This is a genomic window from Flavobacterium microcysteis (assembly GCF_006385255.1).
GTDB lineage: Bacteria > Bacteroidota > Bacteroidia > Flavobacteriales > Flavobacteriaceae > Flavobacterium > Flavobacterium microcysteis.
In genome coordinates this window covers 173,015-230,685 of the sequence record NZ_VFJE01000054.1, presented here as the reverse complement: position 1 = coordinate 230,685, position 57,671 = coordinate 173,015, and the positions used below count along the sequence as shown (strand labels likewise).

The window sequence follows — 57,671 nt, the reverse complement described above, 5'->3', positions numbered from 1 at the left end:
TGCTCTTCCGGGGCTAATAAACATGACGGCTGCTAAGATTAGTGTTCGTGATGGCCGTTCGCGTGCGGTTTCTTTTGCTGTAGGTGCAACGGTTGTTGTGTTTTTTCAGACTTACATTGCGGTTGCATTTGCAAAATTCATTAACAGTAGGCCGGATATTATTTACCTGCTTCAGGAAATCGGACTGGTATTGTTTGCCTTGCTTACGATTTATTTCTTTTTTATTGCAAAAAAGCCAAAACTAAAAGAAGAAGATAGCAAAATCAGGACAAAAACTGGGAGGTTTTTTCTTGGAATGCTGTTGTCCGCATTAAATTTTTTTCCGATACCCTATTATGTTTTTGTGAGCATTACTCTGGCGAATAATGGCTATCTACAATTCACACCTACCTTGATTTGGATGTTTGTTATGGGAGTTGTGGTGGGTTCTTTTTCAATTTTTTATCTGTATATCGTTTTCTTCAAGAAAATTGAGCATAAGACAAATTGGATGATGGAAAACATGAATTACTTTTTAGGATCGGTTACAGGATTGGTGGCAATTATCAACCTGATTAAGATTTTTAGGAATTAAATTTTCCAGAGATGAAAGAAGAAAATTTTTTCCAGAGAGTTTATGAAGTCGCAAAGCAAATTCCTTACGGCAGAGTTACTTCTTATGGAGCGATTGCAAAGTATTTGGCTTCTTCCGGATCAGCGAGAATGGTGGGCTGGGCAATGAATGCATCGCATAACAATGATGATATTCCAGCACATAGAGTAGTAAACCGTGTTGGTCTTTTATCAGGAAAGCACCATTTTGACGGTACAAACCTAATGCAGCAACTTTTGGAGAATGAAGGTATTGAAGTTATAGACAATCAAGTTGTGGATTTTGAGAAACATTTCTGGGATCCGGCAATTGAATTAAGATAATAAAAAAGGCGGGGAAATTCCCCGCCTTTTTTATTTTAAGCTTCATCATTATTCTGAAGCAAGAATTTATACGCAAATCCGGCAAGAATAGCGCCCAGAATAGGAGCAGCCCAAAACAGCCATAGTTGTGAAATATATTCACCTCCAACAAAGAGTGCCTGAGAAGTTGATCTTGCAGGGTTTACAGAAGTATTCGTTATTGGAATACTGATAAGGTGAATCAAGGTCAGTCCAAGTCCGATTGCAACTCCGGCAAATTTTCCGTTTGCAAATCTATCTGTCGCACCAAGAATTATAATCAGGAAGAAAAAGGTCAGGAGTAGTTCTGCTATGAAAGCCGCTTCTAAGGAATAGCCTTCAGGAGATAAAGTTCCAAAACCATTTGCTGCAAAAGCTCCGGCCTTTGTTGGGTCAATTGCAAAACCTTCTTTTCCGGAAGCAATCAGATATAAGACTGCTGCCGCTGCGATTCCTCCAACAACTTGTGAAAGAATATACGGAATCAGATCTTTTCCTGGAAATCTTCCGCCGGCCCAAAGTCCAAAAGAAACAGCCGGATTAAAATGCCCTCCGGATATATGTCCAACAGCATAAGCCATTGTCAGTACTGTAAGTCCGAAAGCCAATGCGACTCCGGCAAAACCAATTCCCAGGTTAGGAATTCCAGCAGCATACAAAGCGCTTCCGCAACCTCCAAAAACCAACCAAAATGTTCCAAAAAACTCAGCAAATAATTTTTTCATAGTTGTAAATTATTAAGTTAATTAACACAAATTTAGGATAAAAAACAAGTTATTGTTAATTATGGTGAGTTTTTTGATAAAATTGTCGTAATAATTCTACAATAGGCAAATGGTAAAGCTGGTTCGCCCATTTTCAGTACTGTGACTGAGATAGCCACCATGAGCTTCGATTATGTTTTTTGATAAGGTAAGCCCAATGCCTGCTCCTTCTATGCGGGTGGTAAAAAAAGGCAGGAAGATTTTTTCTTCTATGGCAGGATCTACACCCATTCCGGAATCGGATATGGTAATAAAAGTCCGTGCGTTTTTTTCTTCACAAATGATTTCAATTTCTTTTTCATTTCTGTCTTCAAGAGCATAAATACTATTGGTCAGCAAATTAATCAGAACTTGTTCGATTTGAAGTTTATCGGCCTTTATTCGTCTGTTTGATTCAATCGTATTTTTTACGCTAATGTTTCCTTTCTTAAAAAGTGGAGCCATGACCTGTAAAGTGTTTTCAAGCAAAGGTTCTAAATCTATTGTTTCTTTGTTTGGCGTAGGTAGCATGGCGAGTTTGCGATAACTTTCTACAAAATTTTGCAAATGGTCGCTTCTGTGGATGATGGTCGTAACGCTTTGCCTGATATCTTCCAGATCTTCTTTTGACAGATCTTCCTGCTGCATCAGTTCGTTCAGATTTTGTGTAAGTGATCGGATAGGCGTGATTGAGTTCATCAATTCGTGTGAGATGACTTTCATCAGGTTGATCCAGGCTTCTTTTTCTTTTTTCTCAATTACCTTTTGTATGGAATCAAGCAATATGATATAATACTCTCTGTCGAAGGTTTTTGTTTTGGAGGCCTGAAGAATGAAGGTCTGCGAAGCCTGTTTGTTTATGCTAATCTGTAATGATGTTTTTATTTCCTGAAAATCTCTTTCTTCAATGATCGTACAAAGCGAAGGCAATTGGTTTTTCAAATAATGCCATTTTGAAACTTTTGGCACCTGAAAATGATTTGAGAAATAATCGTTCATCAAAAAAATGCCCCAGTCTTCGTTTTCTTTTTCTAAAATCAATACGCCTGTTTCTATATTGTTCAAGATGGAACGATAAACCAGATCCTTAGAAACGTGCTCGTTTTGTTTTACCTTCAGGCTGTCATATAGCTTGAAAAGCGTTTTGTAATTCTCGAAGGAAGCATGCTTTGAAAAATCGGCAGAAAAATCATTGTTTAATATAGCTTGTATGGTTTTGTCGTAGAACAAAAACATGTTTTTTATTGCTGAAAACAATTCCAGCATAAGAAGAAATACGATAAAAAACAGGAAGACAGCAGTATAAAAAAGTCCTTTCTGAAATAAGAAAAAACAAATGATGATGCCTGCCAGAATAATGCAGAATCGCAATAATAATACGGTATTTCTATTCGTTGCCATTTGGATTATCTATTTTATATTTTTCCATTCTTCTGTAGAGTGCGGCCCTTGAAAGACCCAATTCATCGGCAGATTTGCTGATATTGAAATTGTTCTTTTGCAGGACTTTTTCAATAGCAGATTTTTCAACATCGGAAAGTTGCACATCATCATTACCTTCTATTATGGAAATTGTATCCAAATCAAGATCGGAAATGGTAATCGTATTGTTTTCGCACAAAATAACGGCTCGTTCAATGCGATTCTCCATTTCACGGACATTTCCGTTCCAGGAATGTTTTTCCATTTGAGCCAAGGCATGGTTGTCGAAAACAATTTCTCCACGATCATATTTTTCAATCGTCCTATCAAGTAGGAATTTTGCTAATGGAACAATATCGTCTTTTTGCTCTCGAACCGGCGGTAGTGTGATTTCCATGGTATTGATTCTGTAGTAAAGATCCTCCCTGAAATTCTTTTGGCTCACTTCCTGTTTGAGATCCATGTTGGTAGCCGTGATTATTCGAACATCCAATTGTCTGGGTTTAGCTTCACCCAAACGTGTCACCGATTTGTTTTGTATAACCTGTAATAATTTTGCCTGCAATTGTAGCGGAACATTTCCAATTTCATCTAAAAAGATAGTTCCCTTTTGAGCCAGTTCGAATCTTCCGGGCGTATCATTCTTGGCATCCGTAAAAGCGCCTTTGGCATAACCAAAAAGTTCGCTTTCAAAAATATTGTCGTTTAAGGAACCCAAATCTACGTGAACAAACGGATGGGTATTTCGATTGGATTTTTGGTGGATATGATTTGCCAATACATATTTTCCGGTTCCATTTTCTCCAAGAATCAAAACGTTGGCATCTGTTTTTGCTACTTTTTCTGCCAGAGAATAGGCTTTTTGTATGTTGGAAGAACTCCCAATAAAGAAAGAATCTTTCTTAGGTGCTTTCGCTATTTTCTTCTTTTCTTTTCGGTTTTCTTCAACAGCGGCTTTTACAACTTCCAACAACTTTTCATTGTCCCAAGGTTTCAGTATATAATCAAAAGCACCAGCCTTAAGGCCTTCAACAGCCGTTTCTACTTTCCCAAAAGCGGTCATTAAGATTACTGTAGTTTGTGGTGAAAAAGTCTTGATTTCTTTTAAAAGATAAATTCCTTCTCTTCCGTCTTCAAAACCTATTCTGTAGTTCATGTCTAAAAGAACAACGTCAATTTGATTTTGAGAAAGCGTATCAAGTATATTTTTAGGGTTATTCAACGTATAAATTGTCTCAAAATGCTTTTTAAGGAACATTTTGGAAGCAAATAAAATATCTTCCTGGTCATCAATTACTAAAATTGTGGCTTGCGTTTTTTTCATCGACTGTTCGTTTTTGGACAAATAGTGTTCATTATCGGACACCTGGGATTTTGGTTAAAAATGAAAAGCCTTGTACTATAAGGTCTTTGTAATTTTTAAAATCGTGGCACAAAATTGTTATATAGTTTCACAAATAATTTAATTATGGACACTATCGTTCCTCGTAAAAGTAGAAAAAATAAATACCTGTTAATTGGTTTGCCTCTTTTTTTATTGGCGGCTTATGTTGTGTTTTCCTCTGTAACTAAAAAAAGAGGTTTGGATGTCAAGAAAGGTGAAATCACTATTAAAACAGTTGAGAATGCCTATTTTGAAGATTTCATTGTTTTTCAGGCAAAAGTAGAACCTTTGAATTCGATGTTGTTGAATGTTATCGAAGGTGGTTCAATTCAGGAAATTTTTGTTGGCAATGGTGACTTTGTACAAAAAGGACAGCCTTTAGCACGATTGTATAATCCAAACACGGAACTGGGTTATATGACACAAGAAACGTCCATGATTGAACAGATTAACAACCTAAATAAGGTAAAGCTGGACTTGAGAAATCAAGAACTAAACCTTGCCAAAGATTTGGTTGCAATAGAGCACGATTATCTGGATGCCAAAAGCTTGTATGAATTGAATGAGAAATTGTTCAAAGAGCAGATTCTTTCTAAAAACGAATGGGAAAAGACACAGGAAAATTTCAGGTTTCAAAAAGAACGAAAAAACATAATTCAGCAAAGCATCCAAAAAGAAAAACAGGCTAACCAAATTCAGATTGCTCAGATTAACCAATCACAGGCAATCATGCAGAAAAGCTTGAGTATTTTGAGAAATAACAAAAAGAACTTTTTGGTTACGGCACCACTTGCGGGTAGATTGTCCTCTTTTGAGCCTGTTTTGGGTAAAAACTACGTTGCAGGAGAAAGCATCGGAAAAATTGATGTGATGAAAGGATATAAGCTGCTGGCAGATGTAGATGAGTTTTATCTTGAAAAAGTTTCCCAAGGTCAAAAAGGAGAAATTGAATACAAAGGAGAAATGATTCCGGTAACAGTTTCAAAAGTAATTCCGGAAGTAAAAAACGGCAGATTTCAGGTGGAACTTAATTTTATGAGCACAGAAAAACTCGACCTTAGACAAGGCTTGAGTTTTGGAGTAAGGCTGATGCTTTCTGAAAAATCAAAAAGTATCGTGCTCCCTAAAGGAAGCTTTTATGAAGATACTTCAGGCAAATGGATTTTTATTGTTGAGGGAGATAAAGCAGTCCGCAAAGAAATTAGTTTGGGTAGAGAAAATCCTTTATATTATGAGGTTTTAGGTGGACTGAAAGCAGGAGACAAAGCAGTGACTTCATCCTATAAAGATTATAAAGAAATTGAAATTTTAAACTTTAAATAATTATGCAGCGATTTTTAATAGTATTAGCATTTTTAATCCTGAGCTTTTTTCAGCTCTATGCCCAAAAAGCAGAATTGGTCACTAATAAGTATATCAAAGCTTATGGCACACATTTTACCGAGCCTGTCAAAGATAAAAAATGGGCAAATGAAAATGGTAGCACTTTTACAAAAGCAAAATACTCCGAATATGAAGGCGAAACTTTTGTAAAAATTACCACTTCAAAAGAGGTCAACACTTTGCTGAAGTATGCTATCAAAGTAAAAAAAGGAACATTAGAAATGATTGTAGTAGATAGCCAAAATGAAGTGTTATTTCAGAAATCATTTTCTAAGGACGAAAAAGGCGAAACAGAAGTAGTGTTTCAGGAAAATCAGGAATACAAAATTAAATTTATTGGACAACAGACTGCGGGATCGTATTTCTGCCAATGGATAGAAAAATAAATCATCAGTTTCAATCATCAATCAAAAAACGAACAATCAAAAAAATCAACATCATGATCAAAATTCAAAACCTTTCAAAAGTATTTAGAACAGAAGAAGTAGAAACCAAAGCGCTTAATGAAATTTCATTAGAAGTAAAGCAGGGCGAATTTGTAACCATTATGGGTGCTTCCGGCTGTGGGAAATCAACATTACTCAACATTATCGGACTTTTAGACGATGTTACTTCTGGTAGCTATCAATTATTGGGTAACGAAATCCGTGGACTAAAAGAAAGCGAAAAATCAAAAATAAGGAAACAGAATATTGGTTTTGTCTTCCAGAATTTTAACCTGATTGACGAACTTTCTGTTTATGACAATATCGAATTACCTCTGATTTATAACAATGTAAGTGCTTCTGAAAGAAAGAAAAAAGTGGAAGCAATGGCAGAACGTCTTGCAATTTCTCACCGATTAAGACATTTTCCACAACAGCTTTCAGGAGGACAGCAACAAAGAGTTGCGGTAGCAAGAGCATTAATCAATGATCCTAAAATCATTTTGGCCGATGAGCCTACGGGTAACCTGGACAGTAAGAACGGAAATGAAGTGATGGAGCTTTTGACAGATTTGCATGCTAATGGAGCTACAATTTTGATGGTTACCCACTCTGACTATGATGCTTCCTTTTCTCAAAAAACCATACTGATGAAAGACGGTATTGTTCTTTCTGAAAAACTGAATAGCAGAAATGTGAACGTTTTGGCATAAGGCAGCATAAGAATTACAAATCTCAAAAAGTAAATCGTATGTTTTCAAACTGGCTAAAAATATTTTTGTACCAAATCCGAAAGAACAAGCTGTTTACAGTCTTGAATATCTTGGGATTGAGTATAGGTATTGCGGGATTGGTATTTTCCATTTTATATTGGAATGATGAACAATCGTATAACGCATGGAATCCTGAAAATGAAAATGTGTTTCAGGTGGTCAATGATCAGCCAAGGTCAGGATTTCTGGCCTATAATGTGATGCCTTTAGGGGCTCGCTTAAAAGAAGTCTCACCGGAAGTAGAGGAATATTGTAACTTTTATCCGGCTTACAGCGGAGCACTTGTTGAATATGCAGATAAAAAAGAACTGGTATCAAAAGTGTTAAAATCTGAAGGAAGCTTTTTCTCTTTTTTCCCTTTTGAATTTATCAGATCAAATGCAAAAACGGCTCTTAAAGAAAAAAATAATGCGGCAATTTCAGAAGAAACAGCCCGGAAATTATTTGATGATGAAGATCCTATAGGCAAATCCATAAAAGTAGGCGAAACCAATTGCGTCGTTGGTGGTGTGTATAGAATTTCGGGGAAATCTTCGGTAGAACCGGCAATTGTAATCCGTGAAGAATTTGAAGAAAATATCAAAAAGAATGCAGAGAATTGGGGATCTCATACTGCTTTTTTAGTGGTCAAATTAAAGAATCCTGCAAATAAAGAAACGGTTGAAAAACAGATTCATCAGATTTATGTTGACAAACAAGCAACAAAAGAGGCTAAAGAAAAAGGAATTTCTACGGAAGCCTATATCAAAAATTACGGACTGGACATCCCATATTTGGAGCAGTTAAAAACAGCAAGACTGCATTCAAAAGTAAACAACGGCTATCAGGAAGGAAGCGGTAATTATCAGTTTCTTCTGATCATGCTCGGACTTTCTGTATTGATTTTAGTCCTTTCAATTGTAAACTATATAAATCTAGCAACGGCAAATGCAATAAAGCGTGCCAAGGAAGTTGGTGTCCGTAAAATTATCGGGGCTGCAAAAAGACAGATTGTTGGGCAGTTTTTATTTGAAACAGTAATCACCACTTCCTTTTCAATTCTTTTTGCTCTGGTAATAGTAGAATTGCTGCTGCCGTATTATAATGAATTCTTGTCGAAGAATATGATTCTGAGTAGCGGTCAGTTTTATATCCAGCTAATTGCAGTTTTTCTTCTAACGGTTATAGCCGCAGGAGTTTTTCCGGCACTCTATATTGCCAATTTTGATGTGCTAAAGGTGCTAAAAGGAAATTACAGCCGAAGCAAACGAGGTACCTGGCTTAGAAACGGAATGTTGATTTTTCAATTTGCGATTGCTTCATTTTTTATCATAGGTTCCTACATTGTTTATCAGCAGGTAAATTTTATGATGGACAAAGATCTTGGATTTAACGGCAATCAGGTAATCGATATTCCTTTTAACGAAGCGAAAAATCCGGCTGATTATGAAATGATCCGCAATGAATTGCTCAGAATAAAAGGAGTAGAAGAAGTTTCGTCCGGGAATTTTTCCTTTGGAGGTGGAGGTTATTTTACCACAGTTTTTGGGTATAAAGGAAAAGATATTGAAGTAGAAAATATGTCAATGGAATTTGGTCTGTTTGATCTGATGGGAATCCAAATGGCAGAAGGAAGAAAGCTTTCTGAAAAATTTGCGTCAGATACGATTAATTCTGTAATTATCAATAAAACGACTGCTGCTTTGATGGGTGAAAAAGACCCGATAGGAAAAGAATTTGATTTTAGAGATGACGGCGACAAGCCGGGTATCAGAAGATTGAAAGTTGTGGGCGTTGTTGAGGACTTTAATTCCTATGGCCCACAAAGAGAAATTCCTCCAATGCTTTTTTACCATTTGAAAACGGTTTCTGAAAGCAGCTATTTGAGTAGGATTTATGTAAAGATTTCTCCTGAAAATATGGAGCAGACAATTTCTGATATAGAAAAATTCTGGTCAACAAAACTAGATACAAGATATCCTTTCCGATACGATTTTGTTGATAAGAGCTTTGCAAGAACATATCAAGGTTATATCAGCCAGAGAAATTTGTTTTCACTATTGAATTTTGTTGTTATCCTGATTGCTCTTTTCGGACTGTTTGCGTTGGCTTCTTATTCCATTCAAAACCGAATGAAGGAAATTGCTATCAGGAAAGTTCTGGGAGCAGAAACCAAAACACTGCTTGCAACACTTTCAAAACAATATGTAGTGTTCTGTATCATTGGTTTTGTTATTGCCTTGGTTCCGGCCTACCTGCTATTGAACAAATGGCTGGAGAATTTTGCTTATCGAATTGATATTTCTCCAATCCCATTCATCACAGGTCTTTTCTTTTTGATGGCACTGACACTAGCTGTAGTGATTTCAAAAGCGTATCAGGCCACAAGGGTGAATGTCTTGAACTATTTAAAATACGAATAAACCCTAATGGGTTAACTAATTAAAAAAGATACTATGCTGAAGAATTGGCTAAAAATATTTTTATATCAGATTAAAAACAACAAGATTTTTACGGCTCTAAATATCTTGGGGTTGAGTATGGGAATTGCAGGATTGGTTTTTGCCATCCTCTACTGGAATGATGAACATTCGTATAATGAATGGAATCCTGATAAGGAAAGAATATTTCTTTCGATTTCCGATCTTGGTGAAAACATGCTTTGGGCAACCAATCTGGCAGGTTATGAGCCTTATCTTAAAGACTATGAAGAGCTGGAATCTTACTGCTATTTTGATGCGGATTATGAGGAAGATATGGTGAGCTACAAGAGAAAAAAGGAAACTTTGAAAATCACAGATGCTCAGAAAACTTTTTTCGAATTTTTCCCATTTGAATTTATAAAAGGAAGCGCAAAAAATGCTCTGGCTGATAATAACAGTATGGCATTATCAGAAGCAGCAGCCCAAAAATTATTCGGGGATGAAGATCCAATAGGAAGAGAAGTTACCTATTCCGAAAAAAAGTATGTTGTAAGAGCACTCTATAAAGTTCCAGGCAAATCTTCTATGGCGCCAGAGGTTGTTATTAGCACAATTGATAGAAGATTGGAAGAAGATAGGACACAATGGGGAAATTTTAATTATGGGTTGATGCTTAAATTAAAAAATCCGGAACAGACGGGGTCGGTAAAATCGAAATTAGAAAGATTAATGCATGAAAACAGAGAGCTGAAATGGGCAAGAGAAGAAGGGATTACACCAGAACAATGGAGGAAGAAAAATAGCGAGGGGCAAGTCTCTAAAATTATTTTAGAACCATTGACAGCGGCAAGATTGCATTCTGTGACGTCAAATTATGGAGAAGGAAGAGGAAGCTATCAATTCTTGTTGATAATGATGGGACTATCTCTTTTGATTTTGACACTTTCTATCGTAAATTATGTAAATCTAGCCACTGCAAATGCTATAAAAAGAGCAAAAGAAGTAGGGGTTCGAAAAATAATGGGTGCCTCAAGAGGGAATATTGTCAAACAATTTATTTTCGAGACGGCTGTGATGACAGGTTTTGCTATCCTGATTTCATTGGTAATTGTAGAACTTTCATTGCCTTATTATAATGAGTTTTTGAGAAAGGACCTGATTATTCATAGCGGACAGTTCTATCTTCAGATTGTGCTGATATTTGGTCTGGTGGTTTTGCTTGCTGGTATCTTTCCAGCCATATATGTGTCAAACTTCGAAACTTTGAAAGTACTGAAAGGCAATTTTGGCAGAAGCAAAAACGGAATCTGGCTTAGAAACGGCATGTTAATCCTGCAATTTGCTATTGCCTCTTTCTTTATTGTTGGGTCGTATATCGTTTACGAACAGGTTTCCTATATGAGCTCTAAAGATTTAGGTTTCAAAGGAGATCAGGTCGTTCAGGTTAATTATAGAAATCCGTATGATTTTAAAGAAAAAGGCTATCTGGAAAAAATAGTACTGCGCTATGAGACTATTCGTCAAGAGTTACTAAAGATTAAAGGAGTAAAGCAAGTCTCAATCGGGTCTTTTGACTTTGGGGGTGGCGCTCAGGCTTCTTCAGGTTATGAATATAATAAGAAAGCTATCCAAGGAAGAAATATGGCAATAGATTTCGATTTGCTAAGCATGATGAATATAAAACTGGCAAAAGGCAGAGACCTTTCTCCTTCGCTTTCAACAGATACGATGCAAAATATTCTGATTAATGAGGCCGCTTTACGTCTGATGAACGAAAAAGATCCGATAGGTAAAGAAATCAACTGGAATGACAAAAAACTAAAAATTGTGGGTGTTGCTAAAGATTTTCATGTTAGTGGCCCTCAGGAAGAAATTCCTCCAATGACCATTTTCCACTATAAAACTATTCCGTGGATGATTCAGAATGCGCATCAGATTTTTATAAAAATAGATGCAGAATATATGGAAAGTGCGATGAAGGAAATAGAAAATTTCTGGATTAAGAAAGTAGATACAGAATATCCGTTCAAATATGATTTTGTAAATAAGAGTTATGCAAGATCGTATCAAGCCTATGTGAACCAGAGAAATTTATTTTCATTGCTAAACTTGGCTGTGATTTTTATAGCACTTTCCGGTTTGTTTGCCTTGGCTTCTTATTCCATCCAACGCAGGATGAAAGAAATAGCCATCCGAAAAACTTTGGGTGCAGAAACGAAAACGCTGTTAAAAGAACTTTCCAAGCAATATGTGGTTTTCTGCATTGCCGGTTTCCTCATTGCCCTGTTCCCTGTTTATTTTCTGCTAAACAAATGGCTGGAGAATTTTGCCTACCGCATCGATATTTCGATTGTTCCGTTTGTCGTAGGCTTTTTAGCGCTTTTGTTGCTGATGCTAATTGTAGTTTTATCAAGAGCCTATCAAGCTACACGAGTTAATGTATTGAAATATCTGAAATATGAATAAGAAATTAATTTTGAGCTTGCTCCTAATTACTTCGAGCATTTTTGTTAATGGCCAAGAAAACTCCTGGTCATTGCAAAAGTGTTTCGCTACAGCTTTGCAAAATAATATTGATATAAAAATCAAACAGCTCGAAATCAATAGAGCCAAAAAGCTGTACACCCATCCGCTTTTGGAATTATTTCCAACGGTGAATCTGACGGGAAATCATAGCTATAACTTTGGTTCAACCATTGACCCAAGTACAAACAACAGGGTGAGCTCAGATATCCAATATGACAATATGAGCTTGGGAGCCAATATGAGTCTTTTAAATTTCGGAAACCTCGCTGTTGCTCAAAGAGACAAGATCAACATTGAACTGGCTCAAGCAGACAAAGAAGTTATAGAGTATGAATACAAGCTGCAACTGCTGGAAAAATATTTTGATGTCTTATTCTCACAGGAATTGGTCAAAATCCAAAAAGAGCAAATTCAAAATACAACCTTTAACTTAGACCGAATCAAGAAAGAAGTGGAAATTGGGAATAAGCCTGAAAGTGATTTGTATGATATCAAGCTAAGTTTTTCACAAGACGAAAAACGTTTGCTTGAAGCACAACAATTATTTGAAACGCAAAAATTACAGCTTTTTCAGTTGATGAACTTTCCGGTAGAAAACCTTGAAACTATAACCTTTGAAGCATATCTGGCAGAAGAAACACAGCCTACGAACGAGCCACTTTTGAAAAACCCAAAAATAGAATATGCTGAACTGTCGTACAAAAGCTCCAAAAAAGAAATTTCAATCTTAAGATCGGATAATCTTCCTTCCCTTACAGGATATTACAGCCTTTCGACATTTTATTCTTCGCCAATTAATCAACCTAACGATAATTTGCCAAGCTTCAAATCCCAATTTGATGACAATAAAAATCATGAAGTAGGACTAAGGCTTAATGTTCCGGTATTTAACGGATTCAAAAGAAACAGGCAGATTACAGCATCAAAAATTGAAGCTGAAAAAGTCAAATTGGTTTCAGAGCAGGAAAAAATCAAGATACAGCAACAGGTTGAATTGGAAACTACCCGGAAAAAACAATATGTCCAACTGACTTCAAACTTGCAGAATACGCTGCTATATGCCAAAGAATCATTTAGGACTACGCAGGCAAAATTTACCAGCGGGAAAGTGGATGCCGTGATTTACACTTCCGTAAAAAACCAATTGCTGTCTTCTGAATATGATTTTTTAAAGAATAATCTACTGGTACAGTATGCTTCTCTGAAGATTAACCTGATTCAAAAAAACGAATTGTAATCGCTTTTTAAAGCAATAATCGGCATAGTCCAAATTCGTCTATCTAACCATAAACTTTTTCAATCTATTAACTTTACATTACAAAGTTTTCATGCTATCTTTGCAATTTAAAATCAGTCTAATTTAAAGGCTTGAAAAAGAGAGCTATACAAAAATGAAAATAGATAGGAAAGAAGTTCTTAAAGCATTGGAAACTATTACCATTGCTGGGGAAGGTAAAAATATGGTAGAAAGTGGAGCAGTTCAGAATGTACTTACTTTTGGAGACGAAGTAGTAGTAGAACTTACGCTTACAACACCAGCACTACATATTAAAAAACGTGCGGAAGCTGACGTTATCAAAACAATACACGAAAACATTTCAGCAGAAGCCAAAGTAAAAGTCAACATCAAGGTTGAAACTCCTGAAAAAACCGAGATCAAAGGAAAGTCTATTCCGGGAATCAAAAATATTATCGCTGTAGCTTCCGGTAAAGGAGGCGTTGGTAAATCAACTGTTACCGCAAACCTGGCAGTAACATTAGCAAAAATGGGTTTTAACGTAGGTGTATTGGATGCGGATATTTATGGTCCGTCAATGCCGATTATGTTTGACGTAGAATCTGAAAAACCAATTTCAGTTACTGTTGACGGAAAATCTAAAATGAAACCAATCGAAAGCTATGAAGTTAAAATTCTTTCGATCGGGTTTTTCACTGCACCAAGCCAGGCTGTAATCTGGAGAGGACCTATGGCATCAAAAGCACTGAACCAGATGATTTTTGATGCAGATTGGGGAGAATTGGATTTTATGCTAATCGATTTGCCACCGGGAACAGGTGATATTCACTTGTCAATAGTTCAATCATTGCCAATCACAGGAGCTGTTGTAGTGAGCACTCCACAGGCTGTAGCATTAGCTGATGCGAAAAAAGGAGTGGCTATGTTCCAGTCAGATTCAATCAATGTTCCAGTCTTGGGAATTGTTGAAAACATGGCTTATTTTACACCTGAAGAATTACCTGAAAATAAATATTATATCTTTGGAAAAGAAGGGGCTAAAAATCTTGCACAAGATTTAGAAGTTCCATTCTTGGGCGAAGTTCCAATCGTACAGTCAATCCGTGAAGCGGGAGATTATGGTCGCCCAGCTGCTTTACAGACTGCTTCTCCATTAGAAAAAGTTTTTGAAGATATTGCGAGAAACGTAGTTCAGGAAACTGTATACAGAAATGAAAACCTGCCGCCTTCAGAAGCCGTAAAAATTACGACAATGGCTGGATGCTCAGCAGTAAAAAAATAAGATTATTAGATTACGCAAAGGTTATTATTAGCCAATTCAAAATCTAAAAATCTAAAGTTTGTCCAAAAAACAACATTATGACAACAGAAGAAATCAAATTAAACGTAGAGAAGGCATTGGATGAAATCCGTCCATTTCTTGAATCAGACGGAGGAAATATTTCGCTTATCGAAATTGAAGACGACAAACATGTCAAAGTCCGTCTTGAAGGTGCCTGCGTAGGTTGCAGCGTCAATCAAATGACGTTGAAAGCCGGCGTTGAAACTACCATAAAAAAATATGCGCCACAGATTGAGACTGTGGTTAATGTAGCTTAAAAATAAGCTTGCATCAGGCAACATTGTTGCCTGATTTTTTTGCTGTAATCTTATTAGATTGCTCAGTTGTCCTGCGTTTTTGGGACAAAAATGTTTTCGTAATAGCGCTTAAGCTTGCGATGACATGATATTTATCATACAAAATCACTCTTGGTTTCCTGAATTTTGTATCAGAAACTTAGAACCCTCAGAATTTTTTTAAAATGATTGAAACAGATATACTAATAATCGGTGCCGGGCCAACAGGTCTGTTTACCGTTTTTGAAGCAGGACTGCTAAAACTAAAATGCCATATCATTGATGCCTTGCCTCAGCCGGGCGGACAGCTGTCAGAACTTTACCCTAAAAAACCTATTTTCGATATTCCAGGATATCCATCTGTATTGGCAGGTGATCTTGTTGATAATCTTATGGAACAAATCAAACAGTTTCAACCAGGATTTACATTGAATGAAAAGGCGGAAACTATTGAAAAGCAAGAGGATGGAAGTTTTATTGTAACTACAGATAAAGGAACTGCACATCATTGCAAAGCTGTTGCAATTGCAGGTGGTTTAGGAAGCTTTGAGCCAAGAAAACCGCTGATTGAAGATATTGAATTCTATGAAGATAAAGGAGTTGAATATTTCGTGAAAGACCCGGAATTGTTCAGAGATAAAAGAATAGTAATTGCCGGCGGAGGAGACTCTGCTTTGGATTGGAGTATTTTTCTTTCTAATGTGGCTTCAGAAGTAACACTTATCCATAGAAGAAATGAATTCCGTGGAGCATTGGATTCTGTAGAAAAAGTGCAGGAACTGAAACATGCTGGAAAAATTCGTTTGATAACTCCTGCAGAAGTTACAGGATTAAATGGAGCTGAACATTTGGAATCGATTGATATCGACGAAAACGGAGCGCATAGAAATATCAAGACGGACTATTTTATTCCACTTTTTGGATTATCACCTAAATTAGGAGCGATAGCCAACTGGGGACTTGAAATTGAAAAAAATGCAATCAAAGTAGATAACTCATTGGATTATCAGACCAATATTGAAGGGATTTATGCCATTGGTGATGTCAATACCTATCCTGGCAAATTAAAGCTGATTCTTTGCGGTTTCCATGAAGCTACATTGATGTGCCAGAGCGTTTACAATAAATTAAATCCGGGTAAAAAATACGTATTGAAATATACAACTGTTTCAGGTGTAGACGGATTTGACGGAACAAGAAAAGAAGCTGAAAAAGCAGTCGTTAAATCGATAGATTAATCAGGCTGAATTACCATATACAAATGGATGTTACTATAAAAATAACTGACCGGGAAGGAGCTTTGCATGAAGTTCAGGCTCCAACAGATATGAATATGAATATCATGGAACTGGTTCGTGCCTACGAATTGGCGCCAGAAGGAACCATTGGCGTTTGCGGAGGCATGGCTATGTGTGCTTCCTGCCAGTGTTATGTTCTTAATGATGTTGCCCTGCCTGAAATGGGAGATGATGAAGAAGCAATGCTCTCAGAGGCTTTCTTTGTCAAGTCCAACAGTCGTCTAGGCTGTCAGATTCATATTACTGAAGAACTGAACGGATTAGAAATAGAATTAGCTCCGGAATATTAAAAATAAAAAAGCCTTCGAAAGAAGGCTTTTTTATTATGCGGTATTCGTTTTAGTTTTTCACAAACTGTAAAGTCTTTGTCTCATTACCTTTCGTAAATCGAATCATATAGATTCCGGTAGCATAATTAGAAGTATCAACTTTTAAGTTTCCTTCGCTAACAGTTGTAGCTTGCTTGATAACTTGTCCCAGGCTGTTATAAATAGTATAGCTATCAGGGGTTTTAGAGCTATCAGATACTGCAATGTTTAATACGTCGCTAGCAGGGTTTGGATATAGTTTTATTCCTTGTAATAATTCAAACGCTGGATTGCTTAATGGTGGCTGACAAGCGGTTGAAGTGCCTAAGGATTTTCTTCTTGGAGAATTTTGCATTACAGCCATCATCCTTGCCTTCTGATCTGCGGTAAAGATATTCATACAGATGTCATTACTGTAATCCATATAGTTTTCTGTCATATCGTTTCCTGGCGATGAAGGACATGAATCATATATATCTGCACAATCATAATTTTCCCAACCAGCCTGTGGTGTATCGTTGCAATAGTCGGTAGGCCCACAAACTATTTGCCCTAGTTGACGGCTTCCACCATCACCCCAGATGTGTCTTAGTCCTAAAAAATGTCCTGTTTCATGTGTGGTAGTTCTACCTTTGTTAATACCTGGATAATAACTTCCACCGGCTCCGGCAAAATCTGATGAACCAAAAGCTCTCCAGTCAATAATTACTCCATCGGTGTTGGCAGTATACGGTCCTTGTAATCCTTGCAAGCCAGAACTACCTGGGAATTGGGCATAACCTAAGATACCATCTAAATCAAGTCCAAATTGGCAGACCCAAATGTTATAATATTTTGAAGAGTCCCATATGGTTTCTGGTTTTAATAACGTTTCAATGCTGTTTTCGTCCCATTCCGAAACTCCAAGATTAACCCTGTCAATTCCAGTTGTAGGATTTCCATTTGGATCTACTTGAGCCATACAGAATTGGATTTCAACATCTGCGCCTACAGGATTAGTGTTGTATCCAGGAGTTCCAAGCATTTTGCGGAAATCTTGATTTAGAACGGTAATTTGAGAAAGTACTCTGGCATTTGAAATATTCATCCCGCTACCTACGTTTTGTCCGCTGTGGATAACGTGAACAACAACAGGAATAGTTATTACAGCGTTTGTACCTTCAATACCTCTCTTCGCTATTAATTTTGACTTGATAGCTTCTGTTTTTGGAGCAAGCCATTCTTCAAATTGTTGGGTAGTTGCCCTTTTCTCATCTTTTTCTTGCAAAAATGATTCGTATTCTGAAGAAACACATCGAACTATTCTAGTTTTAGGGTTGATACTTTGGACTTTTCTTCCAAAGACATTTGGTGTATTTTGTGCCAAAGCTGAAAAACCAGCAAGACCAAGGCACAAAAAAAGTGTAATTTTTTTCATGGAAATATGAAAATTGGAAATTAATAATGGTGTGATATTTTATTTACTTGTCTGCACAAAAAAAACAAGTGCGCTAAGGTATAAATATCTTAGAATTTTAAAGTTAAAATTTTGAAATAATCTAAAATAAATCTAAATAACTATTTAAAAACTACCTTGTTTTTAAATAGTTATAAGAATTTACTGCAAATTGATTGTGGAGAAATTAAAAAAGCAATTTTTAATGAGAATTAGGCCATTTCGGCTTTCATAGAAATCTGTTCTTCGATGGCATCCCATAGACCAATTCTTCGTTCTAATGCCTGAACAGATACTTCTTTTACTTCTTGCCAACGGAGTTCATCATTGCTACACAATTCTTCAATCATTTGCATAGCCATTGGTCCGTGTTCGTCAGCATCTAGCTCGATGTGTCTTTCAAAATAATAAATCAGTTTACGCAAATCAGCATTAGGGAAGTTCTCCTGGAAATTCCTTAATATTTCGGTAAACATAGAAGGAATCAGGTCTTCTCTTCCAAAAGTGAAAGCAGCTGCAATTTCGTGCGGTTTGCCTTCATCAATAACTCGGAAGGTAAAGTCAAGAAAAGCTTTTATTTTTGGATGTAACTCGCTTTTTTTTATCGATACAAAAATATTCTGAGTCGTAATGACATTTTCTAAAAAACGCTGAATCTCCGAAATATCGGCACCGCAATCTTTCATCGCATCAATATACATTTCGTAATGACTTTGTCTTTTGCCATCAAGAGTCAAATCGGTTTCTTCAGCCAAAACAATCTCATTAATCAGATAACGGATTTCCGGATTTCCCACAGGCAGCCATGGCGTAGTCGTAGAAGTCAATTTAGACTGTAATGCTTTTAAAAGTGACATAAAATCCCATACGGCATATACGTGACTTTCCAGAAATCTCCGTAAGTCTTCCAGATTTTGTATTTTTTTATACAACGGGTGGTTTAATAAAATGTCTTTTTGTGGCTGTATACTGGCGTTAATAGTGTCAATTTTCATGATGAGGGATTTTTACAAATGTAAAAAAGCTTCTCTATAACGAGAAGCTTTTTAAGATACTTTAATATTTGTTTATTACTTAAATGCAGGAATTCCAGTAATGTCCAATCCAGTAATTAATAAGTGAATATCGTGTGTTCCTTCGTAGGTAATAACAGATTCTAAATTCATCATGTGCCTCATAATTGAATATTCACCTGTAATACCCATACCGCCAAGGATTTGTCTTGCTTCTCTGGCAATATTAATCGCCATGTCCACATTATTTCTCTTAGCCATAGAAATCTGAGCAGAAGTCGCTTTGCCTTCGTTTCTCAAAACACCAAGTCTCCAAGTCAATAATTGTGCTTTGGTAATTTCAGTAATCATTTCAGCTAGTTTTTTCTGCTGTAATTGAGTTCCGGCAATCGGTTTGTCAAACTGAATTCTTTCTTTAGCATAACGAAGAGCTGTATCATAGCAATCCATTGCAGCGCCAATAGCACCCCAAGCAATTCCATAACGTGCAGAATCCAAGCATCCTAGTGGAGCTCCAAGTCCGCTTTTATTTGGCAATAAATTTTCTTTAGGAACCTTTACGTTGTCAAAAATCAATTCTCCTGTAGCAGAAGCACGAAGTGACCATTTGTTATGTGTTTCAGGAGTTGTAAATCCTTCCATACCTCTTTCAACAATTAAACCGTGTATTCTGCCAGTTTCGTCTTTAGCCCAAACTACTGCGATATCAGCAAAAGGAGCATTAGAAATCCACATTTTAGCACCGTTCAATAAGTAATGGTCACCTTTATCTTTGAAATTGGTAACCATCCCAGATGGGTTTGAACCATAATCAGGCTCGGTAAGACCAAAACATCCGATGAATTCACCAGAAGCCAGTTTTGGTAAATATTTCATCCTTTGCTCTTCATTTCCGTATTTCCAGATAGGATACATAACCAACGAAGATTGTACTGAAGCAGTAGAACGAACACCAGAATCACCTCTTTCGATTTCTTGCATAATCAAGCCATACGAAATCTGGTCTAGGCCAGCACCACCGTATTCTTCTGGAATGTATGGGCCAAAAGCACCAATTTCTGCCAAACCATTAATGATTTGGTTCGGGAATTCCGCTTTTTGTGCATATTCTTCGATGATTGGAGATACTTCACGTTTTACCCATTCACGGGCAGCGTCACGTACCATTTTGTGTTCGTCAGACAATAATTCGTCTAAAAGGTAATAATCTGGAGCTTGGAAAAGATCGGGTCTCATTATTTTTTATCATTTCGATAGCAGGGCTATCTGTTTTTAACTGTTTTTTGTTTTCTCCGAAAACGTTTGCAAACTTACGTAAAGAATTGCAACAAAACAATCAGCAAATGTTAGAAAGTGTTGCCGTAATTTTTAAGAAAGCATCTGATCATTGCGTTATTGATAAAAAATCTTGGATAAATTTAAAAGAATCCATCTCTGGTAAATTATTTTTCGGTAAATTTATCTTACAATTTGATTTTGAACATGCAGAGAATGAATATTTTAAGATAACAGACATAAAGCCTAAATGTCTTTAAATGATTGGGCCCTATTATCATAATTTTAAACCTACAGGTTATGTTAGAAAACATTTTGAAATTAGAAGGCGTTCACAAGCTAAGCAATGGTGAGCAAAAAACCATTAAAGGAAACGGAATAATTAGAGGCGGTGGTAATGATATTATCGCATGCATTTGTCCGGGAACAGGTAATGTTGTTGTTGGACATGCTGATAGCTGCGAAATATTGACAAAACTTCTTTGCCCTCAAGATTCATAGTAAAGAATCCTGTGTCATGAAAAATTAGTGTCTATTGCTCTCGGGTAATAGACTTTTTATTTGTAGTAGTTTTTACAAATAAAAAGAATTACATCTTCAAGTAAAAATCCTTTGTCAAATTAATATATTCCGGAGTGTAGTTGTGACGAGAGATTTCAATAACCAATTCGTCAATTGGAAAATTTTCTACATGATGCTTGCTAAAAGCCAGCAGGCTTCTTTTGATTTCTGAGGTTGGGGTTCCTTTTACACGGGTAATTTTTACAGGGAATAAGTCAAAATCCCTTACCAAAGCAATGAATTTTTCTTCTTCCTTATAAGGTAAGATAACGGCAAAAATTCCATTCTGGGAAAGTAAGAAACCGCCAGCTTCGGCTAAATCTTCAAAGGGAAGGGCATCGGCAAATCGTGCCAAATCACGCTGTTCATTTCCTGAAGAATAATCTTCTGTGTAAAAAGGAGGATTTGAAACAATCAGGTCGTATTGGTCACTAGTTTCCTCCATAAATTCATCCAACGCAGCATGAAAGCAAAACAATCGGTCGTTCCAGGAAGAATTTTCGAAATTGTCTACAGCCTGTTCGTAGGCATCTTCATCAATGTCAAAAGCATCAATCTGTTCAGCATGGCTTCTTTGGGCAATCATCAGGGAAATGATTCCGGTACCTGTTCCAATATCCAAAACGTTATATGGATTGTGTTCAATGGGAGCCCATGCGCCTAGCAATACGCCATCGGTTCCTATTTTCATGGCACAGCGATCTTGTTCTACTAAAAATTGTTTAAATTGAAAAGACATTGCAGGAATATAAAATTGTAAATCGAAAAGATTAGAGATACATTTCAATCAGTCCTTCCGGAAGGTCCATAATTACTTTTCTGTTGTCCCGGTCGATTGAAACCAAAAAATGGTCAATCATCGGAATCAGAATTTCTTTATCGCCATCAAGAACTTCAAATAGCGGTTGAGCAGTTGAATCATTAATGGATTGAATTTTTCCAAAAACGCCTAAACGTTTGTCCTCAATTTCAAAACCAATGACTTCATGGAAATAAAATTTGTTACCGTCCAGTTTTGGCAACATTTCTAAGGGAAGATAAATCGCATTTCCGATAATCTCATCGGCTGCATCTTCTGTGTCGACATCTTCAAAACGTACTCGAAGAAAGTCGTTTTTGTGAAGCGAACTGTTTTCAATAAAAAAAGGAACCAAGTGTTTGCCGCATTCGACAAACACTGATTCCAAATTTTCGTATAACTCAGGCTCATCAGTGTCCAAATAGACAAGGACTTCACCTTTAAAACTGAATTTTTTAGCGATTTTACCTAAATAGAAACACTCTTCTTTACGCATTATCGCATCAAAATTAAGCTTGAGTTTCTTCGTTGTTTTCTTCTGCAGCAGGAGCTTCTTCAGTTGATGCTTCAACTTCAGTTACTTCTTCTTCAACAACAGCAGCTTCCTCTTCAGCTTTAGCAGCCTCAAGTTCAGCTTGCTTAGCAGCAGCGATACGATCCTCGTTTACTTTTTTCTCAGCAGCAAGAGCTTTAGCTTTTGCGTCTGCTTTAGAAGTAGAAAGGTTGTCTTTTTTCGCGTTTACTTTTCCAGCTTTTTCATCTAGCCATTTAGCTAGTTTCTCATCAGCTTGCTCTTGAGTCAAAGCTCCTTTACGGATTCCTCCGTCTAGGTGGTGCTTCAATAAAGCTCCTTTGTAAGAAAGGATAGCTCTAGCAGTGTCAGTTGGTTGAGCACCATTGTGCAACCATTTAACAGCGCTATCAAGGTTCAAGTCGATAGTTGCAGGGTTAGTGTTTGGATTGTAAGTTCCGATTTTTTCTAGGAATTTACCATCTCTTTTTGAGCGAGCATCTGCCGCTACTACCCAGTAAAAAGGTTTTCCTTTTTTACCGTGTCTTTGTAATCTAATTTTTACAGACATAATCTATATGATTAAAGCGAGGTACACGACCTCTGTTAATTAAGGGTGCAAATATACAAAAGTTTGTAATACAAATTATTCCGTTCGCAAATTTTGTCATTTTTCATATTTTGAAATCATGACGTTTTACGATTTTGATGTTATTTTTTTAATTTTCATTAGCATATATGCTATAAAAAACTATTTTTGTCGATGTAAAAATGATTATACATATCTATCAATTATAAATATGAAAAAGATTTTATCGCTTTTAATGCTTGTGGCTCTTTTTGCTTCGTGTGAAGACGATGCTACCTTTAATAACCCGTCTGTTCAAGGCAAAAAAGACAATGTTCGATGGAGAGCATCAAGTTCTTATGCAACTGTTACGGGTGGAGTATTGACCGTTTACGGTAACACGCCATTCGAAACCTTGACTCTTACAACATCGTCTACTGTGCCTGGAACCTATACTTTAGGAGTGAACAACACAAATAAAGCGGCTTATATGTTTGAAGCGGATGGAGTTAGTTCTACCTATGCTACAGGAACAGGTGTAGGAGATGGACAAATCAAAATTGAGCAAAGTCCAGATGGAACTGTAACAGGAACTTTCTATTTCAATGCGCCTTCTACAATTCCAGATCCTATTGGAGCAGCAGTAGTTAATTACCAGGAAGGTCATTTCTACAGAGTGCCAATTCAAGGAGCACCATAAAAAGATAATTTACAAATATAAATCCTGGCCTTGGCCGGGATTTTTTGTTTTAGGGAAAGTTTTACGGAAAAGATTCATAGATAAGTGATATTGTCCAAAGCTTAAAAAAGCTTATTTTTGTAGTCTACGTTTTTTGGATTTTTCAAAAATATAAAACCTTATAAATTAGCGATGTACTTAATTTTCGATACAGAAACAACCGGATTGCCAAAGCGTTGGGATGCACCCATAACCGATACCAATAACTGGCCTCGCTGTATTCAGATAGCCTGGCAGTTGCATGATGAAATGGGAAATCTGATTGAAAGCCAGGACTACCTTGTGAAGCCGGAAGGTTTTAATATTCCCTATGATGCAGAAAGAATCCACGGTATTTCTACAGAATTGGCAGCAGAAAGAGGAATCGGACTTTCGGAAGTTCTGGAGAAATTTAATATTGCGCTTTCAAAATCGAAATTTATTGTCGGACAAAACGTAGGCTTTGATGTTAACATCATGGGCTGTGAATTTTACCGTTTTGGAGTTGATTCTAAAATGGCCGAAATGCCCGTTTTGGACACTTGTACAGAATATACGGCCGAGCTTTTAAAATTGCCGGGAGGAAGAGGAGGAAAATTCAAGCTGCCAACATTGACGGAACTGCATCAGTTTCTGTTTAACCAGCCTTTTGCCGAAGCGCATAATGCAACTGCCGACGTTGAAGCAACAACACGTTGTTTTTTAGAGCTGATCAGAAGAGAAGACTTTACTAAAGAACAGCTTGATGTACCGGCTGATTATTTTACAAGATTTAATGAAAATAATCCGAAAGAGATTCAGCTCATCGGGTTAAAGCATATCAACCTGAAGCAGGCTTCTGATGAAGTGCGTGCCCGTTTGCAAAAAGCTACCAATGAAGCGCAGCAAAAGCAAACTGCCGAAAATGCTATTTCTATAACAGATGTCGATTTTGTGCATCTTCATAACCATACACAGTTTTCAGTACTGCAATCCACAATCAGTATTGGTGACTTGGTCAAGGCTGCCGTAAAACAGAAAATGCCTGCTGTTGCAATGACGGATCATGCGAACTTGATGGGAGCTTTCCATTTTGTGCGTGATGTATTGAATCATAATAAAGGAGCAAAAGCAAAAAACCAATCACTTATCGACAACGGAGAAGAGCCTACGGAAGTTTTGATGAAACCTATTGTAGGCTGTGAGTTTTTTGTCTGTGAAGACCATTTGGATCGTACCCGAAAAGACAATGGATATCAAGTTGTACTGATTGCAAAAAACAAAAACGGCTATCATAATTTGGCAAAAATGTCTTCCATTGCCTACACCAAAGGTTTCTATTATGTGCCTAGGATTGACAAGGAAGTTATAAAACAATACAAAGAAGACATAATCGTCTTGTCAGGAAACCTTTATGGTGAAATACCAAGCAAGATCCTGAATATTGGTGAACATCAGGCGGAAGAAGCATTGCTTTGGTGGAAACAGGAATTTGGAGAAGATTGCTATATCGAATTAATGCGCCACAATCAGGAAGATGAAAATCGTGTGAATACTACTTTGATTTCATTAGCCAGGAAACACGACCTGAAATTAGTGGCAACGAATAATATTTTCTATATCGACAAAGAAGATGCGAATGCGCATGATATTCTTCTTTGTGTCCGTGATGGTGAAAAACAATCCACGCCGGTTGGCCGTGGTCGTGGCTACCGATATGGAATGCCTAATCAGGAATACTATTTTAAGTCGGGAGACGAGATGAAAAAGCTTTTTTCAGATCTTCCAGAGGCTATATACAATATTCAGGAAATCGTAGAAAAAATAGAAATATACGATTTGGCACGTGAAGTCTTGCTTCCAAAATTTGATATTCCAGAACAATTTATCGTTTCGGAAGATGATGTTGATGGAGGGAAAAGAGGTGAGAACCTTTACTTGAAGCATCTTACTTACGAAGGAGCCAAGAGACGCTATACAGACATCACGCCTGAAATCCAGGAACGTTTGGATTTTGAATTGCAGACCATTGAAAAGACAGGATATCCGGGATATTTTCTAATCGTACAGGATTTTATTGCCGAAGCCAGAAAGCTGGACGTTTCAGTAGGTCCGGGTCGTGGATCGGCTGCAGGATCTGTTGTGGCCTACTGTTTAGGGATTACCAATATTGACCCGATGCTTTATGATTTGCTTTTTGAGCGTTTCTTAAATCCGGATCGTGTGTCCATGCCCGATATTGATATCGATTTTGATGACGAAGGTCGTGGTCGTGTAATGGATTATGTTATTAATAAATATGGTTCTAATCAGGTAGCGCAAATTATTACTTATGGAACCATGGCGGCAAAATCTTCAATCAGAGATACGGCCCGTGTTTTGGATTTGCCTTTGTTTGAAGCCGATAAGATTGCCAAGCTTATCCCGATGAACCTGAATCTGGCTAAGATTTTTACTTTCGACAATGAGCAGCTGAAAAAAGCACTCCGTGCCGAAGAATTTGATAAAGTACAAGAACTGATTGCGCTTGCAAATGCAGGAGACTTAGGTGGAGAAGCAATTACGCAGGCAAAATTATTGGAAGGAAATCTCCGGAATACAGGAATCCATGCCTGTGGGGTAATCATCACGCCAGACGATATCACAAATTTCGTCCCGGTTTCTACTGCAAAAGATTCGGATCTGTATGTAACGCAATTCGATAACTCGGTAGTAGAAAGTGCAGGCTTGCTAAAGATGGACTTCTTGGGTCTTAAGACCCTCACACTTATTAAAGATACCGTAAAACTGGTAAAATATAGGACAGGAATCCAATTAGATCCGGATGCCTTTCCTATTGATGATGTCAAGACGTATGAACTTTTCCAAAGAGGTGAAACGGTAGGTATTTTCCAATACGAATCGGTCGGGATGCAAAAATACATGAAAGACCTGAAGCCGACAGTTTTTGGAGATTTGATTGCGATGAACGCATTATATCGTCCGGGACCGTTGGAATATATCCCAAGTTTCGTCCGAAGAAAAAACGGCGAGGAAGAAATCGTCTATGACCTTGAAGCCTGTGAAGAATATCTGAAAGACACTTATGGAATTACGGTATATCAGGAACAGGTAATGCTTTTGTCGCAAAAACTGGCAAGCTTTTCCAAAGGTGATGCCGATGTCTTGCGTAAGGCGATGGGTAAGAAGCAAAAAGATGTCCTCGATAAGATGAAATCCAAATTCATCGACCAGGCAGTTGCCAATGGACATGCGGCTGATAAGCTTGAAAAAATATGGAAAGACTGGGAAGCTTTCGCACAGTACGCATTTAATAAGTCGCACTCGACTTGCTATGCATGGATTGCTTACCAAACGGCTTATTTGAAAGCACATTATCCGGCAGAATATATGGCGGCAGTGCTTTCCAACAACATGAACGATATCAAACAGGTTTCGTTTTTCATGGAAGAATGTAAGCGTATGGGATTGCAGGTTCTTGGTCCGGATGTGAATGAATCCTTTTATAAATTTACGGTAAACGAAAATTATGCCGTCCGTTTTGGAATGGGTGCCATCAAAGGAGTAGGTATGGGTGCCGTACAGACTATTGTAGAAAACAGAAAAGAAGGAAAATACAAATCGATTTTTGATTTGGCAAAACGAATTGACCTGCGTGCTGCCAATAAAAAAGCTTTTGAAAATTTGGCACTTGCCGGCGGATTTGATTCGTTTACAGCACATCGGGCACAATATTTCCATGACGAAGGCGATGGAATTACATTTTTGGAAAAGGCCGTACGTTATGGCTCAAAGTTTCAGGAAAATGAAAATTCTTCACAAGTAAGTCTTTTTGGAGAAGCAAGCGATGTGCAGATTCCGGAACCAGTTATCCCACCATGTGAAGACTGGAGCACTATGGAAAAGCTGGCAAAAGAAAAAGAGGTGGTAGGAATCTATATTTCCGGACATCCTCTTGATGATTACCGTTTCGAGATGAAGTACTTCTGTAATGCAAAGTTGGAAGCCTTGAAAAATCTCGAAGCCCATGTAAACAAAAACCTGACAATTGGAGGCATCATAACCGATGTACAGCACAGAGTTGCCAAAAATGGCAAAGGCTGGGCTGCGTTTACATTAGAAGGCTATGATGAATCTGCTGAATTCAGGATATTTGGAGAAGAATATCTTAAATTCCGTCATTTCCTGATTCAAAATAATTTTACCTATATGAAAATTCTGGTACGTGAAGGCTGGGCCAATGCAGAAACTGGTAAAAAAGGAGATCCGAGAATACAGTTCATAGGAATCCAATATCTTCAGGATGTACTGACGACATTTGCGAAAAAGCTCATCATTCAAATGAATATCAGAGAACTCCACTCGGAAATGATTACAAAGCTGAGTCATATTTTTCAATCCAACCGTGGAGAAAATAATGTGACTTTTGAGGTAATGGAAACCGAAAAGATTACGAAGGAAGTGCCTGTTGCCATAGAATCAAATATTGATGAAGCCGAAGCGATTCCAGATATGGAAAATGCAGAAGAGATGGAATTGAACGTTCCGGCTGTAGTAGAAGAAACCAAAGTCATTACCTATCTTTCCATGCCTAGCAGGAAATTAAAAGTAAATATTTGTGGCGAATTACTACGTGAATTAGAAAAATTACAAGTCAATTTCAAATTAAATTAACTTTTTTAGGATAGAAATTGACAATATCTTTATAGCTAAAACTAATTTTCAATTAACAAAACATTACAGATAAAATAACTAATTTTGTAATGTAAAATTCAAAGAACAAAAAATATGGCACAAGCAATAACAGATGCAACTTTCGAAGAAATTGTATTAAAATCAGATAAACCCGTTTTAGTAGATTTTTGGGCAGCATGGTGTGGACCTTGTAGAATGGTTGGTCCAATCATTGACCAAATCAGTACTGAATATGACGGAAAAGCTGTTGTTGGAAAAGTTGATGTAGATGCAAACCAAGAGTTTGCTGCAAAGTATGGTGTAAGAAACATTCCAACGGTATTGGTTTTCCAAAACGGAGAAGTTGTAGGAAGACAAGTTGGTGTTGCACCAAAACAAAGCTACACAGACGCAATTGACGCATTGTTATAATCGAGAGATTATATCTTAATATGCCCTTCCAAAGCCAAGGTTTTGGAAGGGTTTTTTAATTTAGAGTCAGTATAAAAGTCGTTCCTTGGTTAGGCTCTGTCTGGATGTCAATCTTGCAATTAATAGCTTTGGCAAGGTCACGTATCAAATGCAGTCCTAATCCGGTTTTTATGCCAACAACTTCCTTGTCATCATATAAGGCCTTGAATTGTTCCTGGCTGCCACCCGGACCATTGTCTGAAATAGAAAGATGTTTCTTTCCGTTTTTCTCCCACGCTTTCCATGTTATTTGAGCATCTTTGGTTTTTTCCAGAGCCTTGATAGCATTTCCGGTTAGGTTACGGATAATTGTTTTCAAATAATTCTCGTCGGTATTGAGTACTAAACCTTGTGGGTCTTCAAATAGAATGCTGACATTTTCCTGTCCTGAAAAATGTTTTCGGGTATCTTCAAATAAGGAACTTGCTTTGATGGCTTTGGGCTGAGGTTTGAAGTTTTCCATTTGGCCTTTGCTCCAAAGTAGGAGGTCTTCCATAGAATTGAGCAGATTTTCTGCAGAGACAATCGTTTTGTCTTCCATCCTTTTTTTACTTTCGGCATCCAACAATTCAGGACTTTCTTTTTGAAGATGAAGAAAATGAATCAGGCTGGATACTGGACTTCTCAAATCATGATTCAAGATACTAAAGAAGCGTGATTTTGTTTTGTTGGCCTGATCCAGCTCATTATTTAAAAGCTGTAGTTTTTCGTTACTTCTCTTGCGGTTTCGGCTTTGATAGAATAGCAATATCCCGATAATGCCCAACATGATAAGACCCAGGATAAAATACCATTTTTGTTTTTCCTTATTTTCTATTTTGAGCTTATTGAACTGGATTTCTTTATTTTTTAGCTCTATTGTGCGCTGATCTTCCAGATTTTTTACGGTTTCTTTTGTGGCGCTCTGATAAATAGAGTCTTTATACGTATTGAATTTTTTGAAATAAAGAAGTGCGTTTTTAGAATCGCCCATGACTTCATAAAGTGATGCCATTTCCTTAAAATCAGTTGAAAGCGATTTGATGTCATTGCTCTCTTGATCATAGATTACCGCTTCTTTCAGCATTAATAAAGAAGTGTCTGCTATAGGCCTGTTTTTGTAAAAAGCATTGTTTTTAGGATCGCTGTATTTTTGCATGTAAATCATAGAAAGGTTTTGCAGATTGTATGACATAACCCTGCGGATTTTTAACTCCTTGCTGATTTTTAATGCTTCTTTGATATGTTCTTCTGCCAGGTCATATTTTTTTAATTCCAGATAGGCGCTTCCTAAGGTTCCCAAATTTGTTGCTACAAAATTTAGGTTGTTGTTTTTTCTGTTGATTTCCAAAGCCTGATTGAGGTAGGAAACTGCCAATTCGTTTTTACCCTCGTTATTATAAAGCACGCCGATGTTTTCAAGAATCACGGCTTTCATCGTCGGATTGTTGAATTTCTTGTTTATATCCAATGCTTTTTTGAAATATTCCAGCGCCTTTTTACGGTCTTTAAGGTCATTGTATATAAACCCAATATTGATATAGGTTCCGGCAATTTCTTCGTTTTTGCCTAATTCTTCGCTTAATTTAAGGGATTTGAAACTGTAGTCGAGCCCGTTTTTGTAATCATTCCTATAGATGTAATAAACGGCTATATTCCGATACAGAACACTCAATACCTGCTTGTCTTTAGTCTCTTTTGCAAATTCAAGACCTTTGCGGTAAAAATTAATCGCCGTAGAATCGGTTGTATTGATTCCCAGACAGCGATAGCCTTCGGCCAGCCCATTTTTGAAATCAATAGTTTCTGCCATTTCAATAGCGCTTTTTGCCAGCTGCTTTCCTTTCTCAGGGTCTACCCGAGAATATTCCTGACTCAGCTTGTTTTTGATAATGACAATTGTCTTTTTGTCTTTGGTGTTTTTTAGCGATGTTTCCAACGAATCAATCAGCATTTGCCCTTGTTTTTGGGCTGTCAATACTGTTGAAAACAAGCAGAATACTAAAAAGAAGAGTGCTTTTTTCATGATAGCAAAATATTGATGTTTTCTTTAAAACTCCTTCCCACAGGAATCATAGCACCATTACTGAGCTGTATTTCCTGGGTATTGATTTTTTCTATAAACTGTTTTTGCACGGCAAAACTTCTGTGGATTCTTATAAAGGACTGGAAATGGGTTTCTTTTAGCAATATTCCTAAACTAGACAGTACACAGTGTCTTTTTTTGGAAGTAATAATCAGCGTATAATCTTTTAAGGCTTCGAGATATAGAATATCATGTAGTTTGACTTTGGTCTGGTCATGTCCTTCTTTTATATAGATTACATCGCCACCTATGCTTGATTCAAACAAGGATGCCTTATGCTTTATCTCCATGAATTCTTCAATACGGCGCATGGTCTGAGCAAAGCGGTCAAACTTTAAGGGCTTAACGATAAAGTCTAAAGTGTCGAGTTCAAAACTCTCTACAGCAAATTCCGGATGTGAAGTGATAAAAATACAAGCGGGAACCGCCAAAGCTTGTTTTCGCAATTCAACACCATTCATGCCAGGCATATCAATATCCAGAAATAAAAGATCGGGCGGATTCTGTTCCATAAAAGAAAGGGCCTCGTCTGCAGACTCAAACACGCCCAAAATGGAAAGGTTCTCAAATCGTTTCGCAAACGAAAGTACCGTAAGCCTGTCTATTTCGTCATCATCAACTATAATGCATTTTAGCTTTTCCATTCCAGAAGCGTTTACTCAAATATAAATAAAAAATTTAACATTTATTAAGAAAAATGTTATTGGTCTATTTAAAATGTTATTGGTCTATTACCGGTTTTTTCACTTGGAGGATGTCAGCACCTTTGTCTTGTAATAACCAAATGATTAAAAATCAATAACAAAAAATTTAAGAAATGAAAACGATTAAAATCTTATCGGGAGCTTTATTAGCAATTTTAGCAATCTCTTGTAGCAGTGACGACAGCAAGCCTACTTATCCGGTTGAAAATCCATTGGAATCGTATCATACACAGGCTGGATTTACGACTACGAGCAATTTTATTAATTCAGGTAGCTATGAATTTGGATTGGCATTTTCTCCAAATGTCAAAGGAGTTATGAAAGCGATAACGATTAAACTACCAGATGAAAATCCAGCATTAAAAGTTACAATTTGGGATTATACAACCAAAGAAGTTTTAAAAACGGAAACCGTAAATGTAGCAAATGCAAATACTGCTATTTCACATCCTATTACTGACTTGGCATTAGAAAAAGACAAGAAGTATCTGATTACGATGAATTCTAATGACTGGTATAAAAGAAGTAAAGCAGATAATACGGATGCAACTTATCCTATTACGGCTGGAAATATCAAGTTCATAGAATACAGATGGGTAGGTGGGGCAACTCAAACATTTCCAACCAATGTGTCTTTGAATTATAATGGAGGAGACTTGAGCTTTGATTTCAAGAGAACAGAATAATTTCTGGGGTTAGTTAGAAAAAGACCTGGTATGTATGACCAGGTCTTTTTTTGCAGAAAACAAAGAAATAAACAGCTAAACAATGCGGTAATGAATATATAGATGTTTTTAGGATTAGTTGGGGAAAGGTCCGGAGATAATACTTCGGGTCTTTTTTTGCTTTAGCAAAGTCGTGTGATAAATTTTTAAATCAGTCAATCTTTCAATATATTTGAAGAATGAAGATTGAATCGCAAATAGAAAAAATTTCCAGTTTCCAGCATTTGGAGCTGTTGGCCAATCAGGTTGTTGAAGGTTTTATTTCGGGAATGCACAAGAGTCCGTTTCATGGGTTTTCTGCGGAATTTGCAGAACATAAGGTGTACAATGCGGGCGAAAGTACAAAACATATTGATTGGAAACTTTTTGCAAAAACAGATAGGCTGTATACCAAACGTTTTGAAGAAGAAACAAACCTCCGTTGCCATCTGATTATTGATAATTCGTCTTCTATGCATTATCCGAAGTTACAAGACGGGCAGCAATTTTTTGAAAGCAAGATTGGATTTTCTGTTCTGGCATCGGCCGTTTTGATGAATTTGCTCAAAAAACAGAGAGATGCTGTAGGGTTGAGTGTCTATTCAGACAACTATGAATATTATGCGCCCGAAAAAGGGAGCGAACGCCATCACAGGATGCTTCTCAACAAACTGGAACAACTATTGGCAGAGCCAAAACAATCCAAAAACACAGATACGGTTACTTTTTTGCATCAGATTGCAGAAAAAATGCACCGCCGTTCGATGATTATCCTTTTTACGGACATGTTTCAGCCCGAAAATGAAGAAGCATTGCTGAATGCATTACAGCATTTAAAACACAATAAGCATAAAGTCGTATTGTTTCATGTTATTGACAACAAAACCGAATTGAGCTTTGATTTTGACAACACGCCAAGGAAATTTATAGACCTTGAGTCGGGAGAAGAAGTCAATCTTTTTGCAGATAACATAAAAGAGGAGTATGAAAAACGTGCAGAAAACTATTTCAAGCGATTGTCATTGACTTGTGCACAGAATAAAATCAAGTACGTTCCTGTTGCAGCAGGCAAAAATTTTGAAAAAATACTCACAACATATTTGGTTGAAAAACAAATGTTTGGGTAAAACGATAAAAAAAAGTTTTAATTTTTTTGCGAAAACGCTTGCAGAAGTAAAAAACTGTGGTATATTTGCACTCGCAATTAAGCGCTGGTTTGGTAGTTCAGTTGGTTAGAATACATGCCTGTCACGCATGGGGTCGCGGGTTCGAGTCCCGTCCAGACCGCTAAATTGGGGGAAGCCTTTCGAAAGAAAGGCTTTTTTGCCCAAAAAGGTTTTTAAGATTAGTTGTGTTGTTTAGGTACGAAAGTACCAGGTTTAGTAGTTAGACCAATGAAAAGCTTTCCATTTACTTGGAGGGCTTTTTTGATTTAAACGGCATTGCTTTTGGTTATCAAAACCAGACTTCCCTAAATTCCCATACTTTATACAGAAAAAGTCCAAGGAATCCCATACACACAACAAACTTTATAAAAGTCGAAGCCAGAAAGCCGATAAAAGAACCGGTTGCAGCTTTAAGCGCACGGGAATGGTTTTTGGAATCGTACAGCATTTCTCCAATAAAAGCGCCTAAAAACGGGCCTATAATAAATCCAAAAGGAATTGGCGCAATCAGTCCGATAATCAGTCCGATATTGGTTCCCCAGATTCCATAGGAACTTCCTCCAAAATATTTGGTTCCTTTTGCCGGAATGATATAGTCTAAAACGCCAGAAACGATAGCCACGAATAGCGTAATGCCCAACACCCAGTATTCGGTTTCGATTCCGTCGCAGAAGTAAAGCAGAAGCAATCCAATCCATGATAGCGGAGCATCTGGAAGTACAGGCAGGAAACTGCCGATGATGCCTCCAATCACGCATAATAATCCAAGAACCAATAAAAAATATTCCATAAATTAAATTTATTATTTTTGAATTATGTAATATTACAAAATGCCTGCCAATCATCACATGAGAAAACTCACAGCAATTCTTTTTTTAGGACTTTTGTGTTCGTGCCAGAATCTTCAGAATCAGAAGATTTCTGAGGAAGAACTACTCAAACAGGAGCTCCAGAAAGTAAATTGGAATCAGGTGGATGAATTTCCTTCTGTGGCAACTTGTGATTCAATCAAGGATGAAACCACCAGAAAACAGTGTTTTTTCGACTTCCTGACTGTTACAATCCAACAAAAGCTGGATTTGGATACGTTGTCTATTTTATACCCGCAGATTGATACGATACAAGTCAAAGTTACCGTATATCCGGATTCAAGAATTGAGTTCGAACCGCAGTTCCCGTCGGATAGCCTGGCGTATGATAAAGTGAAAATTGACAGCATACTTCATAGTCGCCTGACCGATTTTCCAAAAATTAATCCTGCACTAAAAAGAGGGATTCCGGTAAAGACGCAATTTATCTTGCCTGTGATTCTGAACGTAGAATAAGAAATCTAGAATTTTCTGCCTTTCCATTCGTATTTCCCAAAAAGAGAATACAACGCCACAGCCGTACTGAAAAAAGGATAAAACAGATTGCTGAGAAGGAAAAATTTGACCTGTTCCGGTTTTAGGAATTTTCCGGTTGGATTTAATAACGGGAAATCGGCAAAGATTTTTATAGCAAACAGCAGATACCAACTCCAAAAAGGAAACAGACTAGCAAATGTCAAAAGAAATCCGATGACAATGGCCAGATTTCCTCCAAAAACGACGAGAGCTAGAATTTTCCCGAATGAGTTTTGGTAGGATTTTGTTTTTGATGCCCAACGCACCCGTTGATTAAAAACGGCATTCCAACTATCCAAAGGTTCGGTCAGGATAATATTATTTTCAGATTTTAAATACTGTACCTTTTCAGGATATTTTGCTGCAGCTTTTTGCAATAAAAAAACATCATCACCACTGGCAATACTATCGTTTCCTTCAAAACCATTAAGTTCAAGGAATAATTCTTTTTTATAAGCAAGATTGGCTCCGTTGCACATAAAAGCTTTCTGCAATCCGAAACTTCCAATCGTTGCACCTTGCAGACTTACCATATCCAGTTGCTGGAACTGTTGCAGGAAAGAATCTCCGGCAGAAAAAGAGACCGCTCCTGCAATCATTGAAGGATTATGGCTCTGTATATAGCTGTCAATCGTTTTAAGCCACTCAGGGCTTGCAAAACAATCAGCATCGGTAGTAATAATCCATTCGTTTTGGATGCTGTCTATCGCTGTTGAAATAGCGTCTTTTTTTGGAGAGCCCGATTTTCGGATAGAATCTAGTATTCGAAAGTTAAAACTCAAGGCTTGAAATTCTTTGATGACACTGACAGAATCGTCTGTTGAAGCATCATTTACAAAGACAATTTCGAATTTTGACCTTGGATAATCCAGCTGTGAAAAAGAGTATAACAATTGGTGAAGATGCTGTGCTTCATTCCGGAAAGGGACAATAATCGAAAAAGTAGATTTTGTTTCAGGAAGGTTCTTGTCGAAAACAGGTATTTTACGGAACCCATAGGCCAGCCATACGATAAAAACGGAATAAATCCCTATAATTCCAAAACACAGATAGGTTATGATTTCCATACCGACTTAAAATTAAAGACATAATAGCTTCCAATGATTACAGGAAACACCACATTTAAAAACCACATCAAGGTACTGATAAAAACGGCAATCCATTCGTTTACGCCAAGCAATCCGAAAAAGAATACGGCAACGCTTCCTTTGACAGCAAAATCCAAAAACTGGAATGTGGGTAACGAAGAAGCCAGGAAATAAACGCTTGTAATCGTTGCCATGAGTAGCAAATAAGGGAGTTTTACATCAAAGGCAAGAAACAGGAAATAATACTGATGCGAAAAAATAAGATAGCGACTAATAGCCAGGAGTATATTTTTTTGATGGATTTGCTTAGGAATCTCGTTGATTTTTTCAAATAGCTTATTGAGGGAATAGCCTCTGATTGTGATTTTTTTCAAGCCAAATAGCAAGCCGCATACTAGGAGTAGTATTCCGAAAACAAGCATAAGGCTTTTGTTTGATATGATTGGGAATTTATAGTTGAAATAAAGCAGTCCGACTGTGCCAAAAATGATAGTCAGAATCATCTGAATTCCATTGCAAATCAGGTTCAAGAACACGATTCTTTTGGCTTCGCTCTTTGGGAAATACAATGCCTTGGCTCCATATTCACCAATTCCATTAGGTGTGAAAATAGAAGCTGTCAATGCTCCCAAAACCTGTGCTGTTGCCTTGCCAACAGAAATCTTTTCAACGACCTGAGCCAGATTCTGCCATTTTAATATTTCAAAATAACGATTAAAAAAGCTGAATGATAGTAAGAAAAGAATGCCCCAGAAAGATTTCTTTCGATCCAGCAAATCAAGAAATTTTTGCCAGTCCAATTGTTTATTATGAGCCAATTGATTCCAGATAAAATAAAATGCACCGCCAACAATCAAAAGTTTGATTAGAAACACTAGGAATTGTTTAGCTTTGTGAGGAATTGCAATCATTCGGCAAAATAACAAATTAAAATTGGCAAACGAACGTATCATATTAGGAATTGATCCCGGGACTACCATCATGGGTTTCGGATTGATAAAGGTTATCAATAAAAAAATGGAGTTCTTGCAATTGAATGAACTTATATTGAGCAAATATGACGATCATTACACCAAGCTAAAAGTCATTTTTGAAAGGACTATCGAATTGATTGAAACGCACCATCCGGATGAAATTGCCATCGAAGCACCCTTTTTTGGGAAAAACGTACAATCGATGCTGAAATTGGGTCGGGCACAAGGTGTTGCTATGGCAGCCGGTCTTTCACGTCAGATTCCAATTACGGAATATGAACCAAAAAAGATTAAAATGGCCATCACCGGCAATGGTAATGCCTCCAAAGAACAAGTAGCTAAAATGCTCCAGCAGCTTTTGGGATTAAAAGAACTGCCTAAAAATCTGGATAGTACAGACGGTCTTGCTGCAGCAGTATGCCACTTTTTTAACTCAGGAAGAACAACAGGCACAAAAAGCTATTCAGGCTGGGATGCTTTTGTAAAACAAAATGAAGACAGAGTAAAGAAGTAAGTTATGATTGGTAAAACTCATTTTTTAGGAGACAATCCTATCAATAATGTAAAAGAGGACTTGTTTAATTTTAAGCATTATGCTGAAAAAGTCCAAAAACTTATCCAATTAAATTCAGATAATCCAGATCCAATTACTATTGGTATCTATGGAAAATGGGGAGAAGGAAAGACCTCTTTGTTAAATTTAATTGAGAATAAAATTGAGCATTTTGAAAAAAATAAAGATGCGAAAGAATATCTAAAATATCATTTTAATCCTTGGCGATATTCGAACGAGGATGAAATGCTTTTCGAATTTTTCGATGGTTTAGCCAAAATGTTTTATGTTGAAAAGAAAACCATTCTGCAAAAAATTGGAAATCAAATCACCAGATATAGTAAATATTTAAAGGCAATAAAAATCTCTACTACAATTGGAATTCCAAGAAGTTTAGGAACATCTGTTTCATTTGATGCAAATAAAATTTTTGAAGCCCTAGGTGAGGATTTGGCAGGAGAACAAATTACATTAGAATCCTTAAAGAATAAAGTAAATGATTCTATAAATGATGCAAAATTTAAAGTAATCGTTTTTATAGATGATATAGATAGGTTAGATAAGAATGAAATTTACACCATTTTGAAACTTATTAAATTAAATGCAAGTTTTAATAATTTTATTTTTATTGTTAGTCTTGATATTGATTATGTTTCTAAAGCCATTAAGAATAGATTTGGCGAAGAAAACAATGATGGCAAAATGTTTTTAGAAAAAATAATTAATATACCAATCCATGTTCCCAGAATAGAACAAGTCGATTTAAAATTTTTTTTTGAATCCAAGCTTTTTCAAATTAAGAATGCATTGAATGTCGAAAATAAAGAAAGGTTTAATGAAGCGTTTAAGGAAATAAATGGGGAATTTTCAGGATATTATTTTGAATCGCCAAGAGAAATTATAAGAACTTTAAATAGTTTTTTTATTAGTGCGTTTGCAATAGGCGATGAGGTTAACTTAAGAGATTTGTTTTGGATTGAGTATATAAAAATTAAAAATGAAAAGTGCTATAATACGATAAAAAATTATTCAAATAATACAGTTTTTGTTGGAAAAATCATTGATTTTAATGATAGTATTGAAAGAGGAGAGACCCCAAATGGTATGCGAAAACATCTGATGGGTAATTTTAATAATGTCGCAAGAGTTATAGATTTTCTTTTTCCAACGCAACAAACGGCTTATAGCCAACAGCAGATAGGTCCAGATATTTTAGAAAAAGAATTAAGAATAAACTTTAAAGACCATTTTGAAAAATATTTTTCATTTCATATAATGAGGAAGTTTTCAGCCAATAAAATTATAGAGATAGAAAAATTAATTGCCGAAAAAAGCGAAGATGGTTTGATAACCACAATTGAAAATCTTTTTTTAGAACAAACTCAACAAAATAAAGTTTTTGATAAGATTGAATTTCTAATAAAGAATATTACGGTTAAAAAAGGCCGTAATTTCTTTTATGAGTTTATGCTTAAAAATATATCCATTATACCTGAGTCAGGAATAGATATGTTTGGTTTAGATTATAAATTAAAGCTAATCGAATTGATTGGTTCAAAATTATCCTCTGATTCTGAAAACGATAATAAAGAAATTTCATTAAGATTATCTCGTTTTCTTGATTTAAATAAACTTTGTCATTATTCGAGAAAATTTAAAGATTCAGTTATCAAACCAGAGTTAATCAAATTAATTTCTGACAAAGCAGAAAATGAGTTTACAACAGAAGAACCTTTTTATTTAATTCTACAGAATTCAAATAAGATGATAATGCATTATTGGAAAGAAACTAATCATGAAGCATTCGACAAGTACATTAAAGATACACTTATTAGTGAAGAAAGAATTGGTAAATTAATAAGAAATTTTCCTGGTGTTTGGAATAATGCTTACATAGGAGCTTTAGAATATGATAATTATAGCTATTTAAAAGAATTGATAAATGTTGACTTTATTTATGACAAATTATCTGAATTTAATCCAGTTCTTGTAGAGAAAATCAACGATAAAAATGATGCCCAATTTGATGATTATAATGAAAATTCTGAAGAAGATAATTTAAAACAATTTATTTTTTGGTATAAATTTGAAAAACTAAAATCAGAAAATAAACAATAATTTGTCGGGTATTTACATCCATATTCCCTTTTGCAAACAGGCTTGCCATTATTGCGACTTTTATTTTTCGACTTCCATGAAAAAGAAAGAAGAAATGGTACAGGCGCTGGTAAAAGAAATTCAGATGCGGAAATCGGAATTTGAAAACGAAATCGTAGAAACCATTTATTTTGGTGGCGGAACGCCTTCGGTATTGTCAGATGCGGAACTGGCTTTTTTGATTGATGCCGTATATGCCAATTTTAAAGTGGCAGAAAATCCAGAAATTACTCTGGAAGCCAATCCTGACGATCTATCAGATGACCGTATTATTGGATTAGCCGGCAGTCGCATTAACCGTTTGAGTATTGGTATTCAGTCCTTTTTTGAAGACGACCTCAAAATGATGAATCGTGCGCATAATGCGGAAGAAGCCAAAAAATCTTTAGAAACAGCAACACGCTATTTTGACAATATTTCTATCGACCTGATTTATGGCATTCCCGGAATGACAAATGAAATGTGGAAACAGAATATAGAAACAGCGCTGCGTTTTAATATCCCGCACATTTCAAGTTATGCCTTGACGGTAGAGCCCAAAACGGCTTTAAAAAAAATGATACAGACAGGAAAAGTTTCTGAACCTAAAGATGATGTGGCTCAGGAGCATTTTATGATTCTGGTAGAATTGCTTCAGGAATACGGATTCATACATTATGAGCTGTCTAATTTTGGCAAGCCAGATTATTTCTCTAAAAACAATTCAGCCTATTGGTTAGGGAAAAAATACATTGGCATTGGTCCATCTGCGCATAGTTATGATGGAATTTCCAGAAGCTGGAATATTGCCAACAACCCAATCTATCTAAAAGAAATTGAAGCAGGGAAATTACCAAGCGAAGTCGAAATTTTATCAGAAAATGACCGTTATAATGAATATATCATGACAGGTCTTCGCACTATATGGGGCGTTTCGCTTGAACGCATTCAAAAAGAATTTGGACAAGAAGTGTTGGGATATCTCCAAAGGCAATCGGAAAAGTTTATCGCTGACGGATTGCTTGCTGTCGAAAATAATATCTTGAAAACAACACCAAAAGGAAAGTTTTTGGCAGATGGAATTGCAAGTGATTTGTTTTTGATAAATTTGAATGATTAAATGTAAAAGCCACACGGGTTTTTGCAAAAAGGAATCAAAACATTCAACAATGATTGCAAAAATCCAGCATAATAACCAAAATTTTGAAGTTGATCTTTCGAAGCCCATTGATATTTCCATCACATTGACAAATACAGATGAGAATCCTATCGCCTGGTATATAGAAAAACCTGTCATTGAGCCTGTTCGCTTTGGACATTGGGTAGGGAAGGTTTCTGAAGGAAGTTCCTCGACCAATTTCAATAATATCTTTTTCAATCCGCACGGACATGGAACGCACACAGAATGCTTAGGGCACATTACAAAAGAATTCTATAGCATTAACCAATACCTCAAAACCTTTTTCTTTACAGCAGAATTAGTTTCTGTCGAACCGGAACCTCGGGGAGAAGATTTGGTAATAACCAAAAACCAGATAGAAAAGGCATTAGATGGAAAATTTCCCGAAGCCATTGTAATCAGAACCTTGCCAAATGTTGACGAAAAACTTTCCAGGAAATATTCGGATACTAATCCGCCTTATATGGAAGAAAAGGCAGCAGTTTTTATCAGAGAAAGAGGAATCAAACATTTGCTGATTGATCTGCCAAGTGTTGACAAGGAAAAAGACCAAGGAAAGCTATTGGCTCACAAGGCATTTTGGAATGTAAAAAACACTCATGACCTGAATGATGATGCCCGATTTGATGCGACGATTACAGAGCTAATTTTTGTAGCTGATGAAGTAGAGGACGGCAGTTATCTGCTAAACCTGCAAATAGCTTCTTTTGAAAATGATGCAAGCCCAAGTAAACCTGTTTTATATAAGATATGATAAGAATTTCTACAGATAAAGACAAATTGGATATTTCGTTTATCCACAAATTCCTGACCAACACCTATTGGGCAAAAGGAAGAACTCTTGAAGAAGTCAAGACAACTATTGAGAATTCTTTCTGTTTTGGAATTTATACCAATGGAAAGCAGATAGGATTTGCAAGAGTGGTGACCGATTATGCTGTTTTTGCGTATATTATGGATGTTTTTATAGTGGAAGAACAGCAAGGAAAAGGATATTCTTCACTGTTAATGGACAAATTATTAAATGAGCCTGCTTTCAAAAAAGTCAAGACATGGCGACTGGCTACAGCAGATGCTCACTTTTTATATGAGAAATTTGGATTTGGAGCATTGGCCAATCCGGAAAAACAAATGGAAAAAATAATAAGAGAATGAACATACAAGCCTATTTTGAGTACTGTCTTTCTAAAAAAGGAGTAACAGAACATTTTCCTTTCGATGAAGACACGCTGGTTTTTAAAGTTGGCGGAAAAATGTTTGCACTTTCTTCGCTTAGCGGCTGGGAAAAAGGAACACCGTCTATCAATTTAAAATGTGACCCGGAACGTGCAGAAGAACTGCGAGCTGAGTTTGACGATATAAAACCGGGCTACCATATGAGCAAAGTCCATTGGAATACAGTTTCCTTGCATGGTGATGTTACGGATAAAATGGTAAGGGAACTTATTGATCATTCCTATGATTTGGTTTTCAAAAGCTTAACAAAGAAAATCCAAACTGAAATTATTGAATTAAAAAATTAGGTATTACTTTTGTAGATATAAGTCTACAAATTCAGCAACTGAAAGATGAAAGAACAAATTAAAAAGTTTTTAAACGAAGAACAAGATCCAAAAGCAATCGAAAAGATTACTTCAAAACTGACCGATCTACTCATGAAGAATGAGGAAATAGGCTATATAGGAGTGCAAAAAAAACCGGCTATTACGGTTTTTCCAGATAGTATTGTGCTTACAAATAAAAGAATTATTATCTGCAAGCCTAAAAATTTAGGACTGTCGATGGATTTCACAGATTATACATGGGATGATATTGCCGGAACTTTTGTAAAAGAGAATATCTTAGGTTCCGAGTTTTCATTTACAACTAAAACGGATTTGACTATTTCTATCGATTATCTTCCAAAAACGCAAGCAAGAAAGATTTATACTTTTGCGAAGGAACAATTAGATACATTAAAGAATGGCCCAGTTGTCGCAGCACAAGCTTTTGTTGAGGAGCCAGTGGTAGAAGAATTCCAGGAAAAAGAAATCGTTGCAGAAACGTTCGCTGAGGTTGAAGAGCCGGAAGTTATTGAAGAAGTAGAAACTGAAGAAGTAACCGATTTTGCCGAAATCATTCCTGTTTCTCAATCAGGCTACCGAGATGAAAAGCAATATCCGGACGAAAAGCCTGAAGTTGCAAAGGAAAAAACGTTAGGAGAATTGTCTCAGGATGAACTGTTCGAAAAACTGCAGAATTATAAAAAATTGTTGGACAACGGACTCATCATGCAAGGTGAATACGATGCTTTGAAGAAAGAAATTTTAAGTCATATGTAACGACCATGAGCAAGGATATAGAAAACCTGATACCGCATAGAGCACCCTTTTTATTTGTAGATGAAATTGTGTCTGTAGATAAAGAGCAGATAGTCGCCATTAAGACTTTTGACGATACGAATTTTATCTTAAAAGGCAGTTTTCCGGAATTTAATTATGTTCCCGGAACTATCTTGTTGGAATCGATGGCACAATGCGGCGGAGCAGGTGTTCGGTTATTGGGAGTCACCAATGGGATCTTTGCTTTGGCTTATATTGAAACGGCAGAATTTTTAAAAGGCGTCCTATTTGGCGATCAGGTGAAGTTTGTTATCCAGAATTTGCGATTAAGCGAAAAGATAATCAAGCAATCCGGAAAAGCGTATGTCGGTGACGACATTGTTATGGAAGGCTCTTGGATGAGTATCCGAATTGAAGAAGCCGTTTAGGAATAAAAACTTTGATATAAAAAAGGCGAAAAGTATCCGATACTTTTCGCCTTTTATTTTTGGTTATGCTGTACTATAAAGTACGTTTTTGTTTTTCTACAAAATTATGGGCTTGCAATTCCAAAAGTTCTTTTGCCTTTTTGCGTTGCAAGTCGAATAATCCTTTATCCGTAGCGATATCTTCATAAACCTTATCGTGCATCTGAGCGCTGGTTTTTACAAGTAGTTCTCTCTGATACTTATCCTGGCTGATTGTAGCTTTTAATGCAGTTTCTATATCTTCCAGTTTAAAATCGTATTCTCCTTTTGGAGACAACAGCTTTGCAATAATTGGAGAAGTTTCAATCGCCAGAAATAACAGCATGATAAAAAAGGATGGAAGCCAAGGCAATTTGTTCAATGCATTGATTCGTGCCATAAGTCCGTCAAATCCATCAATAATAGGTTGGGTTTCGGTTACTTTTTTATCCTGATCAGCCTCCAATTTTTTCGACAGTTTTTCTGTTTCTGCAATTTTAGCCAGATTATTTTTTCTTAAAGTGTCCAATTCTGATTTAGCCAAATCATGCTTTGCGATCTTTTCTTTAAATACAGGACCTTTGCCGAGTTTTTTAGTTCCGGCAGTTCCTTCTGCTTCAGCTATATAAGTTTCATACAAAGTATTAACCTCTTTTTCTTTTTTTACAATTTCCGATTTGAGACTATCGACTTTGGCTTTGTTTTTTTCAAGATCCGATTTGAAATAATTGGCAACTTCTTTTTTGTTATTCAGCGCCATTGCGTTCTTTTCTTTCAAAAGCACGGTGTCGATTTCCTTTTCGAAGATTTTAATTTCCAATGGTTTTGAGATTACAATGGCAATAATTATAGCCAGGGCAATCCTTGGTGTTGCCTGTATGAATTCGTTAGAAAAGCTATCTCTTTTTCGAATTGTTGAAACTATAAAACGATCCAGATTAAAAATCAATAATCCCCATACAAATCCAAAAAATACGGCTGCATAGACATTGTCAAAAACGGTATAAAGTGCATAACTGCTGGCGATAAATGCCATAACTGCAGTGAAAAATACGGTGGCTCCAATTCCGGCATATTTATTTTGCTCGCCATTGGAACAACTTTCGATGATTTTTTTGTCTACCCCGGAGCAGACAATAAAGAAGTCTTTTAACATAATGATTGATGATTAGAATATTGGAAACGTGTCCAATATTATGATTGATGATGATGTCTGCAAAAGTAACGCCAAATTTCAAGAAATGTTATAAAATGTTGATATGTTTTGGCTTAGGGATAAAAAAATCCGCCGAAAGGCGGATTTATAATGGAGATTATAACTAACTACAAATTTTTCCCTTTTGTATTTATGAGACTCCTATTTGTCGTATTTAATTCTTGATTATTTTATCAAAAATTTCAACCTTATCCAGCGGATATTTCTCCGGAGCCTTACCCATCTGTTTTTTGTCAAAATAGTTGTGTGTGTAAAAATGGAATTGAAACGGCTGCGGATGTTTTTGGGTTCTGGCGTTTTTCATCACAGAACTTCCAAGGACATAGGCAATGTCTGACGGACTATAGTTGTTCAGTTCTGTGTTCTTTACGTTTACATCGTCAATCCAAATAGCATATTTTTTTGCATCCTTATAGTCTTCCAATTCTGCCGCAGTAGGTGATTTCTTGACATGACCTTTAGGAATTCTCAGATAGGGTTTAAAGCGGTCTTTTTCTTTTGGAGTTAATTCTTCGTAGGTTTTGTCTAAAATAATGTCTTTGCCCTGTAATCTGTCCTTTGTCCAGGTTCCGGTTTTATAAATAATAAATCGTACTCCTTCAAAATAAGCTGCCTCATTGGTTTGGTTATTTTCATTAGCTTGATTCTTCTTCCAATTAGAAATAGGCAAATGCATTTCACTGTCTTTAACTCGCTCTCCGTTTATCCAAACTTCAGGCTCTTTGTCTTTAGCAGCCGTTTTTTCTATACATGAAGCAAATATGAGTCCTGCTAAAATAGGCACTAAGGCTATTTTTTTAAGCAAAGCTCTTGATTTTGATGTGTTTTTAGTCATCATAATTAATCGTTTTTTGGTTACTGAAAAATTCAAATTACTGGCCAAGTAAAAGTTGCTGTTCCAAGATGCCTTTTCGATAAGCAGATTTTGGTAAAATGGAACATTTTTATGAGATTCTACCACGTTTTCGTCTGCGAGAAATTCGTGGTTGAGTTGTATTGCTTTTTTGTAAAAGACCAATATCGGATTGAACCAAAATAAGGTCTTCACTATTTCAATGAATAGCACATCGTAAGTATGTTTCTGTCTAACGTGTGTCAATTCATGCGTATACAGTTCTTCCTGTATATTGTGGCTGTTATAATCATCTTCATTTATGAAAATGTATTTTAAGAACGTATGCGGTAGCTGTTCTTCTTTAGATAAGACCAGTGTGGAACAATTAAAAGCGACCGTTCGGCTTTTTTTAGTTTTTAGGATTAAGCTGTAGATGTTTTTTCCGAATCGTATAACCAGGAATGCCGTAGCCAGAGCGTATAAGCTCCAAAGTACAATCGGCATATAATTCGTTTCCGCTTCCTGTATTGTAGTGACTCTGGAAGCGATTACCTGATCCTGAGTAGGTGTCAAAACCGGAGCCGGAGCCGGAACCGATTGGGATACTAAAGGTTTTGGTAAAGATTCAACCGCTACTTCAATTGTAATAAAAGGAATCGCAAAAGAAAGAACCAGGCTGAATAAAAGATAAAACCTATTGAATCTGTGCATTTTTTCTTTTTCTAAAAAAAGATAGTAGATGCCTAATAGTATGATCAGGCTGACGGTCGATTTTATGATGAAGTCTGTCATTTTTTCTTTTTTTGAGTTCTTTGTTAATAATCTTTTGAAATTCTTCTATTTCGGATCGGGTTCAATTGTGAAAATGAAACAAATTGTATTCCAGAATTATTTAAGGAATTCTTAGTAGCCTTTTGTATTGTGTTAGCAATAGATTTCCTTTTGTCCGTTTTCTTATGGAGAAACTTAAGCTGTTTTTTTAATTACTGTTTTGAAAATTTCCATTTTATCACCTACATATTTTTCAGGAGCTTTTCCCATTTCATTTTTGTCAAAATAATCATGTGTGTAAAACCAATACTGAAATGGTTGTGGATGTTTTTTGGTTCTGGCATTTTTTAAGATCACACTTCCTGAAAAAAAGGCAATGTCGGCAGGCTTAAATTTATCCAGTTCACTATTTTTAACATTCACGCCATCAATCCAGACAGCATAAGATTCTTGATTTTTAAAACCATCCAGTTCATTCTGAGTAGGAGACTTTTTTACATACCCTTTTGGGATTATTGATATCCACGGTTTTAAACGTTCTTTGTCTTCCGTAGTCAGTTCTTCATATACTTTGTCAAATAGGATGTCCCTACCTTCCAATTTCTTTTTTGTCTGAATACCAGATTTGTAAATAATAAACCTTACGCCTGCAAAATAAGAGGCTTCTCTTTCTTGGATATCATTAAGAGATTGCATATTTTGTGGATTATAGGTTACGGCATCATTCCAATTAACACCTGCTTTTGCTGATTTGTTTTCTTTTGCAATAGCTGAATTTTCTATACAAGAAATAAATATCAAACCAGCTAAGACCGGCAATACAGCTATTTTTTTGAGCAGTGCTCTTGATTTTGATGTGGTTTTCGTCATCATAATTAATCGTTTTTTGGTTACTGAAAAATTCAAGTTACTGGCCAAGTAAAAGTTGCTGTTCCAAGATGCCTTTTCTAAGAGTAGGTTTTGGTAAGATGGAACATTGTTATAAGATTTCACCACTTTCTCATCTGCGAGAAATTCATGGTTGAGTTGTATTGCTTTTTTATATACAATCAGTATTGGATTGAACCAAAAAATAGTCTTTAGAAGTTCAATAAATAAAATGTCGAACGTATGTTTTTGTCTGGCATGGGTCAATTCATGAGTGTATAATTCTTCCTCAATATTTCGATTTTCATAGTCTTTCTTATTGATAAAGATATAATTCAAAAAAGTATAAGGCAAAATCTTTTCTTCTATTAAGACCAATGTTGCACCACTGATTTTTTCTTTTCTATTATTCTTGATTTTATTTCTGACTTTATTGATGTTCAGAAAAAGCCTGATTGCCAAAATAAAAGTTATTAATGCATATAAAATCCACAGAATTGATGTGGTGTAATTTGTAGATTCTTCTACAATAATAGGAGCTTGCCTAGGTATTTGTTCTATAATAGTCGGAACTTGTATAGGCATAACGATTTCATGATAAACCGTTATGGTTATAAAAGGAATTGCCAAAGAAAATAGCAGGCTGAATAATAGAAAAAACCTATTGAATTGATGCATTTTTTCTTTTTCAAAAAACAAATAATAAATTCCAAATAAGAAAGCTAGGCAAGCTGTTGATTTTAATAAAAAGGCTTCCATTTTTAATGAAAATTGATTCGTTTTCTATGTATTTCTAGAGTCTAAATATATTGGTATATTATATTTAACTCTTACCGCTTTTCCTTTTAAATTTCCTGGATGCCATTTTGGAGAGGTTTTTAACAATCTCACAAATTCTTCTGCTGTTCCATTTCCTAAATCTTTTAGGATTTTAATGTCTGATAGACTTCCATCAGTTTCAACTACAAAAGAAGCAATGACATTTCCTTTACCTTTAAAATCAGAAGGTATCTTGTATTCTTTTTTAACAAATTCGTGAAAAGCCGGTATACCGCCTGGAAACTTTGGCACTGAGAGCCCATCATCAGATTTCCCTGGCGAAGCTTCGTAAATCTTCTGCGTTTCTTGCTTTTCTAAGATTGGTTCTTCTGTTTTTATAATTTGCTCTTTAGTTGCTAACAGAGTTTCTTCTTTTTGATTGCCTGTTTCAGAACATGAGAAGAAAATCAGGCCGGCTAAAATTGGCAGTACCGATAATTTTGTGAGCAGTGCTCTCGATTTTGATGTGGTTTTAGTCATCATAATTAATCTTTTTTTGGTTACTAAAAAATTCAAGTTACTGGCCAAGTAAGAGTTGCTGTTCCAAGATGCCTTTTCCAAAAGCAGGCTTTGGTAAAAAGGAACATTATTATAGGATTTCACGACTTTTGCATCTGCAAGAAATTCGTGGTTGAGCTGTATTGCTTTTTTGTAAAAAATCAAGATTGGGTTAAACCAAAAAAGAGTTTTTAAAATCTCAATTATCAGAATATCAATTGTATGCTTTTGTCGGACATGCGTTAATTCGTGGGTATATAATTCTTCTTCAATATTTCGATTTTCATAGTCTTCTTTATTAATAAAAATATAATGCAGGAAGGTATGAGGTACTATTTTTTCTTTAACCAGAACTAAAGTTGAGTTTTCAAATTTTTTCTTTGGGTTTGATTCTATCTTTTTGGTAATCGTCAATAGATTTTTTACAAATCGGAAAATGAACATAGAAGTTATGGATATATACAAAATCCATAAAAACGATACAGAATAATCGGAATGCTGTTTTATCGAAATGGCTTGGGCTTGTATTGTTTGAACTGCATACGGAATCAAATTTTGTTGTAATTCTTCATGTACCGGTTCAAATTTGATAAACGGGATCGCAAATGAAATCACCAAACTGGCCAAAAGATAAACTCTGTTGAAAGTGCTCATTTTCTCTTTTTCCAGAAAGAGAGTATAAACACCCAAAAGGATAAGCTGGCAAAGTGATGATTTGATTAGGAAGTCGATCATTTTTTCTTTTTTTGAATTTCTTTGTCAATAATCTTTTGGAGTTCCTCCAGTTCTTTTTGTGTCAGATTGGTTTCCTTCGTAAAGAAAGAAGCGAATTGTGAAGCTGAATTATTAAAGAAATTTTTAATCAGCCCATTTACGTGTTTAGAAAAATAATCCGATTTTTCTACTAAGGGATAATATTCTCTTGAGTTGCCAATTTCATTATAGCCTACAAATTTTTTATCGGCCATTCTCTTTAATAAAGTGGCTATGGTTGTTGTAGCTGGTTTTGGTTCCGGATAACATTCAAGCAGGTCTTTCATAAAACCTTTTTCTAGTTTCCAAAGATGCTGCATCAATTGTTCTTCTGAGTTGGATAATTGCATGGGTTTATTGTTGTATTTCTATTTCGTTAATTGCATTGCCGTTTTCGTAAGTCCTGATTCCTAACAGTTGGCCATTTTCATTATAAAATTTCCAATCACCGTTGTAAAACCAATGGATTTCTTTTTCCGTCACGACCATTTTTGTATATCCTTCTGTCATTACTTTGCCGTTTTCATGATAATAAATGGTATGGCAGATATCATTCTTATATTTTTCTTCCCGAACTAACTTTTTATCAGAAAACTGTCGGTGAGTACCTTTTCCAATCCCATTTCTATATCTTCCAACGCTTTTATATATTTTACCTTCTATCGTATCAAATTCGACCCATCTTCCAACGCGTTCATTCTTTCGAATCCGATTGGTCTTGCAACCTGATAGGGTCAAAATGAATAGCAATGCAAAAATTTTGGGTGCTATTTTTTTAATCCTCATTCTGTATTTTTGTAATTACTCTACAAATGTAGAAATAAAATTCAATTCTACAAGTGTAGAGCGTATTTTTTTTGAAATAAAAAAATCCACCGTATAGATGGATTTTTAAAATTATATGTGAAGTATACTATTTATTGGCTTTTACCTTGGGTATGCTGTCTCTTTTAGCATTGGAAATTGTATCCACAATAATCCTGCCTCTGAAAAATACTGGCTTAGGACTTAAATTTACTTTGTCATCAGTTAATTGGATGCCTTTAGGAGTCTTCTTTATTAATTTCCTGACAGGAATATGTCCTTTAGATTTTATAACAAGGAGGCGTCCGTATTGCAGTTCGTTTTCTTTTAAAACTTCTTGTACGAAAAGGTCAAATTCTTCTTTCGTTAGCTGTTCTTTGCTTTCATAAAGATATCGATGTCCTAAAATTTGGGGTTTGTGCTTAAGAGTGTCGTTTACTGCCGGATTTATAATTTTTATACTGTCCGGCAAAATAGTCATTGAATTTGATGGAATAGGAACGACTTGTTTTGCAGGGAGCAGACTGATCCTTTTAAAAGGAATACGTTTTCTTTTGGTGGTATCAGAAGTTGCTTTTTCGATATTTTCCTGAATGTTACGGTTATTGTCGATTTTTACAATTCCTTTATCTTTTGTAATGGTCTCCTTTTTCACAGGTGAAGGTGTCTGCTCGGATTTATCTGAAAATAGATATATAAGAAGTAATACCAATGCAATTGCCAGAATTAAGAGCGCTATTTTCTTTAAAATAGCATTGTTCGAGATTGGAGAAGTTTCAGGTCTTAGTTCTTTATTGATTTTATTCCACAGTATATCCGAAGGCATTTCATCAAAGGAATTGCTCCTGGTTTTAAAGAAATCATATAGCTGATTATCAGTCATGGTTTTAGTTTTTAGATTGTGAATTGAAAAAAATCTTTTTTAATTTTTCTTTGGCATAATTCAATTGCGACTTTGATGTTCCTTCCGATATGCCAAGTTTTTCGGCAATTTCCGCATGTTTGTATCCTTCAATGGCGTAGAGATTGAAAATAATCCGGGCTCCTTCGGGCAGAATTGACAGTATGGTATCGATGTCTTTTTCTTGCAGGCTTTTAAGGACTTCATTTTCATTAGCAGATTGGATGTTTTCAAGAGGAAACTCATTCGAAAAAGCGGTCTTCTTACGCAATTCCATCAAGCAGCAATTGACCGTGATTTTTAAAATCCAACCTTCAAAACTGCCATCATTTTTAAACTGATTGATCTTTTGGAAAACGGTTAGGAAAGAATTCATAGTCATTTCCTCAGCACGCTCACGGTCCTTCATATATCTTTTGCAGATTCCAAAGACTTTCGGTCCATAGGTTTTGTAGACACTGTTTTGAATTTTAGCGTCTTGTTTTTGGCAGCCAATAATGAATTCGTTTTCTGACATTGAATTATTCTTTCTTATTGATAAAAGGAATTTCTGAATAAATAGGTGGGACGATTTCTTTTCCTTGTGAATTTATAAAACCAAATTGATCATCTATGCAAACCAACGCCCAATCTTCTCTATATTTTCCAAATTTCTCGATGTACTCGTACTTTGGCTCAACGACAAATTTTCCGGTAGTATCGATAAAACCGGTTAGATCTCCTAAAATTTCAACACGAGCCCAATTTTCTTTGTACTCTCCAAATGGATAAATCATTGTAAAAAGTGGCGGTACGATTTCTTTACCCTCTCGATTTATATAACCCATTAATCCGTCCGGGGCATATACCAAAATCCATTCTGCGGGATTTTCTTTTTTAGAAAGATCAACTGCGGTAGGCTCTATGTTGTTTTGGGCATAGCTTGTAAAAGAACAACCCAGGATTGCGAGCATGAATAAATAGTTTCTCATAGTTCAATATAAGTTTAAAGGTCTTTCTTATAAAGATGCGAAACGTTTTAAAAAGGTTGGAATAAAAAAATCCGCCCATTTCTGAGCGGATGTGTTAAAAGTTTATAGGTAAAGTTAAAGCGGTTCTCACAGGAATCCCGTCTTTTAATCCGGGCTTCCATTTAGGTGAAGCTTTTAAAACTCTAATCATCTCTTTGCTTGTTTCATGTCCTGCACTACGTATAATTTTTATATCTACAACACTTCCATCCAAGTCAATAACAAAAGCCGTTACAATTTTTATGGGGCCTTCAACATTGCCAGGGACTTTGTAGTTTGCACTAATATATGCAGCAAAAGCTTTCATCCCTCCCTCAAATTGAGCAGGAGTGTTTTCGGTTGCAGAATAAACTTTATTCTCATCCCAATTTACTTGTTGCAGAATTTCTTCTTTTTTAAGTTTAGGACTTTCCGTTTTTATAGGCTGACTTGTTTCTTCTTGGGCATAAGCAAAACTATTACACAAAAGAAACAATAAAAATAGAGCTAATCCTTTTAGGGTATTAGAGTGATGATGTGTCATGATTACTTTTTAGAAAGCTCCACAAAATATTTATAAAACAACGGAATAGTCTCAATTCCTTTTAAATAATTGAATACGCCAAAATGTTCGTTAGGTGAGTGGATGGCATCGCTATCCAAACCGAATCCCATTAAAATAGTCTTGCTTTTTAATTCTTTTTCAAACAAAGCTACAATTGGAATACTTCCTCCAGAACGAACAGGAATTGGTTGTACTCCAAAACTTTCGTTATAGGCTTTTGCTGCTGCCTGATAACCGATGCTGTCAATTGGAGTTACATAACCTTGTCCACCGTGATGCGGTTTTACTTTTACTGTTACGCCGCTTGGAGCGATACTTTCAAAGTGTTTTGTAAACAATTCTGTGATTTCATGCCAGTCCTGATTTGGAACCAAACGCATTGAAATTTTAGCAAAGGCTTTGCTGGCAATAACTGTTTTTGCTCCTTCTCCGGTATAACCTCCCCAGATTCCATTGACATCTAAAGTAGGACGGATGGAGTTTCTTTCGTTTGTTGTATACCCTTTTTCACCATAGATATCGTTAAGATCAAGCGCTTTTTTATAAGCCTCTAAAGAGAAAGGCGCTTTAGCCATTTCAGCTCTTTCGGCGTCCGATAGTTCTTCTACCTTATCATAGAATCCCGGAATCGTGATGTGGTTGTTTTCATCATGAAGTGAAGCAATCATTTTAGCTAAGATATTAATAGGATTCGCTACAGCTCCACCATATAATCCGGAATGCAAATCACGATTTGGTCCTGTAACTTCAACTTCTACATAGCTCAATCCGCGTAATCCTGTTGTAATTGACGGCTGCGTATTGGAAATCATTCCCGTATCCGAAATCAGGATGACATCATTTTTAAGTTTTTCCTGGTTTCTTTCCACAAACCAGCTTAAGCTTGCTGAACCGACTTCTTCTTCGCCTTCAATCATGAATTTTACGTTACATGGCAGGTTATTGGTTTGTACCATATATTCCAACGCCTTAACGTGCATATACATTTGTCCTTTGTCATCGCAGGCACCTCTGGCAAAAATGGCACCTTCCGGATGCAAATCCGTTTTTTTGATAACTGGTTCAAAAGGAGGTGAAGTCCATAAATCCAATGGGTCTGGCGGCTGAACATCATAATGCCCGTAAACCAATACTGTTGGAAGGTTTTTGTCAATTATTTTTTCTCCGTAAACGATAGGGTATCCTGGTGTGTCGCAAATTTCAACAAAATCACAGCCTGCTTTTTCCAGGCTAGCTTTGACAGCATTAGCGGTATCGATAACATCTTGTGAATAGGCAGAATCTGCACTGACAGATGGAATCTTCAGTAAATCAATAAGTTCGTTGAGGAAACGTTCTTTGTTTTTCTGAACGTAATCTTTTAAAGTATCCATGAAAGGTAAAATTGATATGTTGTTTGCCAAAAATACAAAAAAAGAATTTTTATTTTTTTTTAATTTTTTATTTGAAAGTTCAAAACTATGACTATATTTGCACCTCGATTGAGACACTAGTCAAAATCAACTGTCTACTGCGGGTATGGTGAAATTGGTAGACACGCCAGACTTAGGATCTGGTGCCGCAAGGTGTGTAGGTTCGAGTCCTATTACCCGCACAAAAAGATAGCCTGTTTGCAAAGCAAACAGGCTTTTTTGTTTTCTTCAAGTTGCCTCTTTTTGAATTGTTTTCCAAACGATCAATTTACAGTTGTATAATGCAGAACTGCATTCGTATAAAAGCTGCCTTCATACGTATAAAAGCCCCGATTTCTTTTTTTTGATCCTTCTATTTTTATCCCATCAATCAAAAAAAGAAAATCATGAAAACAAAAAGCATTACAGCATTATTGCTGTTAATTGGGGCTTTTGCAAAAGCTCAGGACTGCAAAAACTATTATTATTTTTCAGAAAACACATCAATCGAAACCAGAACGGTTTTAACTGATGGAACTTTTAAAGAAAGAGAAGTTGCCAAACCGACAGATGTAACGGTAAACGGCAATGAGATTTCCTCAGTTTATTCGTCAATAAAGTATGATAAGAATGGAAAAGCAGGCGAACCACAGATTGCAAAAATTAAATGTGATGGAAGTGGTTTGAGAATCAGTTTCCAAATGCCTATGATGGATGACGGAGTACAGCCTCAAGAGCAATATCTGTTCTATCCGGCAACGATGAAAGCCGGTCAACAACTGGAATCTAAAGTTGAATTTGTTATCAACGGAAAGGTTAAGGGAAAAAAAATGAATGTGACTTTCAAGATTAAGGACAGAAAGGTAGTTGGCCCGGAAAAAATCAACACACCTATGGGGATGAAAGACTGCATGAAGATCCGATTTGATTTAGATGTCCGATTCAAAATTATTGGAATAGGGATACCGATGAAATTAGAAATTCACGAATGGTTTGTTCCCGGATTTGGAGTTGTGAAAACTGAGGCTCATAAAGATGGAAAGCTTTTGGAAACAACTACGGTTACTGTAACAAAAAACAAAAAATGAGACTGTTATGAAAAGTAAAATCTTGTTTTTTATTTTTTGTATGGGTATTAGCGGGGCTGTTTCAGCACAATCTCCAGTTTTATTTGGTGTTCGCGGAGGGACAAATTTTAGCGGCGCTAAAGGGGATGCATTTACTAAAAAACTTTATGTAGGTTTTGAAGTAGGTGCTTATGCCGGAATCAATTTTATACCTGAATTGGGAATACAAGTCGAAGCACTATATCAGCAGACTCGACTAAGTACGAAGGATTATTTTGTGAATAATGGCACGGGGATAGAAGGTGGAAATAAAAAACTGAATTATTTTTCGATTCCGATTCTGGCTCGTTTAAATCTTAGTTCGGAGTTTTCACTCATTGGTGGACCGCAGCTAAATGTTCTCACGGACAAAGACAAATATCTTTTGGATAATAGGAACGCTGCTTTTAAGGAAAGATCTTCTACGTGGGTTGCAGGGTTTGAATTCATCACCAAGTCCCGACCAAGAGTGAGCATTTACGGAAGAGTTGCCTGGGGTAGTAAAATAGAGAATATAGGAGATGGCACAGATGCTAAAATCATTCGCATGCAATTAGGAATTGTACTGCCTATAATAGGTAACGAAGAAAATAGAAGGCGTTAATTCTAAAAACAAAAATTATTAGGTTTCAATCATCAAAATCAAAAAATCAATCATTTTGTCTGCAAATAAAAAATACATTACATCGCTTTTTATAGATCCAAGGCTAAAACCTTTCCGACATTTGGCTTTGCTATTTAGTCTGTTGCTGTTGTTCAGCCTGGGAGAAGATGTATATGTGTCACCCATGGACGATTATGTGAAAATTGGTGCTATTGTTTTTTTTCTTTTACTACTTTATTTCAATGTTTATGTTCTTGTGCCTTTGCTGCTTTTCAAAGGAAAACCGAACGGTTATTTTTTATCCGTTGTGTTATTGATTGTGATTTGTTTTTGCATTAGCAGCTTCGCCAATGAGCATTTAAAGCCTTATAGGGTTGTGCCCGATTATAATGCCCCCGAATTGATAAAAGGTTTCATAGGCTTCTTTTTTATTCTTTTTGTCATAATTGCGGCATCAACTTCTATAAGGCTATTTCAACAAAGAATAGCCGATCATGAGCAGATAAATGCTTTGGGAAAACTGTCGATGGAGGCAGAGTTAGAGCAGCTCAAAAATCAAATTAACCCGCATTTTCTATTCAATATGCTCAATAATGCCAATGTGTTGGTTTATACCAATCCTGATAAAGCTTCTCAGGTATTGCATAAGTTGAGTGACTTATTGCGTTATCAGCTGTATGATAGTGCCAGAGATAAAGTATTATTGACAGGTGAAATTCATTTTCTCACCGATTTCCTGAATCTTGAAAAGGTGCGAAGAGACAATTTTAATTTCCGTGTTTCAAAAGAAGGCGATATCAGCGGAATACAAGTGCCGCCGTTTCTTTTTATCACCTTTGTTGAAAACGCAGTAAAGCATAACTTGGATCCTGAAAAAGCATCGTATGTAGATATTTTTTTCTCAATCGTAGAGAACGAATTACAGTTTGTTTGCATAAATTCGAAACCTAGCCGGATTGCTAAAACCAGAAAAACGGGAGGACTCGGATTAATAAATGTGAAACGCAGGCTGCAATTGTTGTATGGCGATTCCTATTCGCTATCAGTCAATCAAGATGAGCAACAGTATAATGTCATTTTAAGAATAAATATATGAACTGTATAATAGTAGATGATGAGCCATTGGCACGTAAAGGATTGCAGATTCTTATTGAAAAGACAAATGATTTGGAGCTACTGGCAAGTCTTTCCAATGCAATTGAAGCAGCAAAATTTCTCAAAGAAAATTCTGTAGATCTAATTTTTCTGGATATCCAGATGCCGGGGAATAACGGAATTGAGTTGGCTCATGCCGATGCCGGCGACAGCCTGATTATTTTTACTACAGCCTATCCGGAATATGCCATTGACAGTTATGAGGTTGATGCGGTAGATTATCTCTTAAAACCGATTAAGCCGGAACGCTTTAATAAGGCGGTACAAAAAGCATTGACCTACCGTTCTTTGCTGGATGTTACCCATATAAAAAGTAGTATTGAGGAAGTCAATGCAGATTATTTCTTTGTAAAGGCCGACCGAAAAATTTTCCGGATTGATTTTGATGACATCCTTTTTATTGAAGGCTTAAAAGATTATGTCGTAATCCATACCCATGCACAGCGACTAATTACGGCTATGAATATCAAGACAATCCATGAAAAACTACCGGTTAAAAACTTTGCACGTGTTAGCAAATCGTATGTTGTCAATATACAGAAAATAAGCTCCTTTGATAACAATACGGTTTTTATCCAAAAGCAAGAAATTCCAATAGGGAACAACTACCGTAATGATTTTTTTGAGGGTTATGTTTCTAAGAAGTTACTGCGAAGGTAAAGGCAATATTTTGGTTTAATTAACATTCGTAAGACTGCTTAAAAAGCCATTTTGTGCTAAATTTACGCTTCAATAAATTTTTTAGATGAGAAAAAAATCCTTTTTCATTTTGTTGGCTATTGGAAATATGCTGACAATTGAAGCGCAAGAAAACAAGCAAAATATGAATCCGTTTTTTCAGCCGTATAGTACGCCATACGAAGTCCCACCGTTTGATAAGATTAAAAATGAACATTTTAAGCCTGCTATTTTAGAAGGAATAAAAAGACATGAAGCAGAAATTAATGCTATTGCAAATAATACGGCAGCTCCTACTTTTGAAAACACCATATTGGCTATGGAAAATGCAGGAGAACTGTTGTCGAATGTGAATATCGTATTCTCCAACCTGAATGGAGCCAATACAAACGAAGAAATGCAAAAAATAGCTAAAGAGGTTTCTCCAAACCTGGCGGCTCATAGCGATAATATTTACCTGAATGAAAAATTATTCGCAAGGGTAAAAGCAATCTGGGACAAAAAAGAATCCCTGGGATTGAATCTTGAACAGTCAAAAATTC

The 57,671-nt window shown here is 36.2% G+C and carries 58 protein-coding genes and 2 tRNA genes (2 of these 60 running past the window's edge); 35 read left to right on the top strand and 25 right to left on the bottom strand.

Translation table 11 applies throughout. From position 1 onward, the window contains the following. Together FJA49_RS10010 and FJA49_RS10005 are read left to right on the top strand one after the other, a co-directional pair. Positions 1-574: the 3' portion of a LysE family transporter gene (locus FJA49_RS10010; RefSeq protein ID WP_140000838.1), read on the top strand. The gene continues 53 nt to the left of window position 1, outside the view; the window shows 574 of its 627 coding nt (coding positions 54-627); its start codon lies off the left edge, out of view; its stop codon occupies positions 572-574. 11 nt (positions 575-585) lie between these two features. Next, positions 586-915: an MGMT family protein gene (locus tag FJA49_RS10005; protein WP_140000837.1), complete on the top strand. Its 330-nt coding sequence runs from the start codon at positions 586-588 to the stop codon at positions 913-915. Positions 916-950: 35 nt separating this feature from the next. Here FJA49_RS10005 and aqpZ read toward each other — a convergent pair whose 3' ends face one another. From aqpZ to FJA49_RS09990, 3 genes are all read right to left on the bottom strand, one after another. Next, positions 951-1,658 (bottom strand): aquaporin Z, encoded by a 708-nt coding sequence (gene aqpZ / locus FJA49_RS10000; RefSeq protein WP_140000836.1) that lies wholly within the window; start codon positions 1,656-1,658, stop codon positions 951-953. 96 nt (positions 1,659-1,754) lie between these two features. Continuing rightward, a complete protein-coding gene (locus tag FJA49_RS09995) occupies positions 1,755-3,077 on the bottom strand; it encodes a sensor histidine kinase (protein WP_140000835.1) in 1,323 nt (440 codons plus the stop codon). Then, a complete protein-coding gene (locus FJA49_RS09990; protein WP_140000834.1) occupies positions 3,064-4,422 on the bottom strand; it encodes a sigma-54-dependent transcriptional regulator in 1,359 nt (452 codons plus the stop codon). Before FJA49_RS09990 ends, FJA49_RS09995 begins: the two co-directional genes overlap by 14 nt. Before the next feature lie 144 nt (positions 4,423-4,566). On the opposite strand from FJA49_RS09990, the gene FJA49_RS09985 reads away from it, so the two are divergent. The 10 genes from FJA49_RS09985 (at position 4,567) to FJA49_RS09940 (ending at position 16,433) form a co-directional block, all read left to right on the top strand. Then, positions 4,567-5,805 carry an efflux RND transporter periplasmic adaptor subunit gene (locus tag FJA49_RS09985; RefSeq protein WP_140000833.1) on the top strand — a complete coding sequence of 413 codons (1,239 nt, stop codon included), beginning with the start codon at positions 4,567-4,569 and terminating at the stop codon, positions 5,803-5,805. A gap of 2 nt (positions 5,806-5,807) precedes the next feature. After that, positions 5,808-6,251 (top strand): hypothetical protein, encoded by a 444-nt coding sequence (locus FJA49_RS09980; RefSeq protein ID WP_140000832.1) that lies wholly within the window; start codon positions 5,808-5,810, stop codon positions 6,249-6,251. 53 nt (positions 6,252-6,304) lie between these two features. Next, the gene (locus tag FJA49_RS09975) at positions 6,305-7,003 is read left to right on the top strand and encodes an ABC transporter ATP-binding protein (protein ID WP_140000831.1); all 699 of its coding nucleotides are present in this window, start codon (positions 6,305-6,307) and stop codon (positions 7,001-7,003) included. A 38-nt stretch (positions 7,004-7,041) separates the two neighbouring features. Further along, on the top strand, positions 7,042-9,465 hold the full coding sequence (locus tag FJA49_RS09970; protein ID WP_140000830.1) for an ABC transporter permease: 2,424 nt from the start codon (positions 7,042-7,044) through the stop codon (positions 9,463-9,465). A 33-nt stretch (positions 9,466-9,498) separates the two neighbouring features. Beyond that, complete coding sequence (locus FJA49_RS09965; RefSeq protein ID WP_140000829.1) at positions 9,499-11,931, top strand: ABC transporter permease; 2,433 nt, start codon at positions 9,499-9,501, stop codon at positions 11,929-11,931. Then, positions 11,924-13,228 (top strand): TolC family protein, encoded by a 1,305-nt coding sequence (locus FJA49_RS09960; protein WP_140000828.1) that lies wholly within the window; start codon positions 11,924-11,926, stop codon positions 13,226-13,228. The genes FJA49_RS09965 and FJA49_RS09960 overlap by 8 nt, the downstream gene beginning before the upstream one ends. 154 nt (positions 13,229-13,382) lie before the next feature. After that, positions 13,383-14,510, top strand: coding sequence for an Mrp/NBP35 family ATP-binding protein (locus FJA49_RS09955; protein WP_140000827.1), 1,128 nt, complete (start codon positions 13,383-13,385; stop codon positions 14,508-14,510). Positions 14,511-14,587: 77 nt separating this feature from the next. After that, a complete protein-coding gene (locus FJA49_RS09950) occupies positions 14,588-14,827 on the top strand; it encodes a NifU family protein (RefSeq protein ID WP_056071984.1) in 240 nt (79 codons plus the stop codon). Positions 14,828-15,030: 203 nt separating this feature from the next. Beyond that, a complete protein-coding gene (locus tag FJA49_RS09945) occupies positions 15,031-16,083 on the top strand; it encodes an NAD(P)/FAD-dependent oxidoreductase (protein WP_140000826.1) in 1,053 nt (350 codons plus the stop codon). A gap of 23 nt (positions 16,084-16,106) precedes the next feature. Further along, complete coding sequence (locus tag FJA49_RS09940) at positions 16,107-16,433, top strand: 2Fe-2S iron-sulfur cluster-binding family protein (protein WP_140000825.1); 327 nt, start codon at positions 16,107-16,109, stop codon at positions 16,431-16,433. Positions 16,434-16,482: 49 nt separating this feature from the next. Here the strand turns inward: FJA49_RS09940 and FJA49_RS09935 are convergent, their stop codons facing one another. From FJA49_RS09935 to FJA49_RS09925, 3 genes are all read right to left on the bottom strand, one after another. Beyond that, positions 16,483-17,868, bottom strand: a complete 1,386-nt coding sequence (locus FJA49_RS09935; RefSeq protein WP_140000824.1) for a T9SS type A sorting domain-containing protein — start codon at positions 17,866-17,868, stop codon at positions 16,483-16,485. A gap of 230 nt (positions 17,869-18,098) precedes the next feature. Then, positions 18,099-18,881, bottom strand: a complete 783-nt coding sequence (locus FJA49_RS09930) for a DUF3050 domain-containing protein (protein ID WP_140000823.1) — start codon at positions 18,879-18,881, stop codon at positions 18,099-18,101. Between the two features lie 75 nt (positions 18,882-18,956). Continuing rightward, positions 18,957-20,135: an acyl-CoA dehydrogenase family protein gene (locus tag FJA49_RS09925; RefSeq protein ID WP_140000822.1), complete on the bottom strand. Its 1,179-nt coding sequence runs from the start codon at positions 20,133-20,135 to the stop codon at positions 18,957-18,959. A gap of 107 nt (positions 20,136-20,242) precedes the next feature. On the opposite strand from FJA49_RS09925, the gene FJA49_RS09920 reads away from it, so the two are divergent. Together FJA49_RS09920 and FJA49_RS09915 are read left to right on the top strand one after the other, a co-directional pair. Next, positions 20,243-20,434, top strand: coding sequence for a hypothetical protein (locus FJA49_RS09920; protein WP_140000821.1), 192 nt, complete (start codon positions 20,243-20,245; stop codon positions 20,432-20,434). 40 nt (positions 20,435-20,474) lie between these two features. Then, a complete protein-coding gene (locus FJA49_RS09915; protein WP_140000820.1) occupies positions 20,475-20,675 on the top strand; it encodes a hypothetical protein in 201 nt (66 codons plus the stop codon). An 88-nt stretch (positions 20,676-20,763) separates the two neighbouring features. On the opposite strand, the gene FJA49_RS09910 is transcribed toward FJA49_RS09915, so the two are convergent. The 3 genes from FJA49_RS09910 to FJA49_RS09900 form a co-directional block, all read right to left on the bottom strand. Continuing rightward, complete coding sequence (locus FJA49_RS09910) at positions 20,764-21,426, bottom strand: tRNA1(Val) (adenine(37)-N6)-methyltransferase (protein WP_140000819.1); 663 nt, start codon at positions 21,424-21,426, stop codon at positions 20,764-20,766. Between the two features lie 79 nt (positions 21,427-21,505). After that, a complete protein-coding gene (gene rimM, locus FJA49_RS09905) occupies positions 21,506-22,030 on the bottom strand; it encodes a ribosome maturation factor RimM (protein WP_140000818.1) in 525 nt (174 codons plus the stop codon). A gap of 13 nt (positions 22,031-22,043) precedes the next feature. Then, a complete protein-coding gene (locus tag FJA49_RS09900; RefSeq protein ID WP_140000817.1) occupies positions 22,044-22,616 on the bottom strand; it encodes a 30S ribosomal protein S16 in 573 nt (190 codons plus the stop codon). Between the two features lie 229 nt (positions 22,617-22,845). Here FJA49_RS09900 and FJA49_RS09895 point away from each other — a divergent pair, with 229 nt between their 5' ends. From FJA49_RS09895 to trxA, 3 genes are all read left to right on the top strand, one after another. Next, complete coding sequence (locus FJA49_RS09895) at positions 22,846-23,313, top strand: DUF6252 family protein (protein ID WP_140000816.1); 468 nt, start codon at positions 22,846-22,848, stop codon at positions 23,311-23,313. 171 nt (positions 23,314-23,484) lie between these two features. Beyond that, positions 23,485-27,984 carry a DNA polymerase III subunit alpha gene (dnaE, locus tag FJA49_RS09890; RefSeq protein WP_140000815.1) on the top strand — a complete coding sequence of 1,500 codons (4,500 nt, stop codon included), beginning with the start codon at positions 23,485-23,487 and terminating at the stop codon, positions 27,982-27,984. A 114-nt stretch (positions 27,985-28,098) separates the two neighbouring features. Next, positions 28,099-28,416, top strand: a complete 318-nt coding sequence (gene trxA / locus FJA49_RS09885; protein WP_056072021.1) for a thioredoxin — start codon at positions 28,099-28,101, stop codon at positions 28,414-28,416. A gap of 55 nt (positions 28,417-28,471) precedes the next feature. Here trxA and FJA49_RS09880 read toward each other — a convergent pair whose 3' ends face one another. After that, positions 28,472-30,460 (bottom strand): tetratricopeptide repeat-containing sensor histidine kinase, encoded by a 1,989-nt coding sequence (locus FJA49_RS09880; protein WP_140000814.1) that lies wholly within the window; start codon positions 30,458-30,460, stop codon positions 28,472-28,474. After that, positions 30,457-31,164 carry a LytR/AlgR family response regulator transcription factor gene (locus FJA49_RS09875; RefSeq protein ID WP_140000813.1) on the bottom strand — a complete coding sequence of 236 codons (708 nt, stop codon included), beginning with the start codon at positions 31,162-31,164 and terminating at the stop codon, positions 30,457-30,459. Before FJA49_RS09875 ends, FJA49_RS09880 begins: the two co-directional genes overlap by 4 nt. A 173-nt stretch (positions 31,165-31,337) precedes the next feature. Between FJA49_RS09875 and FJA49_RS09870 the strand changes: the two genes are divergently transcribed. The 3 genes from FJA49_RS09870 to FJA49_RS09860 all read left to right on the top strand — a co-directional run bounded on the left by FJA49_RS09870 (position 31,338) and on the right by FJA49_RS09860 (position 33,215). Beyond that, the gene (locus FJA49_RS09870; protein ID WP_140000812.1) at positions 31,338-31,910 is read left to right on the top strand and encodes a DUF4082 domain-containing protein; all 573 of its coding nucleotides are present in this window, start codon (positions 31,338-31,340) and stop codon (positions 31,908-31,910) included. Positions 31,911-32,128: 218 nt separating this feature from the next. Continuing rightward, positions 32,129-33,055, top strand: a complete 927-nt coding sequence (locus FJA49_RS09865) for a DUF58 domain-containing protein (RefSeq protein WP_140000811.1) — start codon at positions 32,129-32,131, stop codon at positions 33,053-33,055. Positions 33,056-33,141: 86 nt separating this feature from the next. Next, positions 33,142-33,215: transfer RNA gene (locus tag FJA49_RS09860), tRNA-Asp, on the top strand. Between the two features lie 168 nt (positions 33,216-33,383). Here the strand turns inward: FJA49_RS09860 and FJA49_RS09855 are convergent. Continuing rightward, positions 33,384-33,884 (bottom strand): DUF456 domain-containing protein, encoded by a 501-nt coding sequence (locus tag FJA49_RS09855; RefSeq protein ID WP_140000810.1) that lies wholly within the window; start codon positions 33,882-33,884, stop codon positions 33,384-33,386. Positions 33,885-33,942: 58 nt separating this feature from the next. On the opposite strand from FJA49_RS09855, the gene FJA49_RS09850 reads away from it, so the two are divergent. Further along, complete coding sequence (locus FJA49_RS09850) at positions 33,943-34,419, top strand: hypothetical protein (protein ID WP_056072527.1); 477 nt, start codon at positions 33,943-33,945, stop codon at positions 34,417-34,419. A 5-nt stretch (positions 34,420-34,424) separates the two neighbouring features. Here FJA49_RS09850 and FJA49_RS09845 read toward each other — a convergent pair whose 3' ends face one another. Both FJA49_RS09845 and FJA49_RS09840 read right to left on the bottom strand, forming a co-directional pair. Continuing rightward, positions 34,425-35,546, bottom strand: a complete 1,122-nt coding sequence (locus tag FJA49_RS09845) for a glycosyltransferase family 2 protein (RefSeq protein WP_140000809.1) — start codon at positions 35,544-35,546, stop codon at positions 34,425-34,427. After that, a complete protein-coding gene (locus FJA49_RS09840; RefSeq protein ID WP_140000808.1) occupies positions 35,534-36,478 on the bottom strand; it encodes a lysylphosphatidylglycerol synthase transmembrane domain-containing protein in 945 nt (314 codons plus the stop codon). Before FJA49_RS09840 ends, FJA49_RS09845 begins: the two co-directional genes overlap by 13 nt. A 22-nt stretch (positions 36,479-36,500) precedes the next feature. Here FJA49_RS09840 and ruvC point away from each other — a divergent pair, with 22 nt between their 5' ends. The 8 genes from ruvC to FJA49_RS09800 are packed head-to-tail and all read left to right on the top strand — an operon-like array spanning position 36,501 to position 43,159. Next, on the top strand, positions 36,501-37,055 hold the full coding sequence (gene ruvC / locus FJA49_RS09835; protein WP_140000807.1) for a crossover junction endodeoxyribonuclease RuvC: 555 nt from the start codon (positions 36,501-36,503) through the stop codon (positions 37,053-37,055). 3 nt (positions 37,056-37,058) lie between these two features. Beyond that, positions 37,059-39,212 carry a KAP family P-loop NTPase fold protein gene (locus tag FJA49_RS09830; RefSeq protein WP_140000806.1) on the top strand — a complete coding sequence of 718 codons (2,154 nt, stop codon included), beginning with the start codon at positions 37,059-37,061 and terminating at the stop codon, positions 39,210-39,212. A gap of 1 nt (position 39,213) precedes the next feature. Continuing rightward, complete coding sequence (gene hemW / locus FJA49_RS09825) at positions 39,214-40,350, top strand: radical SAM family heme chaperone HemW (protein WP_140000805.1); 1,137 nt, start codon at positions 39,214-39,216, stop codon at positions 40,348-40,350. A 49-nt stretch (positions 40,351-40,399) separates the two neighbouring features. Beyond that, the gene (locus tag FJA49_RS09820) at positions 40,400-41,164 is read left to right on the top strand and encodes a cyclase family protein (RefSeq protein WP_140000804.1); all 765 of its coding nucleotides are present in this window, start codon (positions 40,400-40,402) and stop codon (positions 41,162-41,164) included. Next, on the top strand, positions 41,161-41,565 hold the full coding sequence (locus FJA49_RS09815; RefSeq protein WP_140000803.1) for a GNAT family N-acetyltransferase: 405 nt from the start codon (positions 41,161-41,163) through the stop codon (positions 41,563-41,565). The genes FJA49_RS09820 and FJA49_RS09815 overlap by 4 nt, the downstream gene beginning before the upstream one ends. Continuing rightward, positions 41,562-41,933 (top strand): MmcQ/YjbR family DNA-binding protein, encoded by a 372-nt coding sequence (locus FJA49_RS09810; protein WP_056072056.1) that lies wholly within the window; start codon positions 41,562-41,564, stop codon positions 41,931-41,933. Before FJA49_RS09815 ends, FJA49_RS09810 begins: the two co-directional genes overlap by 4 nt. 45 nt (positions 41,934-41,978) lie before the next feature. Continuing rightward, complete coding sequence (locus FJA49_RS09805; RefSeq protein WP_140000802.1) at positions 41,979-42,731, top strand: PH domain-containing protein; 753 nt, start codon at positions 41,979-41,981, stop codon at positions 42,729-42,731. A 5-nt stretch (positions 42,732-42,736) separates the two neighbouring features. Next, positions 42,737-43,159, top strand: coding sequence for a 3-hydroxyacyl-ACP dehydratase FabZ family protein (locus FJA49_RS09800; RefSeq protein WP_140000801.1), 423 nt, complete (start codon positions 42,737-42,739; stop codon positions 43,157-43,159). Positions 43,160-43,232: 73 nt separating this feature from the next. Here FJA49_RS09800 and FJA49_RS09795 read toward each other — a convergent pair whose 3' ends face one another. The 11 genes from FJA49_RS09795 to FJA49_RS09745 all read right to left on the bottom strand — a co-directional run bounded on the left by FJA49_RS09795 (position 43,233) and on the right by FJA49_RS09745 (position 53,568). Further along, the gene (locus tag FJA49_RS09795) at positions 43,233-44,333 is read right to left on the bottom strand and encodes a DUF4407 domain-containing protein (RefSeq protein WP_140000800.1); all 1,101 of its coding nucleotides are present in this window, start codon (positions 44,331-44,333) and stop codon (positions 43,233-43,235) included. 214 nt (positions 44,334-44,547) lie between these two features. After that, complete coding sequence (locus FJA49_RS09790) at positions 44,548-46,020, bottom strand: M56 family metallopeptidase (protein ID WP_140000799.1); 1,473 nt, start codon at positions 46,018-46,020, stop codon at positions 44,548-44,550. 174 nt (positions 46,021-46,194) lie between these two features. After that, positions 46,195-47,625, bottom strand: coding sequence for a M56 family metallopeptidase (locus tag FJA49_RS09785; protein ID WP_140000798.1), 1,431 nt, complete (start codon positions 47,623-47,625; stop codon positions 46,195-46,197). 24 nt (positions 47,626-47,649) lie between these two features. Then, positions 47,650-48,918 carry a M56 family metallopeptidase gene (locus tag FJA49_RS09780; RefSeq protein WP_140000797.1) on the bottom strand — a complete coding sequence of 423 codons (1,269 nt, stop codon included), beginning with the start codon at positions 48,916-48,918 and terminating at the stop codon, positions 47,650-47,652. After that, entirely contained in the window at positions 48,915-49,286 is a 372-nt protein-coding gene (locus tag FJA49_RS09775) for a BlaI/MecI/CopY family transcriptional regulator (RefSeq protein WP_140000796.1), read from the bottom strand. The genes FJA49_RS09780 and FJA49_RS09775 overlap by 4 nt, the downstream gene beginning before the upstream one ends. A 4-nt stretch (positions 49,287-49,290) precedes the next feature. Then, complete coding sequence (locus FJA49_RS09770) at positions 49,291-49,722, bottom strand: toxin-antitoxin system YwqK family antitoxin (protein WP_140000795.1); 432 nt, start codon at positions 49,720-49,722, stop codon at positions 49,291-49,293. Positions 49,723-49,849: 127 nt separating this feature from the next. Next, the gene (locus tag FJA49_RS09765) at positions 49,850-50,623 is read right to left on the bottom strand and encodes a hypothetical protein (RefSeq protein WP_140000794.1); all 774 of its coding nucleotides are present in this window, start codon (positions 50,621-50,623) and stop codon (positions 49,850-49,852) included. A gap of 4 nt (positions 50,624-50,627) precedes the next feature. Further along, entirely contained in the window at positions 50,628-51,158 is a 531-nt protein-coding gene (locus tag FJA49_RS09760) for an RNA polymerase sigma factor (RefSeq protein ID WP_140000793.1), read from the bottom strand. 4 nt (positions 51,159-51,162) lie between these two features. Continuing rightward, the gene (locus tag FJA49_RS09755) at positions 51,163-51,612 is read right to left on the bottom strand and encodes a WG repeat-containing protein (RefSeq protein ID WP_140000792.1); all 450 of its coding nucleotides are present in this window, start codon (positions 51,610-51,612) and stop codon (positions 51,163-51,165) included. Between the two features lie 94 nt (positions 51,613-51,706). Continuing rightward, complete coding sequence (locus tag FJA49_RS09750; RefSeq protein ID WP_140000791.1) at positions 51,707-52,174, bottom strand: energy transducer TonB; 468 nt, start codon at positions 52,172-52,174, stop codon at positions 51,707-51,709. Positions 52,175-52,176: 2 nt separating this feature from the next. Next, the gene (locus FJA49_RS09745) at positions 52,177-53,568 is read right to left on the bottom strand and encodes a dipeptidase (protein WP_140000790.1); all 1,392 of its coding nucleotides are present in this window, start codon (positions 53,566-53,568) and stop codon (positions 52,177-52,179) included. Positions 53,569-53,707: 139 nt separating this feature from the next. On the opposite strand from FJA49_RS09745, the gene FJA49_RS09740 reads away from it, so the two are divergent. The 6 genes from FJA49_RS09740 to FJA49_RS09715 all read left to right on the top strand — a co-directional run. Next, positions 53,708-53,789 (top strand) — tRNA-Leu (locus FJA49_RS09740). A 204-nt stretch (positions 53,790-53,993) separates the two neighbouring features. Continuing rightward, a complete protein-coding gene (locus FJA49_RS09735; RefSeq protein ID WP_140000789.1) occupies positions 53,994-54,674 on the top strand; it encodes a TapB family protein in 681 nt (226 codons plus the stop codon). A 7-nt stretch (positions 54,675-54,681) separates the two neighbouring features. Further along, on the top strand, positions 54,682-55,296 hold the full coding sequence (locus FJA49_RS09730) for an outer membrane beta-barrel protein (protein WP_140000788.1): 615 nt from the start codon (positions 54,682-54,684) through the stop codon (positions 55,294-55,296). 55 nt (positions 55,297-55,351) lie between these two features. After that, positions 55,352-56,392 (top strand): sensor histidine kinase, encoded by a 1,041-nt coding sequence (locus tag FJA49_RS09725; RefSeq protein ID WP_140000787.1) that lies wholly within the window; start codon positions 55,352-55,354, stop codon positions 56,390-56,392. Beyond that, a complete protein-coding gene (locus FJA49_RS09720) occupies positions 56,389-57,111 on the top strand; it encodes a LytR/AlgR family response regulator transcription factor (RefSeq protein WP_140000786.1) in 723 nt (240 codons plus the stop codon). Before FJA49_RS09725 ends, FJA49_RS09720 begins: the two co-directional genes overlap by 4 nt. Positions 57,112-57,196: 85 nt before the next feature. Then, on the top strand, positions 57,197-57,671 hold the start of the coding sequence (locus FJA49_RS09715) for a M3 family metallopeptidase (protein WP_140000785.1). 1,667 nt of this gene lie beyond the right edge of the window; the window shows 475 of its 2,142 coding nt (coding positions 1-475); the start codon lies at positions 57,197-57,199; its stop codon lies beyond the right edge, outside the window.

Excerpts from the sequence above, each read along its gene's own strand:
- FJA49_RS09925 (WP_140000822.1), bottom strand. The coding sequence starts at position 20,135 with ATGAGACCCGATCTTTTCCAAGCTCCAGATTATTACCTTTTAGACGAA.
- FJA49_RS10005 (WP_140000837.1), top strand. The coding sequence starts at position 586 with ATGAAAGAAGAAAATTTTTTCCAGAGAGTTTATGAAGTCGCAAAGCAA.
- FJA49_RS09840 (WP_140000808.1), bottom strand. The coding sequence starts at position 36,478 with ATGATTGCAATTCCTCACAAAGCTAAACAATTCCTAGTGTTTCTAATC.
- FJA49_RS09780 (WP_140000797.1), bottom strand. The coding sequence starts at position 48,918 with ATGATCGACTTCCTAATCAAATCATCACTTTGCCAGCTTATCCTTTTG.
- FJA49_RS09895 (WP_140000816.1), top strand. The coding sequence starts at position 22,846 with ATGAAAAAGATTTTATCGCTTTTAATGCTTGTGGCTCTTTTTGCTTCG.
- FJA49_RS09790 (WP_140000799.1), bottom strand. The coding sequence starts at position 46,020 with ATGACAGACTTCATCATAAAATCGACCGTCAGCCTGATCATACTATTA.
- FJA49_RS09960 (WP_140000828.1), top strand. The coding sequence starts at position 11,924 with ATGAATAAGAAATTAATTTTGAGCTTGCTCCTAATTACTTCGAGCATT.
- FJA49_RS09940 (WP_140000825.1), top strand. The coding sequence starts at position 16,107 with ATGGATGTTACTATAAAAATAACTGACCGGGAAGGAGCTTTGCATGAA.
- FJA49_RS09955 (WP_140000827.1), top strand. The coding sequence starts at position 13,383 with ATGAAAATAGATAGGAAAGAAGTTCTTAAAGCATTGGAAACTATTACC.
- FJA49_RS09730 (WP_140000788.1), top strand. The coding sequence starts at position 54,682 with ATGAAAAGTAAAATCTTGTTTTTTATTTTTTGTATGGGTATTAGCGGG.
- FJA49_RS09810 (WP_056072056.1), top strand. The coding sequence starts at position 41,562 with ATGAACATACAAGCCTATTTTGAGTACTGTCTTTCTAAAAAAGGAGTA.
- FJA49_RS09830 (WP_140000806.1), top strand. The coding sequence starts at position 37,059 with ATGATTGGTAAAACTCATTTTTTAGGAGACAATCCTATCAATAATGTA.
- FJA49_RS09805 (WP_140000802.1), top strand. The coding sequence starts at position 41,979 with ATGAAAGAACAAATTAAAAAGTTTTTAAACGAAGAACAAGATCCAAAA.
- FJA49_RS09920 (WP_140000821.1), top strand. The coding sequence starts at position 20,243 with ATGTTAGAAAGTGTTGCCGTAATTTTTAAGAAAGCATCTGATCATTGC.
- FJA49_RS09910 (WP_140000819.1), bottom strand. The coding sequence starts at position 21,426 with ATGAAAATAGGAACCGATGGCGTATTGCTAGGCGCATGGGCTCCCATT.
- FJA49_RS09990 (WP_140000834.1), bottom strand. The coding sequence starts at position 4,422 with ATGAAAAAAACGCAAGCCACAATTTTAGTAATTGATGACCAGGAAGAT.
- FJA49_RS09795 (WP_140000800.1), bottom strand. The coding sequence starts at position 44,333 with ATGTTAAAAGACTTCTTTATTGTCTGCTCCGGGGTAGACAAAAAAATC.
- FJA49_RS09815 (WP_140000803.1), top strand. The coding sequence starts at position 41,161 with ATGATAAGAATTTCTACAGATAAAGACAAATTGGATATTTCGTTTATC.
- FJA49_RS09765 (WP_140000794.1), bottom strand. The coding sequence starts at position 50,623 with ATGACTGATAATCAGCTATATGATTTCTTTAAAACCAGGAGCAATTCC.
- trxA (WP_056072021.1), top strand. The coding sequence starts at position 28,099 with ATGGCACAAGCAATAACAGATGCAACTTTCGAAGAAATTGTATTAAAA.
- FJA49_RS09945 (WP_140000826.1), top strand. The coding sequence starts at position 15,031 with ATGATTGAAACAGATATACTAATAATCGGTGCCGGGCCAACAGGTCTG.
- dnaE (WP_140000815.1), top strand. The coding sequence starts at position 23,485 with ATGTACTTAATTTTCGATACAGAAACAACCGGATTGCCAAAGCGTTGG.
- FJA49_RS09750 (WP_140000791.1), bottom strand. The coding sequence starts at position 52,174 with ATGACACATCATCACTCTAATACCCTAAAAGGATTAGCTCTATTTTTA.
- FJA49_RS09970 (WP_140000830.1), top strand. The coding sequence starts at position 7,042 with ATGTTTTCAAACTGGCTAAAAATATTTTTGTACCAAATCCGAAAGAAC.
- FJA49_RS09760 (WP_140000793.1), bottom strand. The coding sequence starts at position 51,158 with ATGTCAGAAAACGAATTCATTATTGGCTGCCAAAAACAAGACGCTAAA.
- FJA49_RS09755 (WP_140000792.1), bottom strand. The coding sequence starts at position 51,612 with ATGAGAAACTATTTATTCATGCTCGCAATCCTGGGTTGTTCTTTTACA.
- FJA49_RS09845 (WP_140000809.1), bottom strand. The coding sequence starts at position 35,546 with ATGGAAATCATAACCTATCTGTGTTTTGGAATTATAGGGATTTATTCC.
- FJA49_RS09800 (WP_140000801.1), top strand. The coding sequence starts at position 42,737 with ATGAGCAAGGATATAGAAAACCTGATACCGCATAGAGCACCCTTTTTA.
- aqpZ (WP_140000836.1), bottom strand. The coding sequence starts at position 1,658 with ATGAAAAAATTATTTGCTGAGTTTTTTGGAACATTTTGGTTGGTTTTT.
- FJA49_RS09950 (WP_056071984.1), top strand. The coding sequence starts at position 14,588 with ATGACAACAGAAGAAATCAAATTAAACGTAGAGAAGGCATTGGATGAA.
- FJA49_RS09820 (WP_140000804.1), top strand. The coding sequence starts at position 40,400 with ATGATTGCAAAAATCCAGCATAATAACCAAAATTTTGAAGTTGATCTT.
- FJA49_RS09735 (WP_140000789.1), top strand. The coding sequence starts at position 53,994 with ATGAAAACAAAAAGCATTACAGCATTATTGCTGTTAATTGGGGCTTTT.
- FJA49_RS09985 (WP_140000833.1), top strand. The coding sequence starts at position 4,567 with ATGGACACTATCGTTCCTCGTAAAAGTAGAAAAAATAAATACCTGTTA.
- FJA49_RS09930 (WP_140000823.1), bottom strand. The coding sequence starts at position 18,881 with ATGAAAATTGACACTATTAACGCCAGTATACAGCCACAAAAAGACATT.
- FJA49_RS09785 (WP_140000798.1), bottom strand. The coding sequence starts at position 47,625 with ATGGAAGCCTTTTTATTAAAATCAACAGCTTGCCTAGCTTTCTTATTT.
- FJA49_RS09850 (WP_056072527.1), top strand. The coding sequence starts at position 33,943 with ATGAGAAAACTCACAGCAATTCTTTTTTTAGGACTTTTGTGTTCGTGC.
- FJA49_RS09855 (WP_140000810.1), bottom strand. The coding sequence starts at position 33,884 with ATGGAATATTTTTTATTGGTTCTTGGATTATTATGCGTGATTGGAGGC.
- FJA49_RS09975 (WP_140000831.1), top strand. The coding sequence starts at position 6,305 with ATGATCAAAATTCAAAACCTTTCAAAAGTATTTAGAACAGAAGAAGTA.
- FJA49_RS09915 (WP_140000820.1), top strand. The coding sequence starts at position 20,475 with ATGTTAGAAAACATTTTGAAATTAGAAGGCGTTCACAAGCTAAGCAAT.
- FJA49_RS09770 (WP_140000795.1), bottom strand. The coding sequence starts at position 49,722 with ATGAGGATTAAAAAAATAGCACCCAAAATTTTTGCATTGCTATTCATT.
- FJA49_RS09745 (WP_140000790.1), bottom strand. The coding sequence starts at position 53,568 with ATGGATACTTTAAAAGATTACGTTCAGAAAAACAAAGAACGTTTCCTC.
- FJA49_RS09900 (WP_140000817.1), bottom strand. The coding sequence starts at position 22,616 with ATGTCTGTAAAAATTAGATTACAAAGACACGGTAAAAAAGGAAAACCT.
- FJA49_RS09870 (WP_140000812.1), top strand. The coding sequence starts at position 31,338 with ATGAAAACGATTAAAATCTTATCGGGAGCTTTATTAGCAATTTTAGCA.
- FJA49_RS09775 (WP_140000796.1), bottom strand. The coding sequence starts at position 49,286 with ATGCAATTATCCAACTCAGAAGAACAATTGATGCAGCATCTTTGGAAA.
- FJA49_RS09865 (WP_140000811.1), top strand. The coding sequence starts at position 32,129 with ATGAAGATTGAATCGCAAATAGAAAAAATTTCCAGTTTCCAGCATTTG.
- FJA49_RS09995 (WP_140000835.1), bottom strand. The coding sequence starts at position 3,077 with ATGGCAACGAATAGAAATACCGTATTATTATTGCGATTCTGCATTATT.
- rimM (WP_140000818.1), bottom strand. The coding sequence starts at position 22,030 with ATGCGTAAAGAAGAGTGTTTCTATTTAGGTAAAATCGCTAAAAAATTC.
- FJA49_RS09980 (WP_140000832.1), top strand. The coding sequence starts at position 5,808 with ATGCAGCGATTTTTAATAGTATTAGCATTTTTAATCCTGAGCTTTTTT.
- FJA49_RS09720 (WP_140000786.1), top strand. The coding sequence starts at position 56,389 with ATGAACTGTATAATAGTAGATGATGAGCCATTGGCACGTAAAGGATTG.
- FJA49_RS09965 (WP_140000829.1), top strand. The coding sequence starts at position 9,499 with ATGCTGAAGAATTGGCTAAAAATATTTTTATATCAGATTAAAAACAAC.
- FJA49_RS09875 (WP_140000813.1), bottom strand. The coding sequence starts at position 31,164 with ATGGAAAAGCTAAAATGCATTATAGTTGATGATGACGAAATAGACAGG.
- FJA49_RS09880 (WP_140000814.1), bottom strand. The coding sequence starts at position 30,460 with ATGAAAAAAGCACTCTTCTTTTTAGTATTCTGCTTGTTTTCAACAGTA.
- FJA49_RS09935 (WP_140000824.1), bottom strand. The coding sequence starts at position 17,868 with ATGAAAAAAATTACACTTTTTTTGTGCCTTGGTCTTGCTGGTTTTTCA.